This is a genomic window from Dysgonomonas mossii DSM 22836, assembly GCF_000213575.1.
Lineage (GTDB): Bacteria > Bacteroidota > Bacteroidia > Bacteroidales > Dysgonomonadaceae > Dysgonomonas > Dysgonomonas mossii.
In genome coordinates this window covers 730517-788187 of record NZ_GL892004.1, presented here as the reverse complement: position 1 = coordinate 788187, position 57671 = coordinate 730517, and the positions used below count along the sequence as shown (strand labels likewise).

The 57671-nt window shown below is 38.3% G+C and carries 46 protein-coding genes and 1 pseudogene (2 of these 47 running past the window's edge); 25 read left to right on the top strand and 22 right to left on the bottom strand.

Going from position 1 to position 57671, the window contains the following annotated elements; genetic code table 11:
* A protein-coding gene (locus HMPREF9456_RS03390; protein WP_006842056.1) for a DUF6620 family protein crosses the window boundary here: on the top strand, nt 1-802 show its 3' portion. Its footprint begins 215 nt before the window's first position; 802 of the gene's 1017 nt are visible here — the last part of the coding sequence; its start codon lies beyond the left edge, outside the window; it ends in the stop codon at nt 800-802.
* A gap of 84 nt (nt 803-886) precedes the next feature.
* Here the strand turns inward: HMPREF9456_RS03390 and eno are convergent, their stop codons facing one another.
* Complete coding sequence (gene eno / locus HMPREF9456_RS03385) at nt 887-2176, bottom strand: phosphopyruvate hydratase (RefSeq protein ID WP_006842055.1); 1290 nt, start codon at nt 2174-2176, stop codon at nt 887-889.
* A 341-nt stretch (nt 2177-2517) separates the two neighbouring features.
* Here eno and HMPREF9456_RS03380 point away from each other — a divergent pair, with 341 nt between their 5' ends.
* From HMPREF9456_RS03380 to HMPREF9456_RS03370, 3 genes are all read left to right on the top strand, one after another.
* Entirely contained in the window at nt 2518-5343 is a 2826-nt protein-coding gene (locus HMPREF9456_RS03380; protein WP_006842054.1) for an FAD-binding and (Fe-S)-binding domain-containing protein, read from the top strand.
* A gap of 101 nt (nt 5344-5444) precedes the next feature.
* A complete protein-coding gene (locus HMPREF9456_RS03375) occupies nt 5445-5912 on the top strand; it encodes a hypothetical protein (protein ID WP_006842053.1) in 468 nt (155 codons plus the stop codon).
* A 90-nt stretch (nt 5913-6002) separates the two neighbouring features.
* Nucleotides 6003-8213: a TonB-dependent receptor gene (locus HMPREF9456_RS03370; RefSeq protein WP_006842052.1), complete on the top strand. Its 2211-nt coding sequence runs from the start codon at nt 6003-6005 to the stop codon at nt 8211-8213.
* 48 nt (nt 8214-8261) lie between these two features.
* Here the strand turns inward: HMPREF9456_RS03370 and HMPREF9456_RS03365 are convergent, their stop codons facing one another.
* From HMPREF9456_RS03365 to HMPREF9456_RS03345, 5 genes are all read right to left on the bottom strand, one after another.
* Nucleotides 8262-8567 carry a hypothetical protein gene (locus tag HMPREF9456_RS03365; protein ID WP_006842051.1) on the bottom strand — a complete coding sequence of 102 codons (306 nt, stop codon included), beginning with the start codon at nt 8565-8567 and terminating at the stop codon, nt 8262-8264.
* A gap of 5 nt (nt 8568-8572) precedes the next feature.
* Nucleotides 8573-9238: a DNA alkylation repair protein gene (locus HMPREF9456_RS03360; protein ID WP_018074648.1), complete on the bottom strand. Its 666-nt coding sequence runs from the start codon at nt 9236-9238 to the stop codon at nt 8573-8575.
* Nucleotides 9239-9538: a Dabb family protein gene (locus HMPREF9456_RS03355; protein ID WP_006842049.1), complete on the bottom strand. Its 300-nt coding sequence runs from the start codon at nt 9536-9538 to the stop codon at nt 9239-9241. It lies immediately after the preceding gene.
* 116 nt (nt 9539-9654) lie between these two features.
* Entirely contained in the window at nt 9655-10113 is a 459-nt protein-coding gene (locus HMPREF9456_RS03350; RefSeq protein WP_006842048.1) for a hypothetical protein, read from the bottom strand.
* Nucleotides 10114-10261: 148 nt separating this feature from the next.
* Nucleotides 10262-11545 carry an Nramp family divalent metal transporter gene (locus HMPREF9456_RS03345; protein WP_006842047.1) on the bottom strand — a complete coding sequence of 428 codons (1284 nt, stop codon included), beginning with the start codon at nt 11543-11545 and terminating at the stop codon, nt 10262-10264.
* Between the two features lie 137 nt (nt 11546-11682).
* Here HMPREF9456_RS03345 and HMPREF9456_RS03340 point away from each other — a divergent pair, with 137 nt between their 5' ends.
* The 3 genes from HMPREF9456_RS03340 to HMPREF9456_RS03330 are packed head-to-tail and all read left to right on the top strand — an operon-like array spanning nt 11683 to nt 15200.
* Nucleotides 11683-13344 (top strand): DUF4836 family protein, encoded by a 1662-nt coding sequence (locus HMPREF9456_RS03340; RefSeq protein ID WP_006842046.1) that lies wholly within the window; start codon nt 11683-11685, stop codon nt 13342-13344.
* Nucleotides 13345-13383: 39 nt separating this feature from the next.
* Nucleotides 13384-14028 carry an ATP-binding cassette domain-containing protein gene (locus tag HMPREF9456_RS03335; protein ID WP_006842045.1) on the top strand — a complete coding sequence of 215 codons (645 nt, stop codon included), beginning with the start codon at nt 13384-13386 and terminating at the stop codon, nt 14026-14028.
* On the top strand, nt 14025-15200 hold the full coding sequence (locus HMPREF9456_RS03330) for a hypothetical protein (RefSeq protein WP_006842044.1): 1176 nt from the start codon (nt 14025-14027) through the stop codon (nt 15198-15200). Before HMPREF9456_RS03335 ends, HMPREF9456_RS03330 begins: the two co-directional genes overlap by 4 nt.
* Nucleotides 15201-15204: 4 nt before the next feature.
* Here the strand turns inward: HMPREF9456_RS03330 and HMPREF9456_RS03325 are convergent, their stop codons facing one another.
* A complete protein-coding gene (locus HMPREF9456_RS03325) occupies nt 15205-16593 on the bottom strand; it encodes an MFS transporter (RefSeq protein WP_006842043.1) in 1389 nt (462 codons plus the stop codon).
* Nucleotides 16590-17288 carry a type 1 glutamine amidotransferase gene (locus tag HMPREF9456_RS03320; RefSeq protein WP_006842042.1) on the bottom strand — a complete coding sequence of 233 codons (699 nt, stop codon included), beginning with the start codon at nt 17286-17288 and terminating at the stop codon, nt 16590-16592. The genes HMPREF9456_RS03325 and HMPREF9456_RS03320 overlap by 4 nt, the downstream gene beginning before the upstream one ends.
* Nucleotides 17289-17417: 129 nt before the next feature.
* Between HMPREF9456_RS03320 and zupT the strand changes: the two genes are divergently transcribed.
* Complete coding sequence (gene zupT, locus HMPREF9456_RS03315; RefSeq protein ID WP_018074649.1) at nt 17418-18215, top strand: zinc transporter ZupT; 798 nt, start codon at nt 17418-17420, stop codon at nt 18213-18215.
* A 58-nt stretch (nt 18216-18273) separates the two neighbouring features.
* On the opposite strand, the gene HMPREF9456_RS03310 is transcribed toward zupT, so the two are convergent.
* A complete protein-coding gene (locus tag HMPREF9456_RS03310; protein WP_262485341.1) occupies nt 18274-18720 on the bottom strand; it encodes a DUF3836 domain-containing protein in 447 nt (148 codons plus the stop codon).
* 240 nt (nt 18721-18960) lie between these two features.
* On the opposite strand from HMPREF9456_RS03310, the gene HMPREF9456_RS03305 reads away from it, so the two are divergent.
* The 4 genes from HMPREF9456_RS03305 to HMPREF9456_RS03290 all read left to right on the top strand — a co-directional run bounded on the left by HMPREF9456_RS03305 (nt 18961) and on the right by HMPREF9456_RS03290 (nt 27766).
* Nucleotides 18961-24528, top strand: a complete 5568-nt coding sequence (locus tag HMPREF9456_RS03305; protein WP_006842039.1) for an alpha-2-macroglobulin family protein — start codon at nt 18961-18963, stop codon at nt 24526-24528.
* A gap of 90 nt (nt 24529-24618) precedes the next feature.
* Nucleotides 24619-25467 carry a hypothetical protein gene (locus HMPREF9456_RS03300; protein WP_006842038.1) on the top strand — a complete coding sequence of 283 codons (849 nt, stop codon included), beginning with the start codon at nt 24619-24621 and terminating at the stop codon, nt 25465-25467.
* 14 nt (nt 25468-25481) lie between these two features.
* Complete coding sequence (locus HMPREF9456_RS03295; protein ID WP_006842037.1) at nt 25482-26348, top strand: hypothetical protein; 867 nt, start codon at nt 25482-25484, stop codon at nt 26346-26348.
* Nucleotides 26349-26353: 5 nt separating this feature from the next.
* A complete protein-coding gene (locus HMPREF9456_RS03290; RefSeq protein WP_006842036.1) occupies nt 26354-27766 on the top strand; it encodes a hypothetical protein in 1413 nt (470 codons plus the stop codon).
* A gap of 144 nt (nt 27767-27910) precedes the next feature.
* Here HMPREF9456_RS03290 and HMPREF9456_RS03285 read toward each other — a convergent pair whose 3' ends face one another.
* From HMPREF9456_RS03285 to HMPREF9456_RS03255, 7 genes and pseudogenes are all read right to left on the bottom strand, one after another.
* A complete protein-coding gene (locus tag HMPREF9456_RS03285) occupies nt 27911-29809 on the bottom strand; it encodes a S9 family peptidase (RefSeq protein ID WP_006842035.1) in 1899 nt (632 codons plus the stop codon).
* Nucleotides 29810-29967: 158 nt separating this feature from the next.
* The gene (clpB, locus tag HMPREF9456_RS03280) at nt 29968-32559 is read right to left on the bottom strand and encodes an ATP-dependent chaperone ClpB (RefSeq protein WP_006842034.1); all 2592 of its coding nucleotides are present in this window, start codon (nt 32557-32559) and stop codon (nt 29968-29970) included.
* Between the two features lie 183 nt (nt 32560-32742).
* Entirely contained in the window at nt 32743-33390 is a 648-nt protein-coding gene (locus tag HMPREF9456_RS03275) for a DUF1349 domain-containing protein (RefSeq protein WP_006842033.1), read from the bottom strand.
* 4 nt (nt 33391-33394) lie between these two features.
* A pseudogene (locus HMPREF9456_RS17660) lies at nt 33395-34137 on the bottom strand (IclR family transcriptional regulator).
* Between the two features lie 200 nt (nt 34138-34337).
* Entirely contained in the window at nt 34338-35147 is an 810-nt protein-coding gene (gene nagB, locus HMPREF9456_RS03265; RefSeq protein ID WP_006842030.1) for a glucosamine-6-phosphate deaminase, read from the bottom strand.
* 88 nt (nt 35148-35235) lie between these two features.
* Complete coding sequence (locus HMPREF9456_RS03260; RefSeq protein ID WP_006842029.1) at nt 35236-37218, bottom strand: glucosamine-6-phosphate deaminase; 1983 nt, start codon at nt 37216-37218, stop codon at nt 35236-35238.
* Nucleotides 37219-37265: 47 nt separating this feature from the next.
* On the bottom strand, nt 37266-38090 hold the full coding sequence (locus HMPREF9456_RS03255; protein ID WP_006842028.1) for an ROK family protein: 825 nt from the start codon (nt 38088-38090) through the stop codon (nt 37266-37268).
* A 445-nt stretch (nt 38091-38535) separates the two neighbouring features.
* On the opposite strand from HMPREF9456_RS03255, the gene recG reads away from it, so the two are divergent.
* Nucleotides 38536-40632: an ATP-dependent DNA helicase RecG gene (recG, locus tag HMPREF9456_RS03250; protein ID WP_006842027.1), complete on the top strand. Its 2097-nt coding sequence runs from the start codon at nt 38536-38538 to the stop codon at nt 40630-40632.
* Here the strand turns inward: recG and HMPREF9456_RS03245 are convergent.
* The 5 genes from HMPREF9456_RS03245 to tsaB form a co-directional block, all read right to left on the bottom strand.
* Nucleotides 40629-41927, bottom strand: a complete 1299-nt coding sequence (locus HMPREF9456_RS03245) for a tetratricopeptide repeat protein (RefSeq protein ID WP_006842026.1) — start codon at nt 41925-41927, stop codon at nt 40629-40631. The two genes, recG and HMPREF9456_RS03245, sit on opposite strands and share 4 nt — an antisense overlap.
* Nucleotides 41928-42009: 82 nt before the next feature.
* The gene (locus HMPREF9456_RS03240) at nt 42010-43584 is read right to left on the bottom strand and encodes a M56 family metallopeptidase (RefSeq protein ID WP_245530982.1); all 1575 of its coding nucleotides are present in this window, start codon (nt 43582-43584) and stop codon (nt 42010-42012) included.
* 179 nt (nt 43585-43763) lie between these two features.
* A complete protein-coding gene (locus HMPREF9456_RS03235; RefSeq protein WP_006842024.1) occupies nt 43764-44126 on the bottom strand; it encodes a BlaI/MecI/CopY family transcriptional regulator in 363 nt (120 codons plus the stop codon).
* A gap of 150 nt (nt 44127-44276) precedes the next feature.
* Nucleotides 44277-44702 carry a hypothetical protein gene (locus HMPREF9456_RS03230; protein ID WP_006842023.1) on the bottom strand — a complete coding sequence of 142 codons (426 nt, stop codon included), beginning with the start codon at nt 44700-44702 and terminating at the stop codon, nt 44277-44279.
* 131 nt (nt 44703-44833) lie between these two features.
* The gene (tsaB, locus tag HMPREF9456_RS03225) at nt 44834-45535 is read right to left on the bottom strand and encodes a tRNA (adenosine(37)-N6)-threonylcarbamoyltransferase complex dimerization subunit type 1 TsaB (RefSeq protein WP_006842022.1); all 702 of its coding nucleotides are present in this window, start codon (nt 45533-45535) and stop codon (nt 44834-44836) included.
* A 185-nt stretch (nt 45536-45720) separates the two neighbouring features.
* Here tsaB and rnr point away from each other — a divergent pair, with 185 nt between their 5' ends.
* From rnr to HMPREF9456_RS03165, 12 genes are all read left to right on the top strand, one after another.
* Nucleotides 45721-47877 carry a ribonuclease R gene (gene rnr / locus HMPREF9456_RS03220; protein WP_006842021.1) on the top strand — a complete coding sequence of 719 codons (2157 nt, stop codon included), beginning with the start codon at nt 45721-45723 and terminating at the stop codon, nt 47875-47877.
* A gap of 237 nt (nt 47878-48114) precedes the next feature.
* A complete protein-coding gene (locus tag HMPREF9456_RS03215) occupies nt 48115-48807 on the top strand; it encodes an AIM24 family protein (protein WP_006842020.1) in 693 nt (230 codons plus the stop codon).
* A 169-nt stretch (nt 48808-48976) separates the two neighbouring features.
* A complete protein-coding gene (gene hpt, locus HMPREF9456_RS03210; protein WP_006842019.1) occupies nt 48977-49516 on the top strand; it encodes a hypoxanthine phosphoribosyltransferase in 540 nt (179 codons plus the stop codon).
* A gap of 67 nt (nt 49517-49583) precedes the next feature.
* Nucleotides 49584-50156, top strand: a complete 573-nt coding sequence (locus HMPREF9456_RS03205) for an adenylate kinase (RefSeq protein ID WP_006842018.1) — start codon at nt 49584-49586, stop codon at nt 50154-50156.
* A gap of 85 nt (nt 50157-50241) precedes the next feature.
* Nucleotides 50242-51420 (top strand): GTPase ObgE, encoded by a 1179-nt coding sequence (obgE, locus tag HMPREF9456_RS03200; protein WP_006842017.1) that lies wholly within the window; start codon nt 50242-50244, stop codon nt 51418-51420.
* Between the two features lie 56 nt (nt 51421-51476).
* Entirely contained in the window at nt 51477-52286 is an 810-nt protein-coding gene (pgeF, locus tag HMPREF9456_RS03195) for a peptidoglycan editing factor PgeF (RefSeq protein WP_006842016.1), read from the top strand.
* Nucleotides 52287-52335: 49 nt separating this feature from the next.
* On the top strand, nt 52336-53370 hold the full coding sequence (locus HMPREF9456_RS03190) for an agmatine deiminase family protein (RefSeq protein ID WP_006842015.1): 1035 nt from the start codon (nt 52336-52338) through the stop codon (nt 53368-53370).
* A 13-nt stretch (nt 53371-53383) separates the two neighbouring features.
* On the top strand, nt 53384-53608 hold the full coding sequence (locus HMPREF9456_RS03185) for a hypothetical protein (RefSeq protein WP_006842014.1): 225 nt from the start codon (nt 53384-53386) through the stop codon (nt 53606-53608).
* Nucleotides 53609-53614: 6 nt separating this feature from the next.
* Nucleotides 53615-54490 (top strand): carbon-nitrogen hydrolase, encoded by an 876-nt coding sequence (locus HMPREF9456_RS03180; protein WP_006842013.1) that lies wholly within the window; start codon nt 53615-53617, stop codon nt 54488-54490.
* A 26-nt stretch (nt 54491-54516) separates the two neighbouring features.
* A complete protein-coding gene (locus HMPREF9456_RS03175; RefSeq protein WP_006842012.1) occupies nt 54517-55254 on the top strand; it encodes an HNH endonuclease signature motif containing protein in 738 nt (245 codons plus the stop codon).
* Between the two features lie 516 nt (nt 55255-55770).
* Nucleotides 55771-56958, top strand: coding sequence for an MFS transporter (locus HMPREF9456_RS03170; RefSeq protein ID WP_006842011.1), 1188 nt, complete (start codon nt 55771-55773; stop codon nt 56956-56958).
* A gap of 38 nt (nt 56959-56996) precedes the next feature.
* The gene (locus HMPREF9456_RS03165; protein WP_006842010.1) at nt 56997-57461 is read left to right on the top strand and encodes a DUF3788 family protein; all 465 of its coding nucleotides are present in this window, start codon (nt 56997-56999) and stop codon (nt 57459-57461) included.
* A gap of 21 nt (nt 57462-57482) precedes the next feature.
* Here the strand turns inward: HMPREF9456_RS03165 and HMPREF9456_RS03160 are convergent, their stop codons facing one another.
* A protein-coding gene (locus HMPREF9456_RS03160) for a DUF4139 domain-containing protein (protein ID WP_006842009.1) crosses the window boundary here: on the bottom strand, nt 57483-57671 show its final stretch. 1644 nt of this gene lie beyond the right edge of the window; 189 of the gene's 1833 nt are visible here — the last part of the coding sequence; its start codon lies off the right edge, out of view — the gene reads right to left on this strand; its stop codon occupies nt 57483-57485.

The following is a 57671-nucleotide window of genomic DNA, read 5'->3' as shown; positions in this document are numbered from 1 at the left end:
TGTAGAAGAGTTTGATGCAGAAGTAGAAAGGATAGTACAAAAATTCATTAAGGAAGATGAGGCAGAGAATAATAAAGTTTCGGAAAGTGATATAAGAAACTATTATATTAATGTAAGAAGGCAAGTATACCAAGAGTGGACAGGAGCAAACACCAATATGATGCTGCAATGGGAACAAGTGAATCAAATGGAACACCTTGGAGTAACTTCTTTCGGAAATGCTAAACATGACAACAGCAACCCATTATTGGATCCTATACACGGTATCAGTTTAGAGGATTATGCTGCCATATCTTATTTCCTGGCTTCTGGAAGCGATCTTAACACAATATTATCTAAACTGGGTATCGATATGGTCATATATCAAGAGGTGAGCACTATCTGGGCAAAACGAATACAGGAAGACACAACGTTTCAGGTAGCAACTTTATTTAGCCAATATTACGGAACCTCAGACAAACACCCTAAATTAAGCGGTGCGGCTGTCGAACTTTCCGAAAAAGGAAAGTCAACATTAGAAAAAATGAAAAATGATCGCTTCTTCTACGAAGAGTTATGTGGAGCTCGTAGTGCCGCTTATGAATATGGTTTAGACGGTTCACAATGGATTATGGATAACTATCATGTATCTTTAGGAGAATTTCAGAAAATAGCGACTTTCCATATGGAGCAAGATCAGAAACATGTTGATATGGAAATGACTCTAAAGTATACCCGCCATATGCAGAATAAGATGGAAGAGTATAAAAAGATATTTGCACAAGAGCAAGGAGGAAATATTGCAGATGATATTCAATTTTAATTGAAAATCGAACATATACTGAAACTAAACAAATAAAGGCTGTCCCTATCGGAACAGCCTTTGTAATATCAAGAAGTTTGCTTCTTATTTTTTACGTTGTACACGTTGCCATCCGTAAACAGCTTTGTCTCCAAGTTCTTCTTCGATACGAAGCAATTGGTTGTATTTAGCCATACGGTCTGAACGGCTCAATGAACCTGTTTTGATTTGGCCTGAGTTAGTTGCAACTGCGATGTCAGCAATTGTAGCATCTTCAGTTTCTCCCGAACGGTGAGATGTTACGCTAGTGTAACCTGCACGGTGAGCCATTTCGATAGCATCCAAAGTTTCAGTAAGCGAACCGATTTGGTTTACTTTGATAAGGATTGAGTTAGCACAACCTGTTTCTATACCTTTTTTCAAGAACTCAACGTTAGTTACAAACAAGTCGTCACCTACCAACTGAACTTTATCTCCAAGTTTGTCTGTAAGCAATTTCCATCCGTCCCAGTCATTTTCGCCCATACCATCTTCGATAGAATCGATAGGGTATTTAGCTACTAGGCTTGCAAGGAATTCAACTTGTTCTGCAGATGTACGTTTAGCTCCGTTAGGACCTTCAAATTTAGAATAGTCATAAACACCACCTTTGAAGAATTCAGAAGCAGCACAGTCTAAAGCGATTGTAACATCTTTTCCCGGCTCATATCCTGCTGCTTTAATAGCCTTAAGGATTGATTCAAGAGCATCTTCTGTTCCGTTCAATGTTGGAGCAAAACCACCTTCGTCACCTACAGCAGTACTAAGTCCTCTGTCGTGGAATTCTTTCTTCAAAGCGTGGAATACTTCAGCACCACAGCGTAAACCTTCTTTGAAAGAAGGAGCACCTACCGGACGGATCATAAACTCTTGGAATGCGATAGGAGCATCAGAATGAGATCCACCGTTGATGATGTTCATCATCGGTACAGGAAGAGTATAAGTGTTAGTACCACCAATATAGCGATACAATGGAAGTTCAAGGTAGTTAGCAGCAGCTTTAGCTACAGCAAGCGAAACACCAAGAATAGCATTAGCTCCTAAATTAGACTTAGTCTTTGTTCCGTCAAGGGCAATCATTTTCAAATCGATACCTCTTTGATCAAGAGCAGATTCACCTAAAAGAGCCGGAGCGATAACTTTGTTTACATTGTCAACAGCTTTCACTACACCTTTACCAAGGTAGCGTTTTTTGTCACCGTCGCGAAGTTCCAAAGCTTCGTTTTCACCAGTTGAAGCACCAGATGGTACTGCAGCACGACCAACCACGCCACATTCCAAAGTTACATCAACTTCAATTGTAGGATTACCTCTTGAATCCAAGATTTCACGTGCGAAAATTTTCTCGATTCTCATTGTTTTTATTTGTTTAAAAATGAATAATGTATTTCGTTTTTTGTTTGTTAAAATTTGAGTAGCAAAATTAGTCTTTTTTCTTGTATTTAATAAATTATAGCAGAGGAAAAATACATCAATTTATGCTTTTTAGCAACTCATATCTTCAAAACTAAAAAGAATAATAAATATACAAAATAAACCTCAGACCTCTAAATAATTCGTTCATCTTTTAGGTTTTTATCACATCTACTCACTATTGAAATAAGTCTAAAACTTACTTCTATTTCAAATATGTTTTATAAATTGCATAGATTTTCTGAAACCGTTTATCTATACTGATCACTAAAAAGCTAAATACTATGTTACCTGATAATTATCAGCAACTGAAAAAAGAATTATCTAAAACAATTCCGTCGAAACGAATTATCACCAATCCTCTGCAACTATTAGCATACGGTACTGATGCAAGTTTTTATCGCCTGATACCTAAAATAGTAGTACAAGTGCATACAGAAGAAGAAGCTGTAGAAGTAATACGTCAGACAGGAAAACTTAATATTCCGGTAACATATCGGGCAGCAGGCACAAGCCTTTCGGGGCAAGCGATAACCGACTCGGTACTGATGGTAGCAACACACGAATGGCGGAAATATACGATTCTTGATGATGAAGCTTTAAAGATAAAACTACAGCCCGGAATAACCGGAGCAAGAGCAAACATTCACCTACAAGCATTTGGTCGTAAAATAGGTCCCGATCCGGCATCTATCAATGCCGCAATGATCGGAGGTATAGCCGCGAACAATGCGAGCGGAATGTGCTGTGGTACAGATCAGAACTCATACAAAACAATAGCAGATATCCGCATCGTCCTCTATGATGGTACTATCCTCGATACTTCGGATGAAGAAAGTAAATTGGATTTCACCGAAAAACACCCTGAAATTATCCGTGAAATAGAAAAACTTAGAGATAGCATAAAAGCAGACAACACGCTTACGGAGCGTATTAAACAGAAATACAAAATAAAGAACACGACAGGATATAGCATAAATGCATTAGTAGATTATGAAGATCCTTTCGATATCATTAAACACCTGATGATTGGTTCGGAAGGGACACTCGCTTTCACCTCCGACATAACCTACCATACGGTTGTGGACGAGAAATATAAAGCTTGTGCACTAATGATCTTCGAAACCATAGAGAAAGCCTGTGAAGTAGTTCCTATGCTCAAAAAGACACCTGTGTCTGCAGTAGAATTACTCGATAGAGATTCTATACGATCTATCGAAGACGATCCGGAAGCTCCTTCATATTTTCGGACATTACCCGAAACAGCCTGTTTGCTGCTGGTAGAAATACAAGCCAACGAACAACTCGAAATGAATGAAAAGGAGGCTGTCATCCGCAAGGCAATTGAAGCATATCCCACAATACAACCATATAAATTTACATCCGATCCTAAAGAATATAAATTTAACTGGAAAGCTCGCAAAGGACTTCTGTCATCCATTGGAGGCCTGCGAAAAACAGGAACAACATGTCTTATAGAAGACGTTGCGTTTCCTATAGATAGACTGGGAGATGCGTGTGTGGCTTTAAAAGACTTATTCAAGCGTTTAGGATATGCGGATGCTGTGTTGTACGGACATGCTCTTGACGGAAACTTCCATATCGTGTTCTCTCAGGACTTCAACAGTCCGAGCGAGGTACAGAAGTATGCAGACATGATGGACGAACTGGCCGACATTGTTGTCAATAAGTTTGATGGTTCATTAAAAGCTGAGCATGGAACAGGACGCAACATGGCTCCTTTTGTAGAAAAAGAATGGGGAGAAGCTGCTTATAAGATTATGCTCAAGATTAAAAATATTTTTGATCCTCATAAACTTATAAACCCGGGGGTAATCATCAACGAGAACCCCAAGATACATCTTGAAAATCTGAAACCTCTTCCTGCAGCAAATGATATAATAGATAAATGTATGGAATGTGGCTTTTGCGAACCAAACTGTGTTGCTGAAGGGTTAACCCTATCGCCACGCCAGCGGATCGTTATTGCTCGTGAAATATCAAGACTAAAAGCATTAGGTGAAGACCCTTCACGATTGAAACAAATGTTGGATGATGCGAAGTATTATTCAGACGAGACGTGTGCTACAGATGGACTTTGTGGATTGGTTTGTCCTGTAAAAATAGATACAGGCAAATTCATCAAGCATGTCCGACACGAAGAAGCATCCGACACTGCAAAAAAAGTAGCGTCTTATATTGGCAACCGCATGGCCGGGACTACCTCGGCAGCAAGAGGGGGACTTAATTTTGTTCACTTCGTCCATTCTATATTAGGTGATACACTGATGGGTGGAATCGCCTCTACGATGCGAACCTTATCTCTAAAAACGATTCCAAAATGGAATAAGGATATGCCTAAGGGTGCGAGCAAGATAAAGGATATGATAATAAATGAAGGACAGGTAGACAAAGTTGTTTACTTTCCTTCGTGTATAAACCGTTCGATGGGCAAATCAAACGGCTATGAAAAGGGCGATGTAGAATTGACAAAAAAGACACAGGAACTTCTACAACGTGCAGGATTTACGATTATTTATCCGGAGGGTATCAATAGCCTTTGTTGTGGAATGGCGTTTAGCAGTAAAGGTCTGAAAGAAGAAGGTGCCCGCAAATCGAAAGAGCTGGAAAGTGCATTATTGAAAGCTTCCGAAAATGGGAAATATCCTATTCTATTTGATATGAGTCCATGCTTCTATACATTTCATGAGGCATACGAGAGTAAAGACTTAAAGATATATGACCCCATAGAGTTTATGCTCGACTTTGTGATGCCTAAGCTGGAAATCAAACACCCTCGTAATATAGTGACTGTTTTCCCTGTATGCTCAGTCAAGAAGATTGGTATGGAACAAAAGCTTTTGCAATTGGCCAAGTTATGCGCCAAAGAGGTTGCCTTTGTGGATACGAATTGTTGCGGTTTTGCCGGCGACAGAGGATTTACATATCCCGAGTTGAATGCTCACGGACAAAGACACCTCAACGAACAAATTCCTGCCGGATGTAAAGACGGCTACTCTACGAGCCGCACTTGCGAAATCGGGATGAGCGAATACAGCGATATAAATTTCAAGTCTATATTTTATCTGATTGATGAAGTAACGAAGTAGAGAAACAGACAACCGATAGAAAAGACTAAATAGAATCACTCTAAATAAAAAAACTTAAAACCTATATATGTCTATAATTTTCTCATATCTTTGCATTTGATATGAAAAGATTTGCACAAAATTTCATTCTTATAATTGCTGCCGCTACGGTGTTTCTTACCGGTGCGGGGGTTACAATTATAAACTACTGCTGCAACTCATGTAGCGAGCAAACCCTTTTCATGACCGAGCAACATACATGTTGTTCTCTGGAACATCAGAAAGCGGAGCAGAAAGGTGATTGCTGTTCGATGCACAAAGATGTATCACACGATGAATCGTGCGGAGACACTTCTTTCACTCAAGATATATCTTGCACCGCCTCTCGTTTATCTATAGATATTGACGCCTCTTCATTCAGGCCGATAGTATCTGTGCCATTCGTTTGGATATCTGATGCTTCTCCAACTATTCCTTTGAGTATCCTTACAGATAATTCTTTATATACTCAAGATAATCCTATATTCGAATCTCCACCGGATATTCCACCTCGTGAATACCTGTCCCTCATTCGCGTACTTATTATTTGATTTTTGTAATACACATCAGCTTATTGTGTACCGATATGGTATACAACAAAGTCTCTATTGTATTTTACAAATCAAATAATAAGAATTCAAATGAAAACATTTAAAATATTTATTCTACTTCTCCTCATCCCCATTTTCGCATTTAGCAAAGACATCTTGAAAGGATATGTATTCGACAACCAAAAACAGCCTTTAATAGGTGCATCTGTAAGATGGGAGAATGCAAAGGCAGGAGTAATGACTGACGAACATGGTTATTTTGAAATATCGGGTACACCACACAAAGATCACATGCTCGCCATATCGTATGTCGGATTTGAAGATAAAGTTATCCACATACATGATTTTGCAGACACACAAAACGTTGTATTGCAAGAAAATGCCGAATTAGGCGAAGTAGTTGTAGAAAGAACTGTGCCGGGAACAATCAAATCTCGGACAAGCCTTCTGAATACCGAAAAAATAACAACCAAAGAATTACACCGTGCGGCATGTTGCAATCTTTCCGAAAGCTTCGAAACAAATCCTTCTGTAGACGTCTCTTTTAGCGATGCGGTAACAGGAGCTAAACAAATACAACTGCTCGGACTAGCCGGAACTTACGTGCAAACATTAACAGAAAACTATCCTAACTTTAGAGGAGCAGCCTCAGTATACGGACTGGACTACATACCCGGGCCATGGATGGAAAGCATACAGATATCTAAAGGTGCAGCTTCGGTAAAGAACGGCTATGAGTCGATTACAGGACAAATGAATGTAGAATATAAAAAGCCAAATAGCGCAGATCCTCTCAGCTTGAATTTATTTTCGAGCGATGCCGGAAGATACGAAGGTAATGCCGATGCAGCATTTATCTTGAATGATAAATTAAGTACGGGGGTATTCCTACACTATTCGAATGAATCTGCATCACATGACGACAACGATGACAGCTTCTTAGACATGCCGAAGAAACACCAGTTTAATATGATGAACAGGTGGAATTATATGTCGGGCAAATATGCTTCACAATTCGGCGTTCGTTTCTTACAGGATTACCGTACCAGTGGGCAAACAATGCACACTTTAAATTCCGCCTCCATTAATACTGATCCATACGAAATATCTGTAAAGACAAACAGAGGGGAATTTTACACAAAGAACTCATACATTGTAGACGAAGAGCGTAACGGCAATATTGCTCTGATATTCACAGGCTCATACCACGATCAGAAATCAAAGTATGCCGCTGATAAATACAATGTATATGAAAACAATCTGTATGCATCATTAATGTATGAAACAGGGTTTGGCAAGATGCACCAACTAAGTGCAGGTTTAAGTATGAATTGGGACAAATACAACCAATCAATTTATCTGACTCAGCCAATCACAAATCAGCCTGATGAGGAAACTGTAACAGGAGGATATCTGCAATATACCTTTAACAAGGATGATAAGTTCATAGCCCTAGCCGGATTACGGACTGACTACAGCACCCTGCACAAAAAAGCCTTTGTTACGCCACGCCTGCACTTAAAATATATGCCTGTAGAGTGGCTAAACCTTAGAGCATCTGCAGGAAAGGGCTATCGCACGGTGTTTGTTATGCCTGAAAACAGTTACTTCTTAGCAAGCAGCCGAAAGATAGAGATAGCAGATAATCTGCAACAAGAGTCGGCATGGAACTACGGCACAAGCATATCTTTTCATATACCAATAAGAGGAGAAGAACTTACCATATCGGGAGAGTGGTACAGAACCGACTTCGACAATCAGGTGGTAACCGATGTAGATAGCGACCCTCATGCTGTAAAGTTCTATAACCTATCGGGCAAATCGTATGCCGATAGTTATCAGATAGAAGCATCATACCCCTTATTCAAAGGGTTTAATATATTGGGGGCGTATCGTTGGACAAATGCAAAAACAACTTACGGAGATAAACTAATGAAGAAACCTCTTATAAGTGACTACAAAGCACTTCTAACAGGCTCTTACGAAACCCGCTTAAAAAAATGGGTATTCGACCTTACCGCCCAATTTAACGGAGGCGGACGTATGCCAACCCCTGATGCGGTGAATCCTTTGTGGAAAACTACATTCGATTCGTTTACAATACTGAATGCACAGATCACTAAGAACTTCCGTAATTGGAGTATCTATGTGGGAGCAGAAAACATTACGGATTTCAAACAAAAAAATCCGATCGTCTCGGCCGAAAATCCATTTGGTGATGACTTTGATGCCACAATGGTTTGGGGACCAACTCAGGGTCGTAAATTTTACGTAGGATTACGATATGCTATTGGGAAGTAGTTAAGGTAGTTATAATCTAAAATATTAAGCGGGGTGAAGTATCTATTATTAATGAGATATTTCACCTCGCTTTTTATATTTATGTCTTACAAACAGAATTAGCTTTATCAATAAGATAAGAGAGGAAAGGAAAACAGGTAAAAAGATCAAGACATTGACTAACAGTGCCGTGGCTTGCATATCTATATCCAGAAAGTAAAGTACAACTCCTATCAGCAGCCAACAAAGAATAGAAAGGACAGACATTATCAATAATGCCAATGGCTCTCTCCTACCCTTGAAGTGCTTTATCAACACATAAGCCGGTATAAGAATAACAACGAATAATATGAGGGAGAAGTCTAATCCAAACATTACTCTTACCCCTCAAAGAAATAATCAAACTCGAAAGCCATACTATTAAACGCCTCTTGCTTTATCAAATCTTCATCGTCCTTATATGCAGATAATTTTTGAAGAATGCGATCTGCAATATCTTTAGATTGGCGACCGATATGTTTTAGAGTTAACAATGCAGCATTTCGCAGAAAAATATCCTCGGATATCACATCATCCCAAATAGTTGATATTAATTCTACCGCTACTGGTTCAGTCTTCTTAGCAATAAACAAACGAGCTAATAGCCAATAGCCAGTGGCTCTGACATCTGTAACCGTTGAGTTTGCCCACTCCAATGCTATCTCTCTGGCAAATGTCACATTTTGAAGCAAGTTTGCACAAACCTGTTCTCTTATCTCCTGATTGGGAATAGATAAAACCCATTCATCAGCCTTTTCTTTTGTAAAAGAATCGGTTGGATAAAGTAGGGTTGCCAATATTTTCAACTCACGGGTATTGTCTGCCCAAAGAGTTTCAGCCAATTCTGAATCGGGTTGATAACGCTTCGCTAAATCTTTTATCTGCTGAACAGTCAAACCAAAGTTTAGCTTGTAATCCAAACCACGCTGGCGCATGTTTGTTGAAACGATGCCGTTCATAGCCATACGGCATCTCTTACGAATGTCTTTTATTATATCTTCTTGCATTTATACCTCAAAGTCTACGGCTTTTCTATCTATTACAGCCTCTCTGATAAAAGGAAGAACAGCCTGATGTAACGGATGATTCTGATATATTTCTAAATCTTCTTTCTTACTCAATTCTGAATAAAGAGCAACATCAAAGTTGCCACCTCCTAAAAAGTCGATACCTACTTCTATCTTGAGTAATCCATCAATTTTGCCCGACAAAGCTTCCAGTTTCTCTTTTATTAGCTTTGCATTTGTAGCTTTATCATTTCCGTGAGCTTCATCTTTCAGCTTCCACATTACGATGTGTTTAATCATATTCTGTTATATTTTGGTTTTATCAAAAGGTGACAAAAGTGACACTTTTTGCACGTATTTATATCGTCACCTTTTTTCTTTAAATCATTCTATTAATAGATAAAAACAAGCAGAAATTATTCTGCGTACTCATTCGGTGACACTTTTATCTCTGCAAAAAGCGTACCATCCAGTTTATAATAAGCGAATATTACTGTCATTTTATCTTTACGAAACATATCGAGATCTTCCCCTTTATTCTCACGTAACCCCATAGTGATAGCAGGTTTTGCACTCCGAATAAATTCGTCAACAGACACGGTAGGCTCTTGAGTAAAAGTGTAGTAATACTTATATTCTGTAGCAGAAACAGCCTCGGCTCGATCCATGCGTATATTACCGGGTAATACCATCGGCATCGAAGCATTCGCTTTTTCGGCCAGCTTAATATATTTCTTCTTCGGTGCTTCTCCTTTTACTTCTGTTTTTACAGTTTTTTCATCTGTTGTATTATCCGTTTTTGATTTTGAGCCACAACTAGAGAAACCAACCAGAGCAATCGAACAAACAAGAGCAAAAACAATATATTTTTTCATAACTATCCGATTTTTATTAATAATCAAGTGATAAAGATACGTATTCAAAAAAGAATCTGATCTCTCTTACTGTTATATTTTAACTCACTACGTATTTATAAGAGAGAAAAACAGACCTAAAAACTGTTCTTTATTCAATCAATATCGATTATATCTTAACATCTACAAAAAAACTAACCAACAACAATATATTAAGAAGTGTAACAACGATGGCTATGCCATACAACAATATTTTGGTAAAAAGAGTATTGGCATATTTTCCCATTACCTCTCTAGATGAAGTAAGCCTTACCTGCAAAAACACAGTTATTGGAAGTTGCACACTCAAAATGGCTTGAGAGATAATCAACCCTTTGAAAGGATCTCCGATCATAAATATGATTAGCAATGCTATTCCAAGCGAGATAATAACACCTGTACGCGAATGAATATCTTTTATATCATAAGGCTCGTCGTACATGCCTGCAAATATAGAGCCTGCCGCAATACCCGAAGTCATAGAAGACGAGACTCCCGCCAACAGCAATGCCAATGCAAATATCACAACCGCATTATTCCCTAGCAATGGTTCGAGCAGAGAGTGAGCCTGTTGAAGATCATTGACTACAATATTTTCTCTAAAGAAAGTTGAAGCAGCTAATAAGATCATCGCACTATTTATTGCCCACCCGATAAACATAGAGAAAAAGGTATCGAAAAACTCGTACTTCAATTGTTTTTCAATTACAGCCTCATCTTGCAAATTCCACTGACGGCTTTGTATGACTTCCGAATGCAGAAAAAGATTGTGCGGCATCACCACTGCACCTAGTACACTCATTATAATCAGCATGCTCCCTTCAGGAATCGAAGGTACTACCCATGCTTGTGCAGCCTCTCCCCACTCTATATCAACAAGAAAAAGCTCGTAGATAAAAGATAGTCCGATAAGGGAGACAAAAGCAATAATATAACGCTCTATCTTTTTATACGAATTGGAAAACATCATCGCAAAAACGAAAACTGCAACCAACACAGACCCCACTTTAATAGGAATATCAAAAAGCATATTCAATGCAATAGCCCCTCCCAATATTTCAGCCAACGATGTGGAGACAGAAGCCCCCATTGCCGACCACAATATAGTCCGCGAGCCCATTCGTGGCAAATATTTATTAGCCGCTTCGGAAAGACAGAGTCCTGTCACAATACCCAAGTGAGCTACATTGTGTTGAAGGATAATCAACATAACGGTAGACAACGTTACTACCCATAAGAGGGCATATCCAAACTCCGATCCTGCCGCAAAATTCGAAGCCCAGTTACCCGGATCGATAAATCCCACAGTTACCAACAATCCGGGGCCTATATATTTTAATAGCTCCAAAGCACCATACTTTGGTTTGGGATGGATGCGTGTATATGCTTTCTTTAATTTTTCAAAAAGATTCATTACGTTCTATATTTGAATACAAAATTATCTTTTTCGCAAAACAATCTTCATAAAATGTGAAAAGAATTAATCATTCCAAAGCCCAACACCTTTCTTTTTCTTATATTCGCAGAATTAATATTTTTAAACACGAAATTATGAAACAAACAGGTATTACTCTCATAGTTGCATTATTTGTAGCTTTTTTTTATTCATGTAAAGATTCGGCAGACTTGACCAACTCGATACCGGCGAGTGCCGCTACTGTTATACATATCGATACAAAATCTCTATTGACAAAAGCCGACTATAAGCCACTGGAGAATAAAGTTATAAAAGAAGCCCTCGACAAGGCTAAATCCGGCGGCAACGCTACAAAAGCGATTGAACAACTTGAGAGTTTCCTTAAAAACCCGAATTCAACAGGCATCGATTTTCTTAGCGACTGTTACATGTATATGGACAGTACTACAATGGGGATTGTTTTGAAAATGGACGATCAGAAGAAATTGAAAGAATTACTTATCAAGACCTTCGAACTACCGGAGCAAATGTTGGAAGAAAAAGATGGGGTGACTACAGTAAGTGCACAACAAAACTTTGTTATAGGCTGGACTAAGGACAAGCTTTTATTGCTTACATATATGGGAACTGTATATTATCGTGACCAAAGTGCCTTGCCTGATCTGAAAACATTGGTTACAAAACAACTAACGCAAACAGCAAAAGAGAGCATCAACTCTAAAAAATCATTCGCAGAATTTATTTCGAACAAAAAAGATATTTCAATCTTCTCTTCATACAGTAATATAAAAGGAATGTGGTCTTCTTTGTTGCCTCAGGCATTGGCAATGCAAGGACATGACGGGAATACTGTAAATAAAATGCTAACAGGATTATATGACCAATTAAAAGATATAAATACAGCGGCTTTTATTTCGTTCGAAAAAGGGGAAATAGCATTTAGCAATAAAATGTACTATGATACCCCGGAAGCAGAGAAGAAGTTTAACGAACTGGCGTCGCAGATGACAGGTAAACTAAAAGGTGATCAGCTTAAATACTTTACAGATAAACCGATCTTTTCAATCTCGGCTAACATGAAAGGAGAAGGAATATATAATTATCTGAACGAATTAGGCTTCATCTCTCTGATAGAAGAGAATGCCGGTTCTAACTTATCGGAGTTAGGCATCGACCTGAAATCTTTTATCTCGAATATGGATGGAGACATCACCTTTGCCGTAAATAATGTAAAAATTATAACAAAGAAATCTGAGTACTACGATTTTGAATATACAGATTCATCACCCGAACTTTCATTTTTTGCAGACCTCAAAGACGCTAATTCTATATGGAATATTGCAAAAGGAAAGATAAAGGAACTTAATGGCGAAGCTGCTGTTTTCACTGAATTGAATCCAAATACATATTCGCTGAAAATGGATGAGAATACAACCGCTTATTTTGGAATCAACAACAATATGTTCTTCTTTACAAATAGCGAAAGTGTATTCAAAAACATATCAGCAACAGGACTAAAGAGTGATCTGTCGGATCAGGCAAAAGATAATACTACATTTATATGTGGAACATTCAGCCCTCTAAAACCATTATTATTGTCAGAAATGGGAGGTAACGATAAAACCAAGGAGCTTGTCACAAAAGGCTTCGACTTGCTTGGTGATTATAATTATATAACAACTCAGGACATGAGTGGCAATGGTAAAATCGTTATTACAGATACAAGTGGCAATAGCCTTGCTGTAATTTGTAAATTTGTAGACAGTGTAGTTACACATATCGCTCAAGAATATTAAATAAAAAGCTGATAGCTAGAAGCTAACAGCTAAGCATGGATGAATACGATACAATTAAAAAACGCCCTTCCTGATGTCTTCTCGGAGATAAAAGATATAAAATCAGATATCTGGAGACAAGACGTCACTTTTGAGAAGGGAAAAACATACCTGATAAAAGCAGAATCAGGCTTAGGAAAAAGTTCGCTCTGTAGCTATATCTATGGCTACAGAGCCGATTTTTCGGGAAATATCCTTTTTGACGAAGCAGAAGTCAAAAATATAAAAAGAAAAAAATGGGATAACATCAGATCAAAACATCTGAGTCTTCTGTTTCAAGAACTACGTCTCTTTCCCGAATTGACAGCACTGGAAAACATCCGGCTAAAAAACAATCTCACTCACCACAAAACCGAATCGGAAATCAATTTGATGTTCGATAGGTTGGGCATTAGTGAAAAGACAAACCAACCAATAGGAAAAATGTCTTGGGGGCAGCAGCAGCGAGTGGCAATTATCCGCTCGCTTTGCCAGCCTTTCGACTTTCTTATTCTCGACGAACCCATCAGCCATCTCGATGACAACAATGCCAAAATCATTACTGAGCTTATCCTCCAAGAGGTAACAGCGCAGCATGCAGGGTTGATAGTGACCTCGATAGGCAAAGATTTACCAATGGATTACTCTCAAATATTATCGCTATGAATCTGGTTTGGAAGCTCTTGAAACAAAATATAAGCAAAGGACAGTTTGCCGGATTCTTCATTGCCAATCTTATCGGATTAACAATTGTTCTGCTTGGCCTCCAGTTTTACCTGGATATCAACCCCTTGTTTTCGGAAAAGGATACTATCATGAAGAGGGATTTTTTGGTACTAACAAAACAAGTAGGTATTTACAATACACTGAACCCTCAAGCATCAGGTTTCTCCGCCGAAGAAATTAAAAATATAGAGAACACCAGTTTTGCAACGCAGGTAGGAGCATTCACCGCTTCGAGATATAAGGTTTTTGGAGGAATAAATACCAATCAGGGAGGTTTCAACACCGAGATGTTTTTCGAATCGGTTCCTGATGATTTCATAGATGTAAAGACCGACAGGTGGAAATTTAGTCCCGATGATGAATTCGTTCCTATTATCCTTCCTAAAAACTACCTTGACCTCTACAATTTTGGTTTTGCCGAAGCTCGCTCCATGCCGAAACTTTCGCAGAGTGTAATCGGGATGGTGAATTTCAACATCACCATATCAGGCAAATGGCAACATAAGGAGTTTAAGGGGCAAATAGCCGGTTTTTCGAATCGGATAAACACAATCCTTGTTCCCGAATCTTTTATGAAATGGGCCAACGAAAACTACGGCGAACAAGCCGTCTCCAATCCCAGCCGACTGATGGTAGAAGTAAACAATCCTGCCGATCCAAATATTGCGACCTTCCTCAAAAAGAATAACTATGAAGTAGAAGGCGAAAACTCGGCAGTGAGTAAAATGTCTTATTTCCTAAAGATAATGGTAGGCATTGTTATTGCAATAGGGATAATAATCTGTGCACTAGCCTTTTTTGTTCTTACACTCAGCATCTATCTGCTATTGGAAAAGAATATGGATAAACTACGAAATCTCCGTCTGATAGGTTATGCAAAAAGCGCGGTAATCCGTCCTTACGAGTTGATGGCTATCGGGATGAACTTTGCGATACTCATACTTGCTATTGCCTCGGTCTTGGTGATACGCATCAAGTACAGCGATATCGTACGCAATGTATGGAGTGAGTTCGAAGGTTCGGACATTATGATTACTCTGATTGCCGGAGTCTGTATCTTCTTACTTTTATCTTCGCTGAATATTCTGATAATAAGAAGAAAAGTAAAATAGAAATTTATTCTTTCGATTTCTTCTTTTCCCTCACAGAAGAAGCATATACTCCAAAGAGACAAAGCACAAAGAAGGTGATGAATGTAATACGCATACTCCCTATAAACTGAGGGTGAGGTGCTAAAGACAAATCGATATTGCCCACCATTATCGACATAGCCATTATAGCAATCCCCATACTAAGAGACTGCCCTGTAAGCCTCATCGTACCCATCGTTGCAGATGCCAATCCATAATGTTTTCTGTCTACCGAACTCATGATAATATTTGTATTTGGGGAAGAGAATATTCCAAAACCTAACCCCAAAAGAACCATCATGATACCAATAAAGTAATAGCTTGTAGTCTCGGTAATAAAGCACAATCCACCCAAGCCAACTGCAATAATAGACATGCCTAAGGTAGCTAGAAATGTTGGAGACATTTTATCAGACAAACTCCCAGACCTCAAAGCGGCGATAGCCTGTATAACAGATTGTATGATAAGTATCAGTCCCGCATCGCGAGGAGATAATCCCCGCACATACTGAAGATACAGGCTCAACATGAAGGAAATGGCAAATGTCGCCGAATAATTTATCAGAGCAGACAACGAAGACATCCGAAACATTTTGTTGCCGATAAAAACACGGATATTAAACACCGGAAACTCTTGCTTCTTTTCATATAAAGCAAATAGGAATAATACGATTATACCTATTACAATAAAAATGAAACCCTGAATATGAGGTAATTCCGCAAAGCCATAAATCAGAGCAAACAGCCCAATAGCAAACAAGATAGAACCTATCGTATCAAACTTACTTTTCACCTCTTCTTTCCAGTCTTCTTTAATGATATAATATCCACCTACAGCAACGATAAAGCAAATAGCCGCAGAAACAAAAAAGATACTATGCCAATTGAAGTATTGAGTAAGCAAACCACCCACAAAAGGTCCGGCAGCCAATGAGGAATACACAGTTGCAGCAACTACCCCCATAGCTTTCCCCCGTTTTTCGGCAGGTATAGAAGAAGTAAGAATAGCTGTACTAGTACCAAACATCATGGCACTACCTATTCCTGCAAGGAAGCGGTATATGATAAGCGTAACCCCTGTTGTTGCTAATCCACTCAATACCGAAAATATAGTCAGAATAACTACCCCCCATATAAACACCTTTTTGCGTCCTATCATGTCTGCCATACGGGCACAGGGTATTTGCAAAATGGCTGTAGACAGCATATAAGAAGTCGGCACCCATCCCGACATAACAGCGTTGAGCGATAAGTCTTTATTGATATACGGCAGCGCAAGATTTAGAGCCGAACTTATAAAAGGCACAAGCGAAGAAGCCAGACACAGGATAAATAACAAAGCTCCTGTGTTTGCTTTTTTCTCAGGATGCGTCATAGTCTGATCAGTTTATTCAAGATTGTTTCTATCATCTTATTGCATGATGGAATATATTGAGTGTTTTTTCTTATATAATCTTCCGATTGAATATATTTTCCTCCAACAAGTTCTTCATCACTATTATTGAGTATATCGGCGCAACTTTTTTCAGTTGCTTCAAAATGGAACTGTAAGCCGATAACCTTTTCTTTATACGAAAAAGCCTGATTAACACATGCCTCACTCGAAGCGAGCAGCTTGGTTCCTACCGGCAAATCAAATGTATCGCCGTGCCATTGGAAAACAATAGGAGACACGGTTTCACTTCCGAATAAGTCCTGAGATTCTTTGTCAACAAACGATATGGACAACCAGCCTATTTCTTTTTCTTTATTTGGATATACTGCGGCTCCCAATGCATTGGCTATTATTTGCGAACCCAAGCAGATACCCAGCACTGCTTTGTCTGAATCAATTGCTTTTCGGACAAAGAGCTTTTCATCTTTCAACCAAGGATAGCTGTCTTCTTCATAAGTCCCCATAGGGCCTCCCATAATTACGAGCATATCAAAGTCATCCTGATCAGGGAACTTATAGTCCTCAAAAACTTTGGTTACGGTTAGACTATAACCGTTATCCTTTACCCATTTTTCGATATACCCCAAGCCTTCGTATGGTACATGCTGAATGTAATGAACCCTGTATGTAGACATAATTATATTTTTGTGTGATTTAAACTTTAAATGTACCAAAAATGTTCATATCAAGAACAATCTATAAAAAATATAGTTTTCAAAATAAAAACTATATCATACCTTTACATTCATAACACGCTACTAAGGATGTCAGATTATAATATACTACTAGCTTTTATACTCACTGCTATAGCCGGACTATCTACCGGAATAGGCAGCCTGATTGCATTATTGGCAAGACATACAAATACAAATTTCCTTTGCGCTTCTCTCGGCTTTTCGGCAGGAATCATGATATACGTTTCCTTTATGGAAATGATACCCGAAGGGAAAATAGAACTTGTTGCTGCTTATGGAGAAAAACTAGGTACACTTTATCTTATTCTGGCATTTTTTATAGGAATTGCATTTATCAATCTCATTGACTTTCTTATTCCCGAATCTCTAAACCCTCATGAAATACAAGGGGTAGAAGACATGGGTATAAAAAAACGGGCATTGAAACGCACAGGTATCGTAGTTGCCATGTCTATAGCAATTCATAATTTTCCCGAAGGGATAGCCACATTTACATCGGCTCTCGGGTCTTTAGACGTTGCAATACCGATTACGATAGCAATAGCAATACACAATATCCCCGAAGGGATTGCTGTGGCTGTACCCATATATCATGCAACAGGCAGCCGGCAGAAGGCTTTCTGGCTTTCGTTTGCATCCGGTCTGGCAGAGCCGTTCGGTGCACTGATTGCCTATTTTTTCCTTTTACAGTTTTGGACTCCTGCTATCAATGGGCTTATACTGGCTGCGGTGTCGGGCATTATGGTGTTCATCTCATTGGACGAACTTTTGCCTAGTGCCGAGAAATATGGGAAACATCATATTTCGATTATGGGACTCGTAGCAGGGATGCTGGTCATGGCATTCAGTTTATATTTGTTTATATAAAAAATCCTGCCTCTTTTCGAGAAGCAGGATCACAATACCGTGTTGATAAATATAAGTTCTATTTTATTGCTGTCAGATTATCTTTTGCATTCACCTGCACTACTGCCAACAGTTCACCCTGTGCATCATATATGTGTTGCAAGTGTTGAGACTGTAACGACCATGTAGATATACCCTGATCCCATGTTGTATAAGCAATATCTACCACTTGTCCTTTATTGTTATATTCATAACTGTACTTCTGAACTCCTACCCAACCTTCTTTATCTACCCATTTGTAAAGTACTCTTTCTTGTAAAGAACCATCAGTACTATATTTGTATACTGTTTTGTCCAACGCCTTCGAGGTTTCTTTATCTACTGTTACGTACTCTTTCGTTTTGTCGTCATTATTGCTATAAACTCTGGTTTTAGGACTCCCTGCATATGCATTTGCTACAGATAATAATACGACTAAAAGTGATGTTAATATTGTTGTTCTCATGACTGTATTTACTTTAAATATTTCTTAATCTTTTTACCAATTATTTGAAAAGCGCTTCTATACATAAGACGATAATCCCAAGAATATAGTTACAACTTTTTCCTGTTTTTTTGAAAGAAATACATAAAGCACTAGAAAACAGAATCTTTACAAAGCAAACAATTTATATGTGTTTTATAAAAAGTAAATACAATCAATCTCTTTATCGAAAATATTCTCATATATTTGTACTTATACTAACTTGCATCAATAACACAATTTATGAAAAAATACTTATTCACCCTTAGTCTGATCGTCATTTCATGTCTTTTTAGTCTAAATTCATGTAAAAAAAGTGGCAGTAAAGAGATCAACTCCGAGTTTGCAAAATATATTGCAGCCTTTACCTATGGGAAAATATCTTCATCTTCCGAGATCCAAATCGAACTTACACAAGATATTCCGACAGCCGAACTCAATAAAGAAATTGAGCAGGAGCTATTTGAATTTTCACCATCGATAAAAGGTAAAGCTTACTGGACCAGTACACGTACTATCAAATTTGTACCTGATTCGGGTGAGTTGAAACAAGGGACAGAATATGATGCTTGGTTCAAACTCGACAAGGTTCTGAAAGTAGATAGCGACTTCAAAGAGTTCTACTTTTTTTTCCGTGTGCCCGAACAAAACTTCAACGTAAACCTACGTTCTTATACTCAAATGAAAGATAATGACCTTGTGTGGAACACTGTACAAGGCGAAATTCTTTTAGCCGATGAGGCCAATACAGACGATGTAAAAAGTATGTTCTCTTTATCGGGCGGAGATAAATCTAAAGATGCTAAAATAAAGATTACTCCAAGCGAAATAAAAGGTAGATACAATCTAACGATAGACAGCCTCTACAGAGGTACAAAAGAAATAGAATATACATTGAGCATAAAGGGGAGTGCCATAAATGCAAAAAGAGATGATGAGCAAAAAATCATTATCCCTGCAATCTCCGATTTTAAGGTATTAGACGTATCAATGGAATATTCTCCGCAAGAATGCGTTCGCATTACTTTCAGTGATCCTCTATCTCTCAATCAGAATATACAGGGACTGATAAAACCGGGTATTATAGAAAGTTTTTCTTTCGATATTCAGAAAAATATAATGAAACTCTATCTTGATAAAACGACAAGAGGAACAAGTACTGATCTGAAAATATTCAAAGAGCTGAGAAACTCACAAAACAAGACTCTTGATAAAGATTATACGTTCAGTGTAAATTTCGAAAAGAACAAACCCGAAATAGAAGTACCGAATGCAGGTAATATACTACCAAATTCGGATAATCTGATCATTCCATTCAAGGCTGTCAACCTTTGGGCAGTGGATGTAAAAGTTATTAAAATATACGAAAACAATATACTGGGTTATCTACAATCGAATGATTTTGGAGGAAGCAACGAGCTAAAACGTTTCGGTCGTCTGGTTCTAAAAAAACGTATCCGCTTGGATGAAGACCCTACGATGAAACTGGATGAATGGAATACATTCTCTCTGGATATGGCAAAACTAATTAAGCAAGATCCGGGGGCTGTGTATAAAGTGGAATTCACCATGAAAAAAGAATACTCTCTTTATCCTTGCGACGGTATGATTCCTCAGATACCGAAAGATGCGGCATTGCAACGTTTCGACAATGAAATGGACGAAGAAGACGAAAAGCAATGGGATAATCCGGGATATTACTACTACTCCGACGAATGGGATTGGGATGAATATAACTGGCAAGAAAGAAATAACCCTTGCGACCCGACATATTACATGAACAAAACATCAGAGGTCGTTGTATTAGCATCCAACATTGGTATCACAGCAAAAATGGGTTCCGAAAAGAAAATGACGGTAGCCCTTACAGATATACTAACTACAAACCCTATTTCGGGTGCAACCGTTGATATTTACAACTATCAGATGCAACGCATTGGCACAGGCAAAACGGATGGAGACGGCTTTACAGAAATAGAATACAAGGGAGGTGTTCCGTTTGCAGTTATCGCATCGCATGGCAAAGAAAAAGGTTATCTGAAGGTTACTTCAAATCTTTCCTTATCGCTTAGCAACTTTGATGTTAGCGGACAAGAGATACAAAAAGGACTGAAAGGGTATATCTATGGAGAGCGAGGCGTGTGGCGTCCGGGCGATTCTATATTTGTCACCTTCATTCTCGAAGATAGGAATCAGACATTACCAAAAGACCATCCTGTTTCACTCGAGCTATATACCCCACGCGGGCAAATGGCTCAACGTTATGTATCCACTACGGGTAAAGATGGATTCTATGCTTTCCGTATGGCTACCGATCCGAATGCTATTACGGGCAATTGGAGGGCGCGTGTAAAGGTGGGAGGAGTAACATTCTCGAAGACATTGAAAATAGAAACCGTTAAGCCGAACCGTTTAAAAGTACGACTTGATGCAGGTGAAATGATAAACGCAGGAAGCGGCACATTTTCTGCGCCGTTGTCTTCGCAATGGCTACATGGTGCTCCGGCGGCAAACCTAGCTGCAAAAGTGGAAATGACATTAAGTAAAGCATCCAATCCATTCAAAGGATACGAAACGTATACGTTCAACAACCCAACGTCGAACTTTGCTTCGGATACCTATACAGTTTTTGATGGAAAACTTGATGCCGAAGGAAATGCAACAGTGAGAACAAGCCTGCCTCAGGCATCCAGTGCACCGGGAATGTTGAGAGCAAATATCGTTTCCCGAGTATTTGAGTCGGGAGGAGATGCCAGTATATATACTCAAACTGCTGCTTACTCTCCATATTCGTCATATGTAGGAGTTAAAGCCCCAACAAGCAGCGATTACGGCTGGTTGGAGACAGACAAGGACAATATGTTTGATATTGTTACACTCAGCCCCGAAGGGAAACCAATCAACCGCTCAAATGTAAATGTAAAGATTTATAAATTGAAATGGTCTTGGTGGTGGAATACCAATGACAATTTGGCTTCTTATGTGAATAATACATCGACCGAAGTCTTATTAAATGAAAATATTTCAACTTCGGCAGGAAAAGCGAAAGCCAAGTTTCGTGTAAACTATCCGGATTGGGGACGTTATCTCATCATGGTAAAAGATGAACAGAGCGGACATATCACAGGTAGAGTATTCTATGTGGATTGGCCATCGTGGAGAGGACGCTCAGAGAAAGATGACCCAAGCGGATTAACAATGCTTTCGTTCTCTACAGACAAGCAGTCTTACAAAGTTGGAGAAACTGTTACCGTAATTTTACCAAAAAGTTCAAAGGGTCGTACCCTGATTACCATAGAGGATGGCTCACGTATCATTTCGCGCGAATGGGTAAAAACAAGTGCTACAGAAGATACCAAGCACACCTTCAAGGTGACGGAAGAAATGACACCTAACTTCTACATTGCCGCCAGCCAGTTACAACCGCATGCGCAAACAGACAATGATCTGCCTATCCGCATGTATGGTATCTTGAACATCAATGTAGAAAATAAAGAAACGGAACTGAATCCTGTCATTACGATGCCGGATGAACTTCGTCCGGAAAAGGAATTCAGTGTTTCGATATCCGAAAAGAACAAGAAGGATATGACTTATACCCTCGCCATTGTAGATGAAGGTTTGTTAGACCTCACATCATTCAAAACACCGAATGCATGGGCTGATTTCTATGCCCGTCAGGCTCTGGGTGTACGCACATGGGATATGTTCGACATGGTAGTAGGCGCACAAACAGGTAAGCTTGGTCCTCTATTGAGCATTGGGGGTGACGAAGCTTTGAAGCCAGCTAACAATGTTATGAGCCGATTTAAACCTGTAGTAAAATACATGGGGCCATTTACAATAAGCGGAGGTAAAACGGATACACACAAAATCAAACTTCCATCTTATTTCGGATCAGTACGTGTAATGGTTGTTGCCGGAAATAAAAAAGGGGCTTACGGAAGTGGAGAGAAAACTGTTCCTGTAAGAAATCCACTGATGATATTATCTACATTACCACGTGTAGCAGGTCCTGACGAAGAGTTCTTGCTTCCTGTAAATGTATTTGCGATGGATAAAAAAGTGAAAACTGTAAATCTGACAGTAGAATCGAAGGGTATATTCCAATTTACAGAAGGAACTTCTAAATCTGTATCATTTACGAATGTAGGCGACAAGATGGTTTACTTTAAAGTGAAAGTCGGAAAGAAAACAGGCTATGAGAAAGTTGTGATTAAAGCGACGGGAGGAGGAGAATCTGCTACAGAAACAATTGATATTGAGATTCGCAATCCGAACCCGAATGTGCTGTTAAGTTCTCACGCTCTTGTTTCTCCAAACGATACGGCACATCTAGCCATATCATTCGAAGATATAAAAGCTGAAGACTGGGCAAAACTTGAAGTATCACGTATGCCGGGAGTGAATCTGAATAACACATTAACTTATTTGCGCTACTATCCTCACGGATGTACCGAGCAAGTGACATCAAAAGGATTCCCTCTGTTATTCTTAGAAAAATTCAGACCTCTTACCGAGAAAGAAAAAGAAGTTATAGTAACAGATAATGTAAAAGGAGCTATTCAGACAATCGTTTCACGACAGCTTGGCGACGGTGGTATTGTTTACTGGCCGGGCAATCGCTATCCGGATGAATGGGTAAGCAGTTATGCCGGACACTTCTTACTGGAAGCACAGAAAGCCGGATGGGAAGTTCCAACATCTGTAATCAATAAATGGAAGCAGTTCCAGAAAAAAGCAGCTCAAACATGGAATAAGGGTAACCTTTATAGTTCTTATTATACTTACTCGATGAGTGACTTGCAGCAAGCATACCGTTTATACACCTTGGCTCTTGCCGGAGACCCAGAACTGGGAGCGATGAACCGATTGAAAGAAATGCAAGGTCTATCGGTACAGGCTCGTTGGAGGTTGGCTGCGGCCTATGCCTTAGCAGGGAAGAAAGATGCGGCACTGCAACTGACAAACAATGCCAGCGATCAGGTAGAACATTATGCATTCAGTAACAACACGTTTGGTAGTTCTCAGCGCGATATGGCTATGATAATGGAGACATACCTGTTGTTAGGTCAGACACAAAAAGCGCTAAAACTCTCATTTAAAGTATCTGAATACCTGAGTGGAAGTTATATAACAACTCAAACAGCGGCTTATGGATTGATAGCCATGTCTAGACTAGCTGAAAAAATGGGTAAAGGTGTTATTTCATACGAATGGTCGTTGAATGGAGTTCCTCAAAAAGTAAGTAACTCGGGCGATGTTTTCCAAGAAGTAAATATAAAACCTCACGATAAGGTAAACTTATCGATTAAGAATAAGGGACAGGGTGATATATTTGTCCGCCTGTTAGGCAAAACACAACCTCTGACAGACAAAAACCCTGCCGAAGCGAACGGAGTAAAACTACATGTAAAATATATAGATGAAAACGGAAAAGAACTGGATGTTTCTTCTCTACGACAAGGGACAGAATTCTATGCAAATGTGATTGTTCAAAACATTTCGGGACAGTATCTTACTGATATGACGCTCGATCAGATATTTGCCTCCGGATGGGAAATATTCAACAATCGCTTGTTCAACGAAGCTGATACAAGAACAGCCGGTGCATATAACTACCAAGACATCAGAGATGACAGAGTGTACACTTACTTCAACCTGGGTACAGGTTACTCGATGTCGTTCAAGGTAAGATTGCAGGCTGCATATTGTGGTAAATTCTATCTTCCGGCTGTAGCCAGCTCTGCCATGTATAGCCCTGATATAAATGGGCGTACTACAGGACAATGGGTAGAAGTAAAGCAATAAAGTTATGTAATTAACTAACAATCAAAATAAGATAGGGTATTTTTCGAATAAAATACCCTATTTTTGTATCAATTATTAACGCAAAACTTAATGAAAAAAGCAATCTGTACATTTGGTAGCTATTACTTAACAGAAGGCTTTCCCCGCTTTAGAAGCATGGCTGAAAGTATGGATATCTTTGATGATATATATACTATCTGTGAAAAAGATTTAGATGCAAACTTTTACAAAAGATGGGGACGATACCTGATCCCATACTCCAGAGGTTTTGGCTATTGGTGTTGGAAGCCCTATTTTATCCTCAAAATATTGAAAAAAATGGAGGACGGCGATGTACTTCTCTATTCAGATATTGGCTGTTATTTTAATCCCAAAGGCAAAGAACGACTCTTAGAGTATTATGATATTGTAGAGAAAACTCCAACCGGAATACTTGGGGTAAAGAGCCAAGAGGTGAGCTACAACGGCATGCCCGAAACTCTTTATTATGAATATGAATGGACAAAGGGCGACCTGTTTGAGTATTATGGTGTATATAACGATAAGGCTTATACACATACTCCTCAGTTTGAATCCACTATTATTTTTTTCAAAAAAAGCCCTGTTGTGATGCAGTTTGTGAGAGACTGGTATCAGGCATATCTCGATGATTACAGTCTTGCTACAGACTCACCGTCACGAATTCCTAACTTGCCCGGATTTAAAGAAAACAGACACGATCAAAGCATTTTCTCTATCCTTGCTAAAAAATATGGTATAGCAGAAATTTCTACAAACGAAATATTTCAACGAGACTGGAATCTTCTCGAAAAGTACCCGATCCAGGCTCGCAGAGACAAGTATTACCCAAGCAAATATCACTACAAACATCGTTTTAGATTGAGAAAGCTTTATCGCAGGTGGTGGAAAATAAAATATTGGTTCAAAGATAGACTATAATTATACAACCTTGCATGAAAAAAATATTATGCACATTTGGTAATACACTATTAGCTCCGGGATTTCCTCAGTTTGTACAAAATGCAGAGGCAATGGGAGTATTCGACGAAATATATACATATACCGAAAAAGACCTAAGTAAAGATTTCAGGAAGAAATGGGGTCGATACATGTATCCTTACTCAAAAGGGTATGGCTATTGGTGTTGGAAACCACCTTTGATAAAGAAAACACTCGACACGATGGAAGAAGGAGATATTCTACTCTATACAGATGTAGGATGCTACCTAAATCCGAATGGAAAAGAACGACTGGCCGAATATTACGACATAGTAGAAAAAAGCCCTTCGGGAATGTTAGGCTTCAGAAGTTTTGAGAAAAACTATAACGGGATGCCTGAGGGATTACGCTTCGAGTATGAATGGACTAAAGGTGACATTTTTGATTACTTTGGAGTCAGAGACAACACAGAAGTAACTCAAACAACCCAATATGAAGCAGGGATCATTTTCATCAAAAAGGGGCCTGTATCTACAACCTTTGTAAATGAATGGGTAAAGGTTATTGATGATGATTTCAGTCTTATCACGGATGCTCCTTCAAGAAGCCCTAATCTACCAGGATTCCAAGAGAACCGTCACGATCAAAGCATCTATTCTATGCTAGCAAAAAAATATAAGATAGAGGCAGTATCGACAAACGAACTAATTCCTTTGGGAGGGGTAATGGATTGGTCTATCATAGATAAGTATCCGATACAAGCTCGCCGAAATGTTTACTACAAAAGTATGCGTCATTACAATCGCCGTTTTCAATTGCGAAAACTATACGGAATGTGGTGGAAGTTTAAATATTTTTTTAAGGATTTATTCAGAATATAATTTATATGAGCATCATTCTTAAGCGACTTAAACAAAAACAATCCATATTTTATATTATCTGCTTTACATTATTCTTATTAAGTTTTTACACAAATGTTTTTAAGATAATACCGGAAAGCAGATATCAAGGATATGAAACTTTTGTAGAGGCTCTCGTTGTGGGGAAAATGGCTAAAGCCCAAAAGGATGGAGTCCTCGCTGCATCAGGATTTACAGGGGTAAATTATGATAAGACTCTTGTTGCAGACAGTATCTTGAAAGGCGACCAGATAAACGACTTGCTAATACGAGATCATATCATCATCCAATTTAAAGATTCTCAACTCAACTATTTTGTAGGAAAAGAAAACACACCCAAGGATTATTGTGTTTATGTAAGCCATTCGGGAGGAAACGCTTTGTTTTGGTATGGAATTCATAAAATTCTTCCTTTCGATAACTATACGAACTATCAAATACTAAGACTTATCAATTGTATACTCTTATCCTTGTGTTTTGTGCTGATCATAGGTTGGATATACAGAAATTTTGGTTTTATTACTGCTATCGTCACATTCCTATTTACATTTTTGTCTTCGTGGCTTGTATTGTTTGGGGGTAATGGATTGTGGTGGGCTTTATGGAACTTTTATGTTCCTTTTTTAACGATGCTCCTACTTTTAGAAAAAAGACATAATTTTCCCGAAAAAGTATCTGTAAATAGGATTCTAACCTGGCTATTTATAGCTGTACTAGCCAAACTATTTTTCTCGGGTCTGGAATTTATATCAACAGCGATGCTGACTATTTTCATTCCTATCATTTATTATGCTATTCTTGAAAAGTGGAAAATCGTAGATCTTATAAAACTGTCCGTTAAGTCTGGTTTGGTTGCCACAGGAGCTATTATTATACAGTTCGGAGTATTAATTATTCAGCTGAGATATTTATTAAACAGCTATGATGCAGCATTCCAATATCTGGCAAATGCTTTCTTTAGAAGGGCATCTTTTAAGAGCGGATTGTCCGGTGCAGATCTGGATAGCGATCGTTTTGCAGATTCCGATTCTTTATCTTTTCTTTGGAATAATGTAATCAAAGATTACCTGAGAGGTAATGCTTTCGAATGGGGTTTTATTGACAAAGGTTTTGAATTTTGGTTTGCGGTTCTAATCGGTATTATTCTACTTTTTTATGCAATAGTTTTGTTCTTAGGTATCAAACTAAACACAAGAAAGTACATGGCGTTGGTTATTTCTACGCTCATGTCTGCTATCTGCCCGCTTTCGTGGTATGTGATATTCAAAGAGCATTCATTCTGGCATCCACAGATCGATTTTATTATCTGGTATATGCCTTTCCTTTTGCTTGGATTTGCTGTTATTGGAGTGGGAATATCTCTATTGAGTAGCAAAAAAAGTACTATTGAGAAAGTATAAAAAAGAGAACTGTTTGGAGTGTATTATCCTTATCTCTTTGTCATGTTGAACGAAGTGAAACATCTCGATTCTAAAAAGAGATACTTCGTTACACTCAGAATGACATAGCTATACAGTCCAAACAGTTCTATATATAATCAAATATTACTTACCAATATGTGCTGATAAGAAGCTTTCCATTGCACGGTAGAAATCGAAACGATTCTCTTCATTGTGGAAACCGTGACCTTCATTGTCTTTTACCATATATTGGGTTTCAACACCTCTTTTCTTCAATGCCTCAACCATCTGGTCCGATTCATCTTTATTTACACGAGGATCATTTGCTCCTTGTGCTACAAACAACGGTGCTTTAATCTTATCTACATGGAATACAGGTGAAGCACTTTCGAGCAATTCTTTATCAGCAATAGGATCTCCCACCATTTCGTGCATCATATCAAGCATCGGTTTCCAATATGGAGGAATTGTATTCAAGAAGGTAAACAAATTGGATACACCCACATAGTCAATTCCACAAGCGTAAAGATCAGGAGTAAATGTTAGTCCGGCAAGTGTTGCATATCCTCCATAACTACCACCATATATGGCTATTCTAGAAGGATCGGCTATACCTTTCTTTTTCAGCCATTCCACACCGTCGGTTATATCATCCTGCATTGTTTTCCCCCATTGCTTGAACGATATTTCCCAAAATTTCTTGCCAAATCCGGTAGATCCTCGGAAATTCATTTGGAATACAGCATATCCTTTATTGGCTAAGAATTGTACCTCCGGATTAAAGCCCCAACTATCACGTGCCCATGGGCCACCATGCGGATTAACAACTACAGGCAGATTTTTTGCTGTTTCCAAAGTATATCCTTTCGGTAGAGTGAGGTAACCTTCTATCGTTAAACCATCACGTGTAGTATATTTCACACAATTCATTTCGGCCATATTATTTTCATCGAGCCAAGGATAAATATCTGCAATATGAGTCAGTTCATCTTTCTTTACATCATAGAGATAGTATCCTCCGGGAGTTTTATCGTTATATGTACGAACAATCAGCATATCTTCATCTTTATTTTGGCTGCTAACGCTAAGAGGTTTTCCTGATACTTTTGCTGTTACTTTATCGAAAACAGCTTTCAAATCTTTATCGAAGAAATGACGCTTTGCTCCTTCATGAGCCTGATAAGACGCAGCCTGCAACCTCTTATATTTTCGAGAATATGAAATTCCAGACAGATCGTAAGTATCATTTTCGTACAAAACTTCTACTTCTTTGGCCGTTTGTGGATCAAATATTACTACAGCTTCTTTATCTCTGCCAATATTAGAGGTAGCATACAACTTCTGGTTATCTGGAGTAAAATAATAAGGGCTTATACTTTCTTTAAAGTTTGTAGTGATAAGTGTTCTGAATGGATCACTTTCTTTATCACGATACAATAGGCTCTGATTTACACCATCAAGTGCGATAGCAATACGCAGTTTTCCATCGTGGTCTGTCATCCAGCCCTGAATATTTCCGGGATTCTCAGCTAATATTGTCAGCTCACCGGTCTCGATATTTAGCCTGTATGGATCAAACACCTGTGGATTTCTTTTATTGAGACCAATAATAACTTCGCTCTCTATCTCAGGCAGATCGTCAATAATAGTAGTACGTACCTTCTCAAAAGCTGTAAGCGGAAGAAGATTACTTCCATCAGCATTTACACCATATAGCTGAAAGTTTTCATCGCCCCCTGTATCTTTGAGAAACAAGATGCGATTATTATTTCCCCAAAAGTAACCGGCAATATCTCTTTCTGTTTCAGAGGTTAGTCTTACAGGCGTATTGTCACCTACTTTTTGTACAAAAATATTCATGCGTCCTTCATAAGGCGCTGTAAAAGAAAAATGTTTCCCATCCGGCGATATCTGATAAGATGCCTTTTCGGGGTTTCTGAAAAAATCTTCTAAAGGGATGTTGGGAGCTTGACTAAAAACGCTCATCGAGGTAAATAAAAACATCAACATAAGGATGTTTGTGACAAATGATTTCCTTTTCATAATCTATTAAATTTAAAACTCTATTTATATATTAGTCGTAATAAGGTGGAAATAATCACAAAATATACCAAGTATACGAATGAACTCAAAATATTCAAATTAAAAAAGGGTAGCTGAATAAATCCAACTACCCCTCAAGAAATATATATTCACTATACTTAATTCTTAAAATCTAACTCTCCATCTCTCATATCAATTATAATAGACTTCGATTTATCTATAGTACCGGCAAGCAACTGTCTCGACAGCGGGTCTAACACCATTCGCTGAATAACCCTTTTTACAGGACGTGCGCCAAACTCCGGGTCGAATCCCATTTGAGAAATCCAATTGACTGCTTCATCTTCGAATTTGAGATCGACACCATTTCCTTTCAGCATGCGGACAACGCCATCGAGCTGAATACGAACCACCTGCTCTATCTCTTTCAATGTCAATGGCTCGAACATAATTATCTCGTCGATACGGTTCAAGAATTCGGGACGAATATTTACTTTTAGCATATTGAGAACTTCCTTTTTGGTTCTTTCTACTACTTCATCATGATTCTTTGGCGTAATACCTGCAAAGTTTTCACGAATCAGTGGAGATCCCATATTAGATGTCATAATGATAATCGTATTCTTAAAGTTTACCACTCGTCCTTTATTATCTGTCAACCGTCCATCATCAAGCACTTGCAACAGAATATTAAACACGTCGGGATGTGCTTTTTCTATCTCATCGAAAAGAACGACAGAATAGGGTTTACGGCGGATAGCCTCGGTAAGTTGACCTCCTTCGTCATAACCTACATATCCCGGAGGTGCTCCTATAAGACGGGTAGCACTAAATTTCTCCTGATACTCGCTCATATCTATACGTGTCATCATATTCTCATCATCAAACAAGAATTCAGCCAAAGCTTTTGCCAATTCGGTTTTACCGACACCTGTTGTACCTAAGAATATGAACGAACCTATCGGACGTTTCGGATCTTGCAACCCTGCACGACTACGGCGAATAGCATTGGATACGGCAGAGATAGCCTCATCCTGACCAACAACCCTTCTGTGCAGCTCTTCTTCCAGGTTTAATAACTTATCCTTTTCACTCTGGAGCATCTTGTTCACAGGTATACCTGTCCAACGAGAAACAACATCGGCAATATCAAAAGAATCGACCTCTTCCTTTACCATTGCCTGACTACCTTGCATCTCATGCAATTGAGATTGAAGTTGAGCAATGCCTGTTTCCAGTTCTTTTATTTTGCCGTAACGTAATTCCGCAACTTTACCATAGTCGCCTTCACGTTCTGCTTTTTCAGCCTCAAACTTAGCATTCTCAATATCTATCTTATTCTGCTGTATCTTATTGATGACTTCTTTTTCTGATTGCCATTTTGCTTTAAGTTCTGTTTCCTCTTCTTTGAGTTTACTGATCTCTTTGGTCAATTCAGCTTCTTTCTGTTTATCATTTTCTCGACGAATAGCTTCTCGCTCAATCTCCAATTGCTTGATACGACGGCTCTTTTCATCAAGTTCTTCGGGAACAGAATCCACTTCCATACGTAATTTGGCAGCCGCCTCATCCATCAGGTCAATTGCCTTATCGGGTAAGAAGCGATCTGTAATGTAACGGCTCGAAAGCTGGACAGCAGCAACAATAGCCTCATCTTTGATACGTACCTTATGGTGATTTTCATATTTCTCTTTCAAGCCACGCAGGATAGATATTGCATCCACTTCGCTTGGCTCGTCTACCATCACTATCTGGAAACGACGTTCGAGTGCTTTATCTTTCTCAAAATATTTCTGATATTCGTCCAAGGTAGTCGCTCCTATCGAACGCAATTCTCCACGTGCTAAGGCAGGCTTCAAGATATTGGCTGCATCCATAGCACCTTCGCTCTTACCGGCTCCTACGAGAGTATGTATTTCATCGATGAAAAGAATAATCTCCCCTTCCGATTTAGTCACTTCGTTCACTACCGATTTGAGACGCTCTTCGAATTCTCCTTTGTACTTAGCCCCTGCAATCAGGGCACCCATATCTAAAGAATAGATTTGTTTGCTTTTTAAGTTTTCGGGCACGTCTCCACGGACAATACGATGAGCAAGCCCTTCGGCAATAGCTGTTTTTCCTGTACCGGGTTCACCGATAAGTATTGGGTTATTCTTTGTTCTACGACTCAAAATCTGAAGTACCCGACGGATTTCTTCATCACGACCAATTACGGGATCAAGTTTGCCATCTTTTGCTCTTTGAGTCAGATTGATAGCATATTTTTCCAAAGACTGATATGTATCTTCTGCACTTTGGCTATTTACGTTACTGCCTTTACGCAATTCACTTATAGCCTGCTGCAATTCATTTTCTGAAACTCCGGCATCTTTCATTATCTGTGAAGCCGAACTTTTAGTAGCTAAAATACCTAACAGCAAATGCTCGATAGATACATACTGATCTCCCATTTTCTTAGCATAATCCATTGCTTTGTCCAAAGCTGAATTACTTTCGCGGCTTAAGTATGCTTCGCCCCCACCCGATACTTTCGGGAAGGAGTCTATTTCTTTATTAAGCACAGAAGTAATATATGCCGGATTAGCTCCAAGCTTTTGAAAAAGAAAATTCACAACATTCTCACCACTCATAATCACTCCAAGTAGAATATGAGCAGGCTCGATAGCTTGCTGTCCTCTCTCTTTCGTTATCTCAATTGCTTTTTGAACAGCCTCTTGAGATTTGATTGTAAAATTGTTGAAATTCATATTTTTAGTTTCTTTATTTCGTTATTTATCGTATCTATATTCTATCGTTCAAATTACTTGCCAAAAACTAATGGTGACAAAATGTCAGCAAATAACTTTATAACTGATAACGAATAGGATATAAAAAAGAGACTATCCCTGAAGGATAGCCTCTCATATCGTGTATTCTACTTTTACTGACGGTTATTTATTATTTTCTAGCCATTTCAGTCTCCTTTGATCAGGTAAATGAGTCACCTTAAAGTTTTCGAATTTAGCCTCAAATCCATTTCCATCAGGACTTGCGGCCATCAATCCTACCATTACAGGAGTATTATCTTGCAAATAAGCATTACGCATCATAGTATATGTTTTATCATCGAAAGAATAAAAAATCTCAACTGCATCAATACGTCTTACAGCTTTGATCCATACATAAGATATTTTTTTATCCAATTGAATAACACTCCAATCGCTCGTCTTATGAGTTACAACAGTACTTAGATTATACTTTCCATCTACAAATTCGATCCCTGTCTTTATGTAGTTTTCGTGATCTATACGAAGCATCAAACCCATTTGATCGAAACGAGCTTTGTAATCTCCCGTAATTTTTACTTTCACCTCAAACTCTCCTCCATATGTAGTGTAGTAAAAAGGTGCATCGTCGACAGTAAACCCATAGTGAGATATACGCCAATAATCACTCTGAGGAGTTACAAACATACTTAATGTTTTATTTTTTACTTCCCATTTTTCAGGTTCATTGAACCATTGCATTTTTTCTAAACTCTGAGCTGAAGCAAATTGGGCTAATACTACAGCAAATAAACTAACTGCGATTTTTTTCATTTTTCTATCTTATTTTTAATTTACGATTATATCCTATGTTACGAGAAATCTCCAATCCTGTATCCCTGATCTGGAGTCCTATATTTTTCACTTTTTCTTTGGGTAAGCGTCCTGCGGGGCCCGAGGTCCAAATACAAGCTATTGCATTTCCTTTTTCGTCAAATATGGGGGCTGCAATGCAATGCACACCTTCAACGGTCTCGTTCAGGTCTATTGCATATCCGTCCTGAATTATCTTATTCAATTCTTTCTCCAAATGCTCTTTATCTGTTATCGTGTATTCATTCAGAGCTTCAAAACGTATCTCCGAAAGTTTTTCTTTTTGCTTCTTCCCCGACATAAAAGCCAGTAATACTTTACCCGGTGCAGTAGAATGAAGATTAAAGCGCATACCCTGCTGCAAGATGAATACAAGTCGAGATTGCCCTGCACTTGCTTCAGCAATACTACCTCAGAATCAACGAGTGTTCCGATCATCACAGATTCACCGACTCTATCACGCAAACGCTTCATATATTCCTCCGACATCTCAATGATATCATAGCTACTTACAGCTTTAAGTCCCAGCAGAAGTAACTTTCGGGAAAGGAAATAACGAAAGTTACCGGGTTCTCGCCCTATGTAGCCGATTTCGAGAAGATTTGTCGCTATTTTATAAATGGAGGACTTTGGATAATCGAGAAGCCCAACAATTTCTTGCAAAGTCAGTCCTTGAGGGTGCTCCGACAAAAGCTCAAGCAACTCCATCGACTTGGTTATCATCGATACATTCCTATTTTCCATTCAATCTATATTTATACACAAAAACAACAAACAATACACATATATAAATCAAATACATATATAAGGATAAATATATAAATTTTGAATAAATATCAAAAGCTAATTCAATAAAAAAAGCTGCATACAAAAATGTACACAGCTTACATATCGTTAATACTGTAAAATTAAAGGAGGCTATCCGGATTTAAGTTTACAGCTTCAATATCTTTAAAGTAATTGTATGTTCCTACTTTTAGTTCATAAGTTGCCATCTCGTCGCAAACAATAATTCCCTTAGGATGTAATTGCAAAGCCGTGATAGTCCACATCTGGTTGATAGAACCTTCTACCACCTGAGCCAAAGCACGGGCTTTGTTGTGACCATTCACCATGATTAGCACTTCTTTAGCATCAAGAATTGTTCCTACACCAACAGTCACTGATGTTTTTGGCACTTTGTTGACATCGTTATCAAAAAAGCGTGAGTTCGCAATAATTGTATCCTGTGTCAGCGTTTTAATACGAGTACGAGAAGACAAAGAAGATCCCGGCTCATTGAAAGCAATATGACCATCAGCACCAATTCCACCCAAGAACAAATCAACACCACCTACAGCCTTCATTTTGGCTTCGTAAGCAGTACACTCTGCCTCAAGGTCTGATGCATTGCCATTGAGCATGTTTACATTTTCGGGATTGATATCTATATGGCTGAAAAAATTGCTCCACATAAAAGTATGATAACTCTGCGGATGATCTTTCGGCAAACCGACGTACTCATCCATGTTGAAAGTGACAATATGCTGAAAGGAAACTCTCTTTTCCTGATAATGCTTTATCAACGCTTTATACATACCCATAGGCGAAGAACCAGTAGGCAATCCTAACACAAAAGGTTTTTCAGCAGTTGGATTTGCAGCTTTAATCTTAGAAACTACATAGTTTGCCGCCCATTGCGAAAGTAAATCGTAATTTGGTTGAATAATTAATCTCATGATTATTAAATCTTAAATATGTTAGTTTATAAAAAACAAAGCAAACCCTTTAGTACAATATACTAAAAGGTTTGTCTTCGTAATGATATTATAAAGGATGATATTCTACAAAAGCTTCAATCGCTTCGTAAGATGCCAGCCCTAATTGTCGGTACAATTCAGCAGTAGCACGGTTTCTGTCTTCGGAACGTTGCCAGAACAGACGCTCATCGTTGCCCAAGAACGGAGCACTCTCCATTTGCGACTGATGTTTCAGAATTGCATTTCTCTTTTTACGGAGTTCTTCGGGAGAGATAGGCACAGCCATTTCAATATGGTCAATTTCCCACTCAGCCCAAGCACCACGATACATCCAGATACGGCATTCTTTCAACCACTCAGCACCCTTTAGCTCATCAATAGCAGCAAGTATCGCATCAAGACACACTTTGTGAGTTCCATGTGGGTCAGCCAAATCACCTGCAACAAATATCTGATGAGGTTGTACGCTTACCAAATAGTTTTTCACGATTTCTACATCTGCTTCTGAAATCGGATTTTTCTTCACACGCCCAGTTTCATAAAATGGAAGATCTAAGAATGTAACGTTTTCTGGTTGCACTCCTACATAGCGACAAGCTGTTGTAGCTTCCTGACGGCGAATATGCCCTTTCATGAAAAGAATGTCTGCTGTATCAACATCACCTTCTTTTTTATCTTGCAATAAAAACTGCAAAACATCAGCATACTTTTTCTTCAATACATCATTATTGGCATCGTATTTATTTCTCACATCTTCTAAGAAAGAAACATAGCGAACTACTTCTTCATCGCCTACCGCAATATTACCTGATGTCTGGTATGCCACATGCACATCGTGCTTCTGATCAACAAGACGTTTGAATGTTCCTCCCATAGAGATTACATCATCATCGGGATGCGGACTAAAAACGATTACTTTTTTTGGATACGGAGTTGCTCGCTCAGGACGATTGGTATCATCAGCATTTGGTTTACCTCCCGGCCAACCGGTAATTGTATGTTGAAGATCGTTAAATATCTTGATATTTACATTGTAAGCAGAACCGTATAGCGCCAATAACTCTTCGAGGCTATTATCTTGATAATCTTTATTCGTTAATTTCAAGATCGGCTTATTCACTTTGAAACAAAGCCAAACAATAGCTCTGCGAATCATTTTGCTAGTCCACTCACAGCTTGTCACCAACCAAGGCTGGTTTATACGAGTCAGACTAAATGCCGCATTCAGGTCGATATGCACAGTTGTATTTGGATGAGCTTGCAAGCATGAAGCAGGAACAGACTCAGAAACAGGGCCTTCTACCACATCTTTTATACTTTTTGCCTTATCCTCTCCCCAAGCGATAAGAGCTATCTCACGAGCCCTCATAATAGTAGATATCCCCATAGTAACAGCACTAGGCGGAACCTGCTCTAAAGAACCGAATGTGTTTATAGCTTCTTTTCTCGATTGCTGATCCAACAGAACTAAGCGAGTATTTGAGTTCATACTCGATCCCGCAATGTTAATTCCGATATTACCGGCACGACCTAAACCCAACAACAAATAATCAATTCCTCCAACGTTTTGTATAGTCTGTTCGTAGGCTTTACAATAGTTCAAAATTTCCTCTTTGCGTACTTGTCCATCAGGAGAATATACATTGTTCAGATCAATATCTATATAATCCAAGAAAGACTCTTTCAGTAGTTTCAGATTACCACTAGACTGAGGTGCAAGAGGATAAAACTCATAGATATTGAATATCACAACATCTTTGAAGCTTAGTCCTTCTTCTTTATGTAAACGTATCAGTTCTTGATAAATCGTTTGAGGTGAATGTCCTCCGGGAAGTGCCAAAACAAATTTTTGTCCGGCAATAGTTTTGTTTTTAATCTTTTGCGCAATATCTCTAGCGATGCTTAGTGAAGCCTCTACTGAAGATTCATATATTTGGGTGGGTACTTTCTCGAAACGAGTTAAAGCAGAAAGCTCAAATTCATTTTCGGGACGATAATATCGTGGTGACACCCGATCTAATACGATTTGCGAACTTAAATCCAATCTCATGTTAAAAATTTATTAATGGTTCTATTGTAAATATTTATTATAAAAAGTCAAACAACTAAAGCAGCTGCTCCAAGTAGGTATATATCTTCTTTACGAGATAGTAGTATCTTCATTCTCTTTATTGTCTCAGGATAAGGAAAGGTAGCAATCACATCAAACATCTTCTCAGAAAATAACTGGTATCCTGCCGAGAGACCTCCCCCTAGTATTATAGCTTGCGGATCGTAAGTAAACAAAATAGCATTTATAAGTTTGCCGATATGCTTACCAAATTCTTCCCACAGTAAAATCATTTTTGTATCTCCAACCAAAGCCATGTTTAAAGCATCTCGACCGGAAATATTATTACGATCAAAGAATTTGCGACTGCAATAATATTCATAATCGGCATCAAGATAAGGAAGACTTCCTATTTCTCCGGCGCCGGTATTATTTCCGTTATACAATACGTCATTGATAATAATTCCAGCTCCTACCCCGGTACCGAGAGTTACACAAACAATATTCCGGTAAGCTGTACCTTCGCCATAATAACGCTCGCCGAAAGCAAAACAGTTAGATTCGTTATTTACAAAAACAGGAATTCTGAATTCTTTTTCCAGAATATCTTTCAGGTAGACTCTTTTCCATGAAGGTATATTCACAGCATTATATACAATTCCCTGCTCTGCATCAACCACAGATGGTACTCCGATGCCAATCCCTCTAATATTTGAGTTCATTACCTTGCGGATCATATCACACAAGTTAGACAGAATCGCATCTTCTGATTCTGTAGCATTCGTGGGGGCTTCTATTTTTTTATATATTTGTCCGCCATCAACTACTCCCATACGGATTTTTGATCCACCTATATCTATTCCGATTCTCATAATAAACTACACGCCCCTGTTATGTTATTATTATAATGCAATTACACAATTAATGTTCACTCATGTGATCATCGCCAAAGCTGCCAGACATCCTTATTCTACTCATTTTTCATAATAAATCGTCAGGTAATACAAATATACAGAGCATTCTAAGAATATCCGTTAGCGTAAATGTTAATTAACATTTACTTTCATTATTATTTAAATATGACAGCACATGAGACTAAAAACAAACAAATAATCCCTCCAATTTTAACCTTCAATCTTTTTAATTTAATTTTTTTAATAAAAATTCCTCTTTTATAAAAAGAGACACATTAAACATTATTTTCCCAACAGGCAATAACAACCTCCTCTTGACAGCAAAACATTTTTATTTATTATCTTCGTAGAACAAAAACAACAGAAAGGTAACTTTATTTGAATTTAGGCATTAAACCGAAAGATGACAGATTCTTTTCAAACAGATATAAAATACCTGGCAGGTGTAGGCCCCAAAAAGGCTGAAATACTCAACAAGGAAATAAATGTATTTTCGGTTGAAGATTTACTATATTATTTCCCCTACAAATATATAGACCGCAGCCGTATCTATTTTATACACGAAATAGACGGTAATATGCCATATATACAAATTAGAGGAAGAATTACAGCTTTTGAAACATTCGGTGAAGGCAGAAAAAAAAGGCTCGTAGCACATTTTACTGACGGCACAGGATTTATTGATCTCGTATGGTTTCAAGGAGCAAAGTTCATTACGGATAAATATAAAGTGAACTTACCCTATATTGTTTTTGGAAAACCTACTCTTTTTGGAGACAAATTTAATATTCCACACCCGGATATTGATCCATATATCAGCGAAGAAGAACGTCCTACAGGCTTGATGCCTTATTACAACACAACAGAAAAAATGAAAAACCATTATCTGAACTCAAAAGCAATTCAGAAAATAATGGCGGCCGCATTTTCTTCAGTCGTAAGAAGCTTACCCGAAACGCTACCGGACAGCATCATCAACGAAGCTCGCTTGATGGGATTAAAAAGTGCTATGCGCAATATTCATTTCCCGGAGAGTACGGCATTGTTACGAGAAGCACAATACAGGTTAAAGTTTGAAGAGTTATTCTATATTCAACTAAACATTCTAAGATATACCGCCGACAGAAAGTCAAAGTTAAAAGGATTCGTTTTTTCTAAGGTAGGCGACTACCTTAATAGATTTTATGATGAAAACCTCCCCTTTCCTTTAACCAATGCACAAAAACGAATCATAAAAGAGATCAGGCAGGATATGGCTACTGGCGAACAAATGAATCGCTTACTGCAAGGAGATGTTGGTAGCGGAAAGACGCTTGTAGCGCTTATGCTTATGCTAATCGCATTGGATAACAACTTCCAAGCAGCCCTAATGGCTCCAACGGAAATATTAGCAACCCAACATTACCAAACAATCACAGAGGCATTAGCAGGGCTTGATGTAAATGTAGAATTACTGACCGGCTCAACAAAAAAATCGGATAGGGAACGCATACACAATGCTCTTTTGACGGGAGACCTTCAAATATTAATTGGCACACATGCCCTTATAGAAGACACCGTACAGTTTTCAAACTTAGGCTTAGTGGTTATTGACGAGCAACATCGCTTTGGCGTAGCACAACGAGCCAAATTGTGGTCGAAAAACGTAAACCCGCCACATATCTTAGTAATGACTGCCACCCCTATACCCCGCACGCTGGCAATGACCGTATATGGCGATCTGGACGTATCGGTAATAGACGAGCTTCCACCGGGACGCAAGCCGATACAAACAATTCATCAGTATGATAAAAAACGAGGGGCTTTGTACGAATCCATTCGCAGACAACTGCAAGAAGGTAGGCAAGTATATATAGTGTATCCACTGATAGAAGAAAGTGAGAAGCTCGACCTTAAAAATCTCGAAGAGGGGTTTGAGCATATAAAAGAAATCTTCCCCGATTATACGGTCTGCAAGGTTCATGGCAAGATGAAACCCAAAGAAAAAGATGCAGAAATGCAACGCTTCGTAACCAATGAGGCTCAGATAATGGTAGCCACTACCGTTATTGAAGTGGGTGTAAACGTACCAAACGCATCCGTTATGGTGATAGAATCGGCTCAACGCTTCGGGCTATCACAGCTGCACCAATTGAGAGGGCGTGTTGGTCGTGGAGCAGACCAATCATATTGTATTCTGGTGACGCCTTACGAGCTATCAGCCGACACACGGAAGCGTATCGACATAATGGTAGAAAGCAATGACGGCTTTGAAATAGCCGAAGCCGACCTAAAACTAAGAGGGCCTGGCGATCTGGAAGGAACTCAACAAAGCGGCATCCCATTCAATCTGCGGATAGCAAATCTTGTACGAGACGGGGAGATACTGCAATATGCACGTGAAGTCGCCCAGAAAGTACTGGATGAAGATCCGCAAATGGAAAAGCCTGAGAGCTTATTACTAAAGAGACAATTACGCAAACTAGGTGGTAACAAGTACAACTGGGGCTTGATCAGCTAATTGACAGACATCGCTTTTGTTAATTCTTTGATATGTTCATCTAAATATTTAAGTCGCTTCTTCGTATCGTCAACATTTTCATCCGTTTCATTTTTTCTTATCAGACCTTCTAGGTATTCGTTCAAATCGTATCTATAATTCTGATAGTATATAAGAGCGTTCGAACTATCTTTTATCTGATTTTCGTACAATTGACCTATCGCAAAATTTATTGTCATTTTCTGATTGGTTCCGGCATATATCAATGCCTTTTTATATGCTTCTACAGCATCTTCGAAAAGAGAGCCCTTATCATAAGCCGATGCCAATCCTTTATAATAAAGATATAAAGTCAGATCAGACGGAATTGTCCTATCCAACAATTTCCGAAACAAGGGAATTGCCTTTTTATGATCTGCCAATTCGTTCGAACTTACAGCCAGACAATAGAGCACATTATTATTTGTAGTATCCTGGCGAAATGCTTTGTCTAAAAAAATCTCAGCTTCGTAATTCTCCCTCAATGAATAGTAAGAAATTCCAAGACTACGGTTAACAATAAGCGAGGAATCACCGGCTTCGTAACACTTCTTAAATCGGGAAATCGCTTCCTCATAGTTATCCATCATATAATATGTCAACGCATTCAGCAAATTCATCTGCTGATCGGTACTATCTTTTTCAAGATATGCTGTAGAGTAAGCTAAAGCCTCTAGGCTACGATCTGCCTTTAAACATAGGTTAACAAGACTTGCCGCAGAATAACTATCAGAGGGATTCGTATCCCATGCTACTTTGAAGTACACCATAGCACTATCAGCTTGATTCATCTTCTCAAAACATTGAGCGATCTGAGATAAAGTGTTGGGAGAATTATTGCGACTGTATATCTCTTTAAACAAACACAAAGCTTTTTCGTATTTCGTCTGTTGGAATAGCAGTTCAGCCTTTTGTATTTTATAATATAAATTCGTTGAGTCTAAACGAATCAGGTCATCATAGCAATCTATCCCTGCTTGCCTTCGCCCAGTTATTGCAAAACAATTCGCCAATTCAGATTTGACCCGAACATTTTCAGGGTTATCCGTAGATAGTCTTTGTAAAATATCGATCGATTTCAAATAATTACCTAAAGCTTTACGGCACATCGCTTCCTGAAACTGTAGATACGTCGAAGGTTCTTTAGCGGAGATATATTCCAACGCTTTTTGGTATTGAAAATTTTGAATGTAAGTTTCCAGATCATTTTCTACAGTTTGAGAAAATAAAACAGAATGCACAATTAAAAAAGAAAGGAGTATCAAGGTCTTTTTCATAGATTATCTTTTGCAATTCAAGATTAATAGAGGTAGGCTATACTATCACCTAGCCTCTATATAATCTTGAGAAAAAAATCTGCTATTTCTTTGTTGTATTTACTACAGTATCTTTTTTAAGTCTATATACAATCGGCAATGTGAAATAGACAGGTACAGCTATTCCATTCTGCTTGCCAGGCGTCCAATTTGGCATAGATTGTATCATTCTCACTGCCTCTGCATCACATTCGGGGTCGATACCTCTAATAACTTTTACATCTGAGATCTCACCTGTTTTACCCACGATGAAGCGAACTGTTACACGGCCCTCTATACCTGCTTTTTGTGCAGATTGGGGATATTTCAGATTATCTGCTACAAACTTCTGCATCGCCGCCTCCCCTCCGGGAAACACCGGCATATCCTCTACGGTAATAAAAGGATGATCTAGAGATGGTTCAGCACCACCTTCTTTCAATGTAATTTCTTTCAATGTAATGCCTTCTTTTTTAGGAGTTCCATATCCGACAGCAACCATAACATCTTTATCTTTTTCTCCCTCCGAAAAATTCTTCTTACTACCTGATATTTTGAATATCAAAGGTAATGTATAGTACACATCAACAGCTTTTCCATTTTGCTTTCCGGGAATCCATTTAGGCATAGCCTTCACTATACGGACTACTTCTTCATCCAAAGACGGATAAACACCTCTTATAACCTCTATATCTGTAATATCCCCTGTACTTCTTATAACATAACGCACAATGACACGCCCTTCTACCCCTTTTTCCTGAGCTTCAACAGGATACTTCAAATTCTCCCCAATAAATCTTTGCTGAGCATTCAGTCCTCCCGGAAATTCAGGCATTTTGTCTACAGTCACATATACATCCCCTTTTTTCTGAGGCACTTGTTGCCCGTCATTAACAAAAGGTATCGTTATCATATCGGCTATATCCGGCGAAGCCTGCACAGCATTTCCTAATAGCAAAACAAAAACAACCGGTGCAAGCAATAAATATTTAGTTGCTTTACCTAGCGATGTTCTATTTTTATTCATCATGGTAATTCGTTTTTTTAATTGTGAAACATTAAAATTGTTTATAATTGGTATACCGGTATTTACGTTTGATACTTGCAGTAATATATATTGGTATTCTTTAGGGCTAAACCCTTCTTTCAACACCCCCTCATCCGCCAAATATTCAAGATTTATTTTTATTTCCTTTTTCAGAAGCCAGACAAAAGGATTCCACCAAAAGAATATACACAAAATCTCAGCCAGTAATACATCTACAGAGTGCAGTTGCCTGACATGCACTACCTCATGAGCTATAATTTCTTTTAATTTTTCCTCTCCATCAATTTGAGAACCGATAAAAATCCATCTGAAAAATGAGAATGGAGAAACCTTCTTGTCTTTTATTTTTACAATACAACATGTATCTAATTTTTCAGAATCATGACCGATCCTTAACTTTAGTATACAAAATAATTGCATTGTAAATCGCAACGCATAAATCAGAGATACTGCTCCTATTGCAAATAAGGCAATCAGCTTCCAATCGATCACCGAAACCTGTTCTGCGGGCATTGCCGATACCTCTATTTGCGAAAGCCAATATGCCGGTATCTGAACAGGAACTTCTTCCTTAGTCGTCACTTCTATCATCAAAAAAGGAAATAGTAATGAAAAAGCGATTGAAAAAAGAAAATAAAACCTCCTCAGTCGAAAAAAAGTATCCTTTCTGAGCAACAACATATATAAGCCATAAAATAAAGCCAATGATACAGAAGCTTTAATCAAATAAGGTATAATTGTGTGTTCCATGGCGTTAACAATTAAATGATTTATTCTTTTCCTTTTTCTATCATTTTCACTATTTCTTGCAACTCTTCAGGAGATATTTTTTCTTCTTTCACAAAGAACGAGACCAACTCTTTATACGAGTTTTCGAAATAACTCTTCACCACATTCGACATAAAAGCCTTCTTATAATCATCTTCGGCTACTTTCGGAGTATAAACCCACACATTTCCATATTTCTTAGAATTCAAATACTCCTTTTGCTCCAGATTGCGAACAATAGAAGCAACGGTAGTGTAAGGTGGTTTGGGGTCATCCATTTCATTTAGGATGTCTTTTACTACACACTCTTTTAATTGCCAAATATGAAGCATTACCGCTTCTTCCTGATGGGTTAACTTTTCCATTATTATAAATTCTACGTAGATTTACTATTTTTTCGTAAATATAGATGTTATTTTTTATAATGCAAATATTTAGAAAGTTTTTTTTATGAAATAAAGAGAGAAAACGATAGAACCTCGTATTTCTTTATCAATAAAAGCTGAATCTACTTATTACTTTTTCAACCAAAGTTCAGTTACCTTTAAAAATCCTCCGTTAGGTATATAATAATAAAAAGCAGATGCACTAGTACCATACGTTAATCCTGAGAAAATTATCATCTTACCTACATTATTCTTATTAAATTCTGTACTACAACTTGAATATTCTTTACCATCAATACCTTTTACAACAATAATATCCAAAACAGTAGTCCCGTTTTTAATTTTTTTCAGGATAATCTGACCTTTCACTTGCGTTAGCTCTCCCTGAAGAGCTTGTTCTGAAGAGATACAATTCTCACCAGAAATATCAGCAGACAATTGAACCTGCTCACAATCTGCTATTTCATAATTAAAATCAAGATCCGAGTCATCACTACAAGCAGTCACTAGAATAAGCGACAATGCGCTAAAAAGAAATAATATAAGCTTTTTCATATTTTAAGAAGTAGGTTAACTATATAATATATGATGCAAAAAAGCTTCAGAATGTTGCTTGTAAGCACAAAAAAAGAATAGTTATCACAAAACTGATACCATACAAATAAGAAAACAACTTATATAAAGGATTATTTCCCTGGCAAAACCTTATTCTTAGGTGTAGTAGCTACAAATTCTTTGAGATAGAATGGCTCAAAATAAGCAACGTCTACAAATGATTTTTCCTCATAGGCTTTTTCTGCTAATGTCACCATATTTGCGGCCTTCGGATATACGTTATCTATAAATTGAGCATTCGCATGCGACAAGACGTTTTTACATTTGTCTGCGCCATTGCCGAAAAAGGCTATCTTATTTTCATTCAGAATGTCAGCAAAAGAATTTTCGTCTATAATATCAGCCGATATTTCTTTTTTCAAGTTTAAGTCAAAGTCAAATAAGGTATCATAAACCTCCATTCTACGAGCATCTATCATCGGACAAAGAAGAATTGACCGATCAATCATGTTTGATTTTACAACCCCATAAGCCATTAATTCTAATGTATTAATTGCAATCAGAGGAATACTCAATCCATAGCAAAGACCTTTTGCCTCAGACACTCCGATACGAAGTCCCGTATAAGAACCGGGTCCGCAACTAACAGCAACGGCATCTAATGACATATTCTCCAATCTCAGAAATTGGATTGCTTCATTTACATATTCTCCGAGGAGAACAGCGTGGGAAGGGCCTTCTATATTTTCTTTTTCAAATATTATTTCACCTCGATTAGAGACAGCTACTGAGCATACTTCTGTAGAAGTTTCTATACTTAAAATACAAGACATTACATTTTCTTTTTTACAGGATGTAAAATTACACAAAATCTTGATAATTAAATTTTATTCATACTTTATCTAATATCTAATATCCATACTTTTTTGTACATTTGAGTAGTTTTAACAGATATACAGATAAAAATTAACAACAAACGGTTGTTATAGATATTAAGAAATAATTTAATAAGAGAAATATGAGTAAGAATAAAGCTCCTCATAAAAAAGACAAAAGGAAGACTAAGAGCGACATTACAAATTCCGTTGTAAACTTTTTCAACAAGAATGCTTCCGAATCATTTGGCATCAAACAGGTAGCCGAAAAATTAGGGTTCAAAAAACCGGCCGAGAAACAACTAATAAGCAATATACTATACGATCTCCAAGAAGATGATTTTATAATAGAAACCGGAAAGGGAAAATATAAATCGAACAATAGAGGAATTTTCGTTGAAGGAATATTCGAACGAAGAAGCAATGGTAAAAACTTTTTCGTACCCGATGGAGAAGGTGAATCTACACATATATTTATTGCCGAGCGCAATTCGGCGCATGCAATGAATGGCGACCGTGTGAAAATACAAATGTTGGCAAAACGAAAAGGGCGTGATCCGGAAGGAGAAGTATTAGAAATACTGGAACGAAAACAAACAACATTTGTTGGCACACTCGATGTGCAAAAGCAATTTGCTTTCTTGGTAATGGACAGCAAGATACTTGCAAATGATATATTCATCCCGAAAGAAAACCTCAAAGGAGGAAATGACGGAGACAAAGCATTGGTAGAGATAGTGGAGTGGCCTCAGAAAGCTAAAAATCCGATAGGAAAAGTTATAGATATACTTGGAAAGGCAGGAGAAAACAATACCGAGATGAATGCTATCCTCGCCGAATTTGGGCTGCCATACAAATATCCCGAAAAGGTAGAAGCAGCAGCAAATAAAATACCGGATGACATCTCCGCCGAAGAAATAGCCAAACGCGAAGACATGCGCAATACAACGACATTCACCATCGACCCGCGAGATGCAAAAGACTTCGACGATGCATTATCTATCAAACAATTAAAAAACGGACGTTGGGAGGTAGGAGTCCACATAGCTGATGTGACCCACTATGTACAAGAGGGAGACACAATAGACAAGGAAGGTGAAAGCAGAGCTACATCGATCTATCTTGTAGACCGCACCATCCCGATGCTCCCCGAAAGACTGAGCAACAACTTGTGCTCACTACGTCCTCACGAAGATAAACTATGCTACTCTGTTATATTCGAACTAGATGATGAAGCAAATATAAAAAAGCATAGAATCACCCGCACTGTTATCCATTCGGACAGACGATTTACGTACGAGGAAGCACAAGATATAATAGAAGGAGCAGAAGGAGACTTTAAAGAAGATATCCTACAGTTGAACGACTTAGCAAAGAAATTGAGAGCTAAACGCTTCAACGACGGAGCTATCGCATTCGATCGTCACGAAGTGAGATTCGAAATCGATGAGAAAGGAAAACCGCTGAGTGTTTACTTCAAGTATGCAAAAGATTCGAATAAGCTGATAGAAGAGTTTATGCTTTTGGCAAATAAAACTGTAGCTGAGTTTGTAGGAAACGTTCCAAAAAATAAAAATGCAAAAACATTTGTTTATCGTATCCATGATATACCAAATACCGAAAAGATGAAAAATCTCTCCGAGTTTATCCGTCGTTTTGGCTACAAAATCAAAGTAGATGGAACAAAGACAAATGTATCGAAGGCTATCAATCACCTGCTGGATGAAGTGAGCGGAAAACCAGAGGAGAATCTTATTTCTACGATCGCTATCCGTGCGATGGCAAAAGCAATATATTCTACAGTCAATATCGGTCACTACGGACTGGCATTCGAATACTATACACATTTTACCTCTCCCATACGCCGCTACCCCGACATGATGGTGCACAGGCTACTCACCAGATACCTGGATGGAGGACGCAGTGTAAACAAACATCTATACGAAGGCAAATGTGAACATAGTTCTGAAATGGAACAGCTAGCCGCGAATGCAGAAAGAGCATCTATCAAGTACAAACAAGTAGAATATATGTCTGATAAACTCGGACAGGTTTTCGACGCTGTCATTTCCGGCATAACAGAATGGGGTGTTTATGCGGAAATCAATGAAAACAAATGTGAGGGTATGATCCCGATACGAGATTTGGATGATGACTTCTACGAATTTGATGAAAAGAATTATTGCTTACGAGGTCGTCGCAAAAAACGCACTTACAGCCTTGGCGACCCTCTGAAAATTAAAGTTGCCCGTGCCAATCTGGAACGAAAACAACTCGATTTTGCACTGGTTGAAGAATAAAATGAGGTTCTGCAACCAAATATAAAGAAGAACTGTTTAGACACACTACAGTTTTTACGATATACAGAGTGAAACAAATAATCTCAATGAGAAGAAATGTTTCACTCTGTTCAAATATATCAGAGATTACCTGAATCAGGCTATAAAAGCTGATCTTTTTTATTTACACCTTATTTTTTATTACTTTTGCTGAATTATAGTCAATTTTTATTAATCATCATCAACAACTTTACGTGTATGAACAAATATTCTATTAGATCTTTCATCGAAGAAACTGCACAAGATGAATCAAAAAACGACTTCTTCCAACTGGAAAGCACTCATATGCTTGAGCTTAACATCAACAACCAAACGGTGATGTTAAAAAAAGGAGCAATGGTAGCCTATACAGGAAACATAAAGTTTGAAAGGGAAGGCATGTTGAGTAAAGGTATCGGAAATTTACTAAAGAAAACAATGTCGGGAGAAGGAACCACCATGATGAGAACTTCCGGAACCGGACGTGTATATGCTGCCGATTTCGAGAAAAGAGTAAGAATCTTATATCTTGAAAACGAAGCTATCAATGTAAATGGGAATGACATCCTTGCTCATGAAAATTCTATACAGTCAGATGTAAAGATGATGAAAAGTATTGCCGGCATTATGGGTGGCGGACTATTTCAAGTACGTCTGGCGGGGACAGGACATGTGGCTATTACTACTCACGGTAAACCAATGACACTGTTGGTGAAACCGGGACAACCAATATTTACTGACCCTAACGCTACTGTTGCATGGTCGGGCAATCTGACTCCAACTATAAAAACAGATATATCCCTCAAAACATTCATCGGACGTGGTAGCGGCGAAAGCTTCCAGATGATGTTTGAAGGCGAAGGTTGGGTAATAGTACAACCATGTGAAGAAGTGTACGGCGCGCCTCAATAATCAGTAAAAGTTCTTTATATATAAAAAAAGGTATTCATTGAGAATACCTTTTTTAATTTTCTCCCTAATTATTCATTTCTATTTATTAAAAAACATAATTCATTATGTATTTTTAAGCTAAATGTACTACTTTTGCACTTTAATAAAATATTTAAGGAGAAGAGCTTCTATGAAGACAGTAAAAATCAAAGATAAAGAATTCGAACTATTTCTGACACAGGAGGTAATTGAAAAAGCAATAGATGATATCGCAGAAAAACTGAACAAAGATTTAGCAGGTAAGGATCCTTTATTTATCTGTGTTCTCAACGGTTCTTTTATGTACGCTTCGGAACTGATGAAGCGTGTCACTGTTCCAAGCGAAGTATCTTTCGTGAAAATGTCATCTTATCAAGGTACGTCATCGTCAGGTAAATTGAAAGAAATATACGGACTTGAAGAAGATATTACCGACCGTACAATAGTTATTGTTGAAGATATAGTAGACACAGGCTATACGATGTCTTTGATGCTCGAACAGTTGGCATGCGATAGCCCGAAAGAAATACTTGTAACTACACTCCTTCTTAAACCCGATGCCCTAAAGCATAAAGTACAGCTAGACTATGTGGCATTAGAAATCCCTAGCGACTTTATCGTTGGATACGGACTCGATTATGATGGTTATGGCCGCAATCTTGCTGACATATACAAAATAAAAAACTCTTAACAATAATATTTACGATTTACGCCTTGCTGTTTGCAACCCGTAACTTGTAACTCGTAATTCTAACAGTATGCTGAATATTATAATTTTTGGAGCTCCGGGCTCAGGAAAAGGAACTCAAAGTGAAAATCTCATCACAAGATATAATCTCGCTCACATTTCGACAGGAGATGTGCTACGTGCAGAGATAAAAAATGGAACTGAACTTGGCAAATTGGCCGAAGAATATATCTCTAAAGGTCAGCTTGTACCGGATGATGTAGTTATCGGGATGCTGGCAAATGTTTTGGATAGCAAGAAAGATAAAGCAGGCGTTATATTCGATGGTTTTCCAAGAACAATCGCTCAAGGCGAGGCTCTTGAAAAAATATTAAAAGAACGCGGAGAAGAAATTTCTATCGTTATCAATCTCGATGTAGAAGAGCCGGAACTGATAGACAGACTTATTAAACGCGGACAACAATCGGGACGCTCAGATGATAATCTGGAGACTATAAAATCCCGCCTTGATGTATATAAAAATCAAACTTCCCCACTGAAAGATCATTATATGAATTCGGGGAAATTGGCCACAATAAAAGGTGTTGGCACCATAGATCAGATATTTGATCTTATAGCCGAAGCCGTGGACAAAGTTAAATAATTGAATTATTTATATATACAGGGAAGTTATAAACCGTGAACGGTATTATAACTTCCTTTGTTATCTAAATAGAATAAATAAAAATATGGCAGAATCAAATTTCATAGATTACGTCAAGATATACTGCCGGTCGGGTAAAGGTGGTAGAGGTTCAACCCATTTCCGCAGGGAAAAGTATATACCGAAAGGTGGCCCTGACGGAGGTGACGGAGGTGACGGAGGTGATATTATTCTCCGAGCCAACCGAAACATGTGGACATTGCTCCATCTGAAATACCAGCGACATGTCCTTGCAGGACATGGAGAAAGTGGATCGGGCAGATTGAGTACAGGTAAAAGTGGTGATTCTAAAATCATAGATGTTCCTTGCGGAACAGTAGCCTATGATGCCGAAACAGGAGAATATCTTTGCGACGTTACTGAAGACGGAAAAGAAGTTGTTCTATTGAAAGGAGGAAGAGGGGGAAAAGGAAACAACCACTTCAAAACCTCAACAAATCAGGCTCCCCGCTATGCACAGCCCGGCGAACCATTTCAAGAGCGCAGGGTCATACTGGAACTAAAAGTTCTTGCCGATGTAGGGCTCGTAGGATTTCCGAATGCAGGAAAATCAACACTTCTATCGGTAGTTAGTGCAGCAAAACCCAAAATAGCAAATTATCCGTTTACTACCCTTGAACCTAAAATCGGTATCGTGAGTTATCGTGATTACAAATCATTTGTAATGGCTGACATACCGGGTATTATAGAAGGTGCAAGCGAAGGGAAAGGACTCGGATTGCGTTTCCTACGACATATTGAGCGCAACTCGCTTTTATTGTTTATGGTACCTGCCGATGCTGACGATATCCATCAAGAATACAGAGTTTTATTGAATGAATTGGCTCAGTACAATCCCGAATTGTTAGATAAGCGAAGAATATTAGCGATCTCGAAAGCTGATATGCTCGACGATGAACTAATGGAAGCTTTGGAAGCTGATCTACCCGAAATACCGCATATATTTATTTCATCCATTACAGGGTATAATATTACAGGCCTAAAAGATATGCTATGGCGTGAACTAAATGCAGACGGCGAATACAAAAAATCGTTTGAAAGCATCACCCATCGAAACCTCGACATAAAAGTTGTGGAATTCGATGATGATGACGAATCTATCCCGGAAGATGACTATGAAGAAGAAGACTGGGATGAGGAAGAGGATGAGGATTTCGATCCGGATTTTTATTACGGAGAAGATACTGAAGAAGAAAATAAATAAGAAAAGCAAATGCCCTTTATCAACAGAGATCAAGGGCATTTCTTAAAATAAGGAACATGGATACAATTCGAAGCAATAGGCTGAATCTACTTACATTTCCCTCTTTTCCTACAGAGAGCGTATCAGTTTTCGCAACCACCACTCAAGGGGGAATTAGCACAGGAGCATACGCTTCTCTAAATCTTAGTCCCTATTCGGGAGATGATACAGATTGTGTCAGTGAAAATCAGGAGCGTCTTGCTGATGAAATAAATGTATCCATAGAAGATTTATACATCCCTTATCAGACTCATAAAGATAAAGTAGCAATTATAGATAAGGATTTCTTACAGAGAAGTGACTTTGAAAAAGCAAAACATCTGAATGGCATTGATGCTTTAATCACCAATCAGAAAGATATTTGCATAGGAGTTACGACTGCCGATTGTGTGCCCATTCTTATATTTGATCCTGTACAACATGTGCTTGCTGCAATACATGCAGGATGGAAAGGTACTGTAGCCCGAATTGCAGAGAAAACAATAGAAAAGATGACAGAGCAATTCGGCTGTAAGCCTCAAGACTTAGTGGCAGGAATAGCCCCTTGCATATCGCAGAAACACTTCGAAGTAGGAGATGAAGTCGTAGAAGCTTTTATTCAGACAGGATTTACCATCACTGATATAGCATACCGCAATACTGAGAGCGGAAAAATGCACATAGATCTTGAATTGGCAAATAAGTTACTATTAATTGAAGCCGGCATCGACAAGAATAATATAGAGATTGCGAACTTATGCACTTATTCTCATCCCGAACTTTTCTTCTCTGCCCGAAGACAAACAATCAATTCGGGACGGATGTTAACAGGAGGTGTATTGAAGTAATAATTTTGTACTTTTGTGTAGCAAACAAACAATAAAAAGACCGTTGATAATGAATCATATATTTTTTCCATCCGAGTGGTATCCGCAAAGTGCAATCCAATTAACGTGGCCTCATCCCGACACCGATTGGGATTATATGCTCGAAGAAGTTACTGCATGCTATGTGAATATAGCAGTAGAAATACTGAAAAGGCAAAAATTAATTGTTGTGTGTCACAATGCAGAAACCGTAAAATATGAGTTGAAAGAGCACAAAGCCTTATTCTCAAACCTCACATTGGTAGAATTGCCAACCAATGATACTTGGGCACGTGATCACAGCGGGATATCTGTTATCAACAATGGAAAAAAACAGGTGTATGATTTCACGTTCAATGGGTGGGGACTAAAGTTTGCATCAAACTACGACAATCAAATAAGCAGAGGCTTGTTCAAAAACGGTATATTTAAAAGTGATGTGGAGCTACTCAACAAGAAAGATTTTGCCCTCGAAGGAGGAGCGTTAGAATCGGACGGAAAAGGCACACTTTTGACTACATCCGAATGCTTACTTTCTGCGAACAGAAATTCATTCATGTCGAAAGAAGAAATAGAAAAGTATCTAAAAGAAGCCTTCGGACTAAATAAGATATTATGGTTAGACCATGGTTACCTAAGTGGAGATGACACTGACAGCCATATAGATACATTGGCTCGTTATTGTGACGAGCATACAATTGTATATGTAAAATGTGAAGATAAAAACGACGAACATTATGAGGCATTAGCCAAGATGGAGGAACAATTAAAAACCTTCACCGATTATCAGGGGAATCCATATAAGCTAATCCCGCTGCCTATGGCAAAAGCCGTATACGACGAAGACAATGAAAGGCTTCCGGCTACCTATGCCAATTTCCTTATAATGAACGACGTTGTACTACTTCCATTCTACAACGATTTGGAAAGAGATATAGAGGCTAAAGAAAAATTAGAGATTGCTTTTCCTACAAGAGAAATCATAGGAATAGATTGTTCTGCGCTGATACGTCAACATGGCTCGTTGCACTGCATAACGATGCAATATCCCGATAATTTTGTATAATACCCAAGCGTTTATGAAAGATCAAAAAGCATTATTATTAAGGTGTATAAAAAATGATGTTCCGGCGATGGTATTTTCGGGAAACGACATATTATTTCTACCTTTACTTAAACAATATTATCTAGATGCTAAAAAAGGCGGATGCACGCAAGAGTTTCTGGATGACATTCAGTTAAGGATAGATGAGTTTGAGAAACATATACAAATGTCTCCCAATACAATTAAATTACCAGATTAGAGGATTATGAAAATAGGAATCATACAACAGGCAAATACTCCTGATATACAGAAAAATATAGCAGGACTAAAAGATAAAATTCGTAAGGCAGCAAACGAAGATGCACAACTTATTGTTTTGCAAGAGCTGCACAATTCGCTTTATTTCTGTCAAGTAGAGGATACAAATATTTTTGATCTGGCCGAGACAATACCCGGACCGTCTACCGACGACTTCGGGTCTTTGGCTAAAGAGTTAGGAGTTGTCATTGTACTTTCCCTATTCGAACGTCGTGCTCCCGGACTGTATCACAATACAGCTGTAGTAATAGAAAAAGACGGGACTATTGCAGGCAAATACCGCAAGATGCACATCCCTGACGATCCGGCTTATTACGAAAAATTTTATTTCACTCCCGGAGACCTTGGCTTTAAGCCCATCGATACATCATTGGGTAAACTAGGAGTTTTGGTTTGTTGGGATCAGTGGTACCCCGAAGCTGCACGCCTGATGGCAATGGCTGGGGCAGACATTCTTATTTACCCTACAGCTATAGGCTGGGAATCGACCGATACTGACGACGAGAAAAGCCGCCAACTTGGAGCTTGGGTGATCTCTCAGCGAGGACATGCTGTAGCTAACGGACTGCACGTTGTATCTGTGAACCGCACAGGATACGAACCCGACCCATCGGGACAAACGAATGGAATCACTTTCTGGGGAAACAGCTTCGTTGCAGGCCCTCAAGGCGAAATTTTATGGCAGGCATCCAGCGAAAGAGAAGAAGTACAAATAGTAGAAATAGACATGAAGCGCTCTGAGCAGGTACGACGTTGGTGGCCATTTTTCCGAGACAGACGTATAGACGCTTTCGGAGATATAACAAAGCGTTTTATCGATTAATGCGTTAACAACATACAATTTTCGTTATGGCAAGAATTGTTTTAAATGAGTCTTTTAAGCAGTATGATTTTAATATAAAAAGATTATATAACGAGAATTACCAATCTCCGGAATGGAAAGAAAAGCGTAAAGAGATTTTATATAGGGATGATTACACTTGTCAAAAATGTGGAACTTTTGATCCAAGTATGGGGCTAATAATTAAATTCAAGACCACAATAGAACCTCCACATTTTGACGGAATAGATATGTATTGGAATGGACCAGAGACGCATGAATATAATAGATACTCTGGGGAATATACTATTCAGAAAGATGGAATGACAATAACTATTCCTTTTTCTCCTCATAAAATCGTTATGCCTATTTTACAAGTACATCATAAAAAATACATTAAAAACAGAGAACTATGGGAGTATTCAAATGACGATTTAGTAACTCTCTGCGAAAACTGTCACAACAAAGAACATGTAACAAATAATATACCATGCTTTGACTCGGAAAATAAAAAAGTCATCAGTTACACAAATTTAATTTATACAGATTTAGACAAATTTGATTCAAACTATATTTTTAGAAACTTTAAACCGTGGAGTTTTGTACATGAGAACGAAAAGAATATATATGTTTATTCAAAATCAATTAAAGTCAATAATCTCGAAATTATAGATATAGGTGTTAATCGTAGACCTTATTTGTATCATAAAATATATCAATATTTTATAATGCGATACTTTCCTGATTATGAGCTAAGAGAAAAGTAGCGTTTATACTTCTTGTATATTGTAGTGAGCCTAACTCACCTATTCGGATATACAATTTGAATAATGAAAATATAAAGTTTTGATGTAACGATTACAAGAATTAGAGGTAAATTTCTTGCAACAACGATTCTGTCTGTAAAATCATTATGAGTCAGCTTATTTATAAAAGATTTCACTTCATTGAGAAATGTTTTTTAGTTCTGCAGGTTCTTCAAAACCGGCGAAACCGAGCCCATAAAAAAGTATCTTATAAGTATAAAATTATCTATTAAGTAGAAAGCAATAGCGAATATTATATATTGTTTTTAGTCTTTGACAAAACTAGAAACAGAAAAAAGGTAACAATTAAAAACAGTAAATAAAGTGTCACTTTTGTCACCTTTTCGATAATAAAGATCTCTTTATATGCAACTTAAGCATTTCACAACATTTTAAATAAATCACCACAAAGTCTACGACTAAGACGTAAAAAACGATAAAAGGCTTTAAGCTGAATAAAAAGTGAATTTGATAACAATGCCAGAAAAAGAAAACGACTTGTTTTTATCAAAAAGCATCCTTTGGCTGATGGCGATAGGTGCAGGCCTTGTAGTAGCCAACAATTATTACAACCAACCCTTACTGGGGGTTATAGCCAAAGAATTGGGTGAATCTGAGTCTGCAACAAGTAAGGTCGCAATGTTTACCCAGATGGGATATGCTGCCGGATTATTACTGATAATACCACTTGGTGATATGTTTAGGCGAAAAAAGATTATCCTTATCGATTTCTTTTTCATAATCCTTTCATTAGTCGTTTTCGCTTTGAGTAAGTCCTTAATAGTCATGCTCGCAGCGAGCTTTTGTATCGGGCTTACATCTGTTGTTCCTCAAATATTTGTGCCTATAGCAGCTCAACTATCCCGTCCCGAAGAGAAAGGGCGAAATGTAGGTATCGTTATGAGTGGATTGCTGATAGGTATTTTAGGGTCACGTGTTTTTAGCGGTGTTGTAGGCGAATATCTGGGCTGGAGAAATGTATTCTTTATTGCTGCAGGACTAATGATTATACTTGCCGTACTTATCGCATGGATGTTACCAAATATGCAACCAACCTTTAAAGGTACTTACGGACAACTGATGGGATCTGTTATACGATATGCACGAAGCATTCCGAGCCTGCAATTAGCTTCATTAAGGGGAGCTTTGGGTTTTGCCTCTTTCTCTGCATTTTGGACTACCCTCACTTTCAGGCTTCAGGAAGCTCCCTACTTTCAGGGAAGCGATGTGGCCGGATCTTTAGGTTTGTTCGGAATAGCAGGCGCACTGGCTGCTACCCTTGTAGGACAAGCATCAGGCAAAGTGAACAAAAACAAGCTTATAGCCATAGCTACCTTTCTAATGATCGTTTCGTGGGGAGTATTTGGCATGGGCGACAGTACTTACATAGGAATCATCGTAGGAATTATTCTCTTAGATATGGGGCTGCAAGCAATGCATGTCACGAATCAGACAATTGTACTATCGTCACACCCCGAAGCTGCCAATCGGTTGAACACTGTATATATGGTCTCTTATTTTATAGGAGGTTCTATCGGTACATTCGTAGGAGGTAAAGCATGGGGAGCTTATGGATGGAATGGCGTTGTATTCACGGGAGCCTTTTTTGTAAGCTTATGCCTTGTCGTACATTTAATTATAAGCAGAAAGCCTAAATTCAACTAAAAATAGTTATCTTTACAACTATCAGAAATAAGATGCTTATGAATACACCATTACCTGAACGGATTTATAGGGAAGATCCATTGCCCAATATGGATGAGATAAGAGAGTTTATTGCACAGAAAGAAGCAGTGCAAGCCTTTGATTCGTTACTCGACTTTTTGAATGAAAACTACAATTTCGAACAAGAGGTTTCTTTTGGAGGAAAAAATTATGGGGTAATTATTCGCTACCGCAAGAATGGCAAAACACTCGTATCTATACTTCCCGAAAAAGGGGCATTCTCAGTAATTCTTATATATGGCAAGAAAGAAGTAATTACGTTTAATGCATATAGGGAGTCTTTCAGCAGTCACTTCACAACGATATTCGATCAAACACCTCAGCTACATGATGGAAAATGGATGCTAATCAGAGTTGAGGACGGTTCTTTATTACAAGAGCTGGAACGCATGATAATGATAAAGAAAGCGATAAAGAGAGAGAAAAGAGAAGCAACAAACTAATTGCCACCTCTCTATTATATATCACAAATTTAAGTTACTACCTTTCGGATATTTGACACTATAACTGATTTGATATACTTTCGTTTCTCCGGGTTTTAGTTCCTCCTCCCAGGTTATAACTCCCATGTCCTCTTTGTTTGCTGTCCATGGTGTAGTATCTTTGCTGATTAATTCTACCTCAATATTCTTCTGCGTTGAGATCGGATATTG

Coding starts and splice junctions, on each gene's coding strand:
- HMPREF9456_RS03365 (WP_006842051.1), bottom strand. CDS start 8,567: ATGTTTGGATTAGACTTCTCCCTCATATTATTCGTTGTTATTCTTATA.
- HMPREF9456_RS03355 (WP_006842049.1), bottom strand. CDS start 9,538: ATGATTAAACACATCGTAATGTGGAAGCTGAAAGATGAAGCTCACGGA.
- HMPREF9456_RS03230 (WP_006842023.1), bottom strand. CDS start 44,702: ATGAAAAAGCTTATATTATTTCTTTTTAGCGCATTGTCGCTTATTCTA.
- tsaB (WP_006842022.1), bottom strand. CDS start 45,535: ATGTCTTGTATTTTAAGTATAGAAACTTCTACAGAAGTATGCTCAGTA.
- zupT (WP_018074649.1), top strand. CDS start 17,418: ATGTCAGATTATAATATACTACTAGCTTTTATACTCACTGCTATAGCC.
- HMPREF9456_RS03215 (WP_006842020.1), top strand. CDS start 48,115: ATGAACAAATATTCTATTAGATCTTTCATCGAAGAAACTGCACAAGAT.
- HMPREF9456_RS03285 (WP_006842035.1), bottom strand. CDS start 29,809: ATGAAAAGGAAATCATTTGTCACAAACATCCTTATGTTGATGTTTTTA.
- HMPREF9456_RS03300 (WP_006842038.1), top strand. CDS start 24,619: ATGAAAAAAGCAATCTGTACATTTGGTAGCTATTACTTAACAGAAGGC.
- HMPREF9456_RS03165 (WP_006842010.1), top strand. CDS start 56,997: ATGAATACACCATTACCTGAACGGATTTATAGGGAAGATCCATTGCCC.
- HMPREF9456_RS03240 (WP_245530982.1), bottom strand. CDS start 43,584: ATGATAGAAGTGACGACTAAGGAAGAAGTTCCTGTTCAGATACCGGCA.
- HMPREF9456_RS03325 (WP_006842043.1), bottom strand. CDS start 16,593: ATGACGCATCCTGAGAAAAAAGCAAACACAGGAGCTTTGTTATTTATC.
- HMPREF9456_RS03360 (WP_018074648.1), bottom strand. CDS start 9,238: ATGCAAGAAGATATAATAAAAGACATTCGTAAGAGATGCCGTATGGCT.
- HMPREF9456_RS03275 (WP_006842033.1), bottom strand. CDS start 33,390: ATGAAAAAAATCGCAGTTAGTTTATTTGCTGTAGTATTAGCCCAATTT.
- HMPREF9456_RS03375 (WP_006842053.1), top strand. CDS start 5,445: ATGAAAAGATTTGCACAAAATTTCATTCTTATAATTGCTGCCGCTACG.
- HMPREF9456_RS03255 (WP_006842028.1), bottom strand. CDS start 38,090: ATGAGAATCGGAATAGATATAGGTGGATCAAAAATCCGTATGGGAGTA.
- HMPREF9456_RS03305 (WP_006842039.1), top strand. CDS start 18,961: ATGAAAAAATACTTATTCACCCTTAGTCTGATCGTCATTTCATGTCTT.
- rnr (WP_006842021.1), top strand. CDS start 45,721: ATGAGTAAGAATAAAGCTCCTCATAAAAAAGACAAAAGGAAGACTAAG.
- HMPREF9456_RS03295 (WP_006842037.1), top strand. CDS start 25,482: ATGAAAAAAATATTATGCACATTTGGTAATACACTATTAGCTCCGGGA.
- HMPREF9456_RS03170 (WP_006842011.1), top strand. CDS start 55,771: ATGCCAGAAAAAGAAAACGACTTGTTTTTATCAAAAAGCATCCTTTGG.
- HMPREF9456_RS03205 (WP_006842018.1), top strand. CDS start 49,584: ATGCTGAATATTATAATTTTTGGAGCTCCGGGCTCAGGAAAAGGAACT.
- obgE (WP_006842017.1), top strand. CDS start 50,242: ATGGCAGAATCAAATTTCATAGATTACGTCAAGATATACTGCCGGTCG.
- HMPREF9456_RS03320 (WP_006842042.1), bottom strand. CDS start 17,288: ATGTCTACATACAGGGTTCATTACATTCAGCATGTACCATACGAAGGC.
- recG (WP_006842027.1), top strand. CDS start 38,536: ATGACAGATTCTTTTCAAACAGATATAAAATACCTGGCAGGTGTAGGC.
- HMPREF9456_RS03380 (WP_006842054.1), top strand. CDS start 2,518: ATGTTACCTGATAATTATCAGCAACTGAAAAAAGAATTATCTAAAACA.
- pgeF (WP_006842016.1), top strand. CDS start 51,477: ATGGATACAATTCGAAGCAATAGGCTGAATCTACTTACATTTCCCTCT.
- HMPREF9456_RS03260 (WP_006842029.1), bottom strand. CDS start 37,218: ATGAGATTGGATTTAAGTTCGCAAATCGTATTAGATCGGGTGTCACCA.
- HMPREF9456_RS03190 (WP_006842015.1), top strand. CDS start 52,336: ATGAATCATATATTTTTTCCATCCGAGTGGTATCCGCAAAGTGCAATC.
- clpB (WP_006842034.1), bottom strand. CDS start 32,559: ATGAATTTCAACAATTTTACAATCAAATCTCAAGAGGCTGTTCAAAAA.
- HMPREF9456_RS03340 (WP_006842046.1), top strand. CDS start 11,683: ATGAAACAAACAGGTATTACTCTCATAGTTGCATTATTTGTAGCTTTT.
- HMPREF9456_RS03180 (WP_006842013.1), top strand. CDS start 53,615: ATGAAAATAGGAATCATACAACAGGCAAATACTCCTGATATACAGAAA.
- HMPREF9456_RS03335 (WP_006842045.1), top strand. CDS start 13,384: ATGAATACGATACAATTAAAAAACGCCCTTCCTGATGTCTTCTCGGAG.
- HMPREF9456_RS03235 (WP_006842024.1), bottom strand. CDS start 44,126: ATGGAAAAGTTAACCCATCAGGAAGAAGCGGTAATGCTTCATATTTGG.
- HMPREF9456_RS03370 (WP_006842052.1), top strand. CDS start 6,003: ATGAAAACATTTAAAATATTTATTCTACTTCTCCTCATCCCCATTTTC.
- eno (WP_006842055.1), bottom strand. CDS start 2,176: ATGAGAATCGAGAAAATTTTCGCACGTGAAATCTTGGATTCAAGAGGT.
- HMPREF9456_RS03350 (WP_006842048.1), bottom strand. CDS start 10,113: ATGAAAAAATATATTGTTTTTGCTCTTGTTTGTTCGATTGCTCTGGTT.
- nagB (WP_006842030.1), bottom strand. CDS start 35,147: ATGAGATTAATTATTCAACCAAATTACGATTTACTTTCGCAATGGGCG.
- HMPREF9456_RS03185 (WP_006842014.1), top strand. CDS start 53,384: ATGAAAGATCAAAAAGCATTATTATTAAGGTGTATAAAAAATGATGTT.
- HMPREF9456_RS03175 (WP_006842012.1), top strand. CDS start 54,517: ATGGCAAGAATTGTTTTAAATGAGTCTTTTAAGCAGTATGATTTTAAT.
- HMPREF9456_RS03290 (WP_006842036.1), top strand. CDS start 26,354: ATGAGCATCATTCTTAAGCGACTTAAACAAAAACAATCCATATTTTAT.
- HMPREF9456_RS03330 (WP_006842044.1), top strand. CDS start 14,025: ATGAATCTGGTTTGGAAGCTCTTGAAACAAAATATAAGCAAAGGACAG.
- hpt (WP_006842019.1), top strand. CDS start 48,977: ATGAAGACAGTAAAAATCAAAGATAAAGAATTCGAACTATTTCTGACA.
- HMPREF9456_RS03345 (WP_006842047.1), bottom strand. CDS start 11,545: ATGAATCTTTTTGAAAAATTAAAGAAAGCATATACACGCATCCATCCC.
- HMPREF9456_RS03245 (WP_006842026.1), bottom strand. CDS start 41,927: ATGAAAAAGACCTTGATACTCCTTTCTTTTTTAATTGTGCATTCTGTT.